This window comes from Enterobacter sp. BNK-22 (assembly GCF_048684805.1).
In the GTDB taxonomy this organism is placed as follows: Bacteria; Pseudomonadota; Gammaproteobacteria; order Enterobacterales; family Enterobacteriaceae; genus Enterobacter; species Enterobacter quasiroggenkampii.
The window spans coordinates 4,631,621-4,689,291 of the sequence record NZ_JBLQTT010000001.1 but is presented as its reverse complement, the minus strand read 5'-3'; the positions used below and the strand labels follow the sequence as shown (position 1 = coordinate 4,689,291).

The 57,671-nt window shown below is 55.0% G+C and carries 49 protein-coding genes, 1 other RNA gene and 1 pseudogene (1 of these 51 cut by a window edge); 20 read left to right on the top strand and 31 right to left on the bottom strand.

Features of this window, described 5'->3' with window-relative positions:
- The first annotated feature begins 59 nt into the window (after positions 1-59).
- From ACMGGE_RS22165 to ACMGGE_RS22150, 4 genes are all read left to right on the top strand, one after another.
- Complete coding sequence (locus ACMGGE_RS22165; RefSeq protein WP_045909257.1) at positions 60-434, top strand: DUF2799 domain-containing protein; 375 nt, start codon at positions 60-62, stop codon at positions 432-434.
- Between the two features lie 138 nt (positions 435-572).
- Positions 573-1,124 (top strand): YfiR family protein, encoded by a 552-nt coding sequence (locus ACMGGE_RS22160; protein ID WP_205246257.1) that lies wholly within the window; start codon positions 573-575, stop codon positions 1,122-1,124.
- Positions 1,117-2,337 (top strand): diguanylate cyclase DgcN, encoded by a 1,221-nt coding sequence (gene dgcN, locus ACMGGE_RS22155; RefSeq protein WP_045909259.1) that lies wholly within the window; start codon positions 1,117-1,119, stop codon positions 2,335-2,337. The genes ACMGGE_RS22160 and dgcN overlap by 8 nt, the downstream gene beginning before the upstream one ends.
- A 12-nt stretch (positions 2,338-2,349) precedes the next feature.
- Positions 2,350-2,835: an OmpA family protein gene (locus ACMGGE_RS22150; RefSeq protein ID WP_045909260.1), complete on the top strand. Its 486-nt coding sequence runs from the start codon at positions 2,350-2,352 to the stop codon at positions 2,833-2,835.
- 2 nt (positions 2,836-2,837) lie between these two features.
- Here the strand turns inward: ACMGGE_RS22150 and ACMGGE_RS22145 are convergent, their stop codons facing one another.
- The 7 genes from ACMGGE_RS22145 to ffh all read right to left on the bottom strand — a co-directional run bounded on the left by ACMGGE_RS22145 (position 2,838) and on the right by ffh (position 8,253).
- Entirely contained in the window at positions 2,838-4,208 is a 1,371-nt protein-coding gene (locus ACMGGE_RS22145; RefSeq protein ID WP_420294162.1) for a PepSY-associated TM helix domain-containing protein, read from the bottom strand.
- Positions 4,209-4,244: 36 nt separating this feature from the next.
- Positions 4,245-4,649: a DUF2946 domain-containing protein gene (locus ACMGGE_RS22140; protein WP_420294161.1), complete on the bottom strand. Its 405-nt coding sequence runs from the start codon at positions 4,647-4,649 to the stop codon at positions 4,245-4,247.
- Positions 4,650-4,781: 132 nt separating this feature from the next.
- Complete coding sequence (rplS, locus tag ACMGGE_RS22135; protein WP_002914145.1) at positions 4,782-5,129, bottom strand: 50S ribosomal protein L19; 348 nt, start codon at positions 5,127-5,129, stop codon at positions 4,782-4,784.
- Positions 5,130-5,172: 43 nt separating this feature from the next.
- A complete protein-coding gene (trmD, locus tag ACMGGE_RS22130; RefSeq protein WP_008502493.1) occupies positions 5,173-5,940 on the bottom strand; it encodes a tRNA (guanosine(37)-N1)-methyltransferase TrmD in 768 nt (255 codons plus the stop codon).
- Between the two features lie 31 nt (positions 5,941-5,971).
- Positions 5,972-6,511: a ribosome maturation factor RimM gene (rimM, locus tag ACMGGE_RS22125; protein WP_029741020.1), complete on the bottom strand. Its 540-nt coding sequence runs from the start codon at positions 6,509-6,511 to the stop codon at positions 5,972-5,974.
- Positions 6,512-6,526: 15 nt separating this feature from the next.
- Entirely contained in the window at positions 6,527-6,775 is a 249-nt protein-coding gene (gene rpsP / locus ACMGGE_RS22120) for a 30S ribosomal protein S16 (protein ID WP_003863133.1), read from the bottom strand.
- Between the two features lie 116 nt (positions 6,776-6,891).
- Positions 6,892-8,253, bottom strand: a complete 1,362-nt coding sequence (gene ffh, locus ACMGGE_RS22115; protein ID WP_008502496.1) for a signal recognition particle protein — start codon at positions 8,251-8,253, stop codon at positions 6,892-6,894.
- Positions 8,254-8,419: 166 nt separating this feature from the next.
- Between ffh and ACMGGE_RS22110 the strand changes: the two genes are divergently transcribed.
- The gene (locus ACMGGE_RS22110; RefSeq protein ID WP_014884879.1) at positions 8,420-9,211 is read left to right on the top strand and encodes a cytochrome C assembly family protein; all 792 of its coding nucleotides are present in this window, start codon (positions 8,420-8,422) and stop codon (positions 9,209-9,211) included.
- A gap of 18 nt (positions 9,212-9,229) precedes the next feature.
- Complete coding sequence (locus tag ACMGGE_RS22105) at positions 9,230-10,516, top strand: HlyC/CorC family transporter (protein ID WP_045909263.1); 1,287 nt, start codon at positions 9,230-9,232, stop codon at positions 10,514-10,516.
- Positions 10,517-10,568: 52 nt separating this feature from the next.
- Here ACMGGE_RS22105 and grpE read toward each other — a convergent pair whose 3' ends face one another.
- Positions 10,569-11,162 (bottom strand): nucleotide exchange factor GrpE, encoded by a 594-nt coding sequence (gene grpE, locus ACMGGE_RS22100; RefSeq protein WP_032646909.1) that lies wholly within the window; start codon positions 11,160-11,162, stop codon positions 10,569-10,571.
- A 122-nt stretch (positions 11,163-11,284) separates the two neighbouring features.
- Here grpE and nadK point away from each other — a divergent pair, with 122 nt between their 5' ends.
- From nadK to bamE, 3 genes are all read left to right on the top strand, one after another.
- Entirely contained in the window at positions 11,285-12,163 is an 879-nt protein-coding gene (gene nadK / locus ACMGGE_RS22095) for an NAD(+) kinase (protein ID WP_008502500.1), read from the top strand.
- Positions 12,164-12,248: 85 nt separating this feature from the next.
- On the top strand, positions 12,249-13,910 hold the full coding sequence (gene recN / locus ACMGGE_RS22090) for a DNA repair protein RecN (protein ID WP_048029282.1): 1,662 nt from the start codon (positions 12,249-12,251) through the stop codon (positions 13,908-13,910).
- 138 nt (positions 13,911-14,048) lie between these two features.
- Positions 14,049-14,387 carry an outer membrane protein assembly factor BamE gene (gene bamE, locus ACMGGE_RS22085; RefSeq protein ID WP_008502502.1) on the top strand — a complete coding sequence of 113 codons (339 nt, stop codon included), beginning with the start codon at positions 14,049-14,051 and terminating at the stop codon, positions 14,385-14,387.
- A gap of 104 nt (positions 14,388-14,491) precedes the next feature.
- Here bamE and ACMGGE_RS22080 read toward each other — a convergent pair whose 3' ends face one another.
- Together ACMGGE_RS22080 and ACMGGE_RS22075 are read right to left on the bottom strand one after the other, a co-directional pair.
- The gene (locus tag ACMGGE_RS22080; protein ID WP_420294160.1) at positions 14,492-14,779 is read right to left on the bottom strand and encodes an RnfH family protein; all 288 of its coding nucleotides are present in this window, start codon (positions 14,777-14,779) and stop codon (positions 14,492-14,494) included.
- A complete protein-coding gene (locus ACMGGE_RS22075) occupies positions 14,769-15,206 on the bottom strand; it encodes a type II toxin-antitoxin system RatA family toxin (RefSeq protein ID WP_014832955.1) in 438 nt (145 codons plus the stop codon). The genes ACMGGE_RS22080 and ACMGGE_RS22075 overlap by 11 nt, the downstream gene beginning before the upstream one ends.
- Positions 15,207-15,362: 156 nt before the next feature.
- On the opposite strand from ACMGGE_RS22075, the gene smpB reads away from it, so the two are divergent.
- From smpB to ACMGGE_RS22060, 3 genes are all read left to right on the top strand, one after another.
- Positions 15,363-15,845 (top strand): SsrA-binding protein SmpB, encoded by a 483-nt coding sequence (gene smpB / locus ACMGGE_RS22070; protein WP_024908331.1) that lies wholly within the window; start codon positions 15,363-15,365, stop codon positions 15,843-15,845.
- Positions 15,846-15,934: 89 nt separating this feature from the next.
- Positions 15,935-16,298: a transfer-messenger RNA gene (gene ssrA, locus ACMGGE_RS22065) on the top strand.
- An 86-nt stretch (positions 16,299-16,384) separates the two neighbouring features.
- The gene (locus tag ACMGGE_RS22060; RefSeq protein WP_420294159.1) at positions 16,385-16,627 is read left to right on the top strand and encodes a hypothetical protein; all 243 of its coding nucleotides are present in this window, start codon (positions 16,385-16,387) and stop codon (positions 16,625-16,627) included.
- 303 nt (positions 16,628-16,930) lie between these two features.
- On the opposite strand, the gene ACMGGE_RS22055 is transcribed toward ACMGGE_RS22060, so the two are convergent.
- The 6 genes and pseudogenes from ACMGGE_RS22055 to ACMGGE_RS22030 all read right to left on the bottom strand — a co-directional run.
- Positions 16,931-18,541 carry a GmrSD restriction endonuclease domain-containing protein gene (locus tag ACMGGE_RS22055; protein ID WP_420294158.1) on the bottom strand — a complete coding sequence of 537 codons (1,611 nt, stop codon included), beginning with the start codon at positions 18,539-18,541 and terminating at the stop codon, positions 16,931-16,933.
- A 362-nt stretch (positions 18,542-18,903) separates the two neighbouring features.
- Positions 18,904-19,227, bottom strand: a complete 324-nt coding sequence (locus ACMGGE_RS22050) for a hypothetical protein (protein ID WP_420294157.1) — start codon at positions 19,225-19,227, stop codon at positions 18,904-18,906.
- Positions 19,228-19,827: 600 nt separating this feature from the next.
- Entirely contained in the window at positions 19,828-22,173 is a 2,346-nt protein-coding gene (locus ACMGGE_RS22045) for a DEAD/DEAH box helicase (RefSeq protein ID WP_420294156.1), read from the bottom strand.
- 646 nt (positions 22,174-22,819) lie between these two features.
- Positions 22,820-23,866, bottom strand: coding sequence for a bifunctional transcriptional activator/DNA repair enzyme AdaA (locus ACMGGE_RS22040; protein WP_063418114.1), 1,047 nt, complete (start codon positions 23,864-23,866; stop codon positions 22,820-22,822).
- Complete coding sequence (locus ACMGGE_RS22035; RefSeq protein ID WP_420294155.1) at positions 23,850-24,626, bottom strand: isocitrate lyase/PEP mutase family protein; 777 nt, start codon at positions 24,624-24,626, stop codon at positions 23,850-23,852. Before ACMGGE_RS22035 ends, ACMGGE_RS22040 begins: the two co-directional genes overlap by 17 nt.
- A 157-nt stretch (positions 24,627-24,783) precedes the next feature.
- A pseudogene (locus ACMGGE_RS22030) lies at positions 24,784-24,981 on the bottom strand (nucleotidyltransferase domain-containing protein); the annotation flags it as partial.
- A 385-nt stretch (positions 24,982-25,366) separates the two neighbouring features.
- Here ACMGGE_RS22030 and ACMGGE_RS22025 point away from each other — a divergent pair.
- Together ACMGGE_RS22025 and ACMGGE_RS22020 are read left to right on the top strand one after the other, a co-directional pair.
- On the top strand, positions 25,367-25,723 hold the full coding sequence (locus ACMGGE_RS22025; protein ID WP_023333137.1) for a hypothetical protein: 357 nt from the start codon (positions 25,367-25,369) through the stop codon (positions 25,721-25,723).
- A gap of 105 nt (positions 25,724-25,828) precedes the next feature.
- Positions 25,829-26,389 carry a YceI family protein gene (locus ACMGGE_RS22020; RefSeq protein WP_420294154.1) on the top strand — a complete coding sequence of 187 codons (561 nt, stop codon included), beginning with the start codon at positions 25,829-25,831 and terminating at the stop codon, positions 26,387-26,389.
- Here the strand turns inward: ACMGGE_RS22020 and ACMGGE_RS22015 are convergent.
- The 3 genes from ACMGGE_RS22015 to ACMGGE_RS22005 are packed head-to-tail and all read right to left on the bottom strand — an operon-like array spanning position 26,381 to position 28,234.
- Positions 26,381-27,172: an anti-sigma factor family protein gene (locus tag ACMGGE_RS22015; protein ID WP_420294153.1), complete on the bottom strand. Its 792-nt coding sequence runs from the start codon at positions 27,170-27,172 to the stop codon at positions 26,381-26,383. The genes ACMGGE_RS22020 and ACMGGE_RS22015 overlap by 9 nt on opposite strands.
- Positions 27,169-27,726 carry a sigma-70 family RNA polymerase sigma factor gene (locus tag ACMGGE_RS22010; RefSeq protein WP_420294152.1) on the bottom strand — a complete coding sequence of 186 codons (558 nt, stop codon included), beginning with the start codon at positions 27,724-27,726 and terminating at the stop codon, positions 27,169-27,171. Before ACMGGE_RS22010 ends, ACMGGE_RS22015 begins: the two co-directional genes overlap by 4 nt.
- A complete protein-coding gene (locus ACMGGE_RS22005) occupies positions 27,707-28,234 on the bottom strand; it encodes a tetratricopeptide repeat protein (protein ID WP_024908319.1) in 528 nt (175 codons plus the stop codon). Before ACMGGE_RS22005 ends, ACMGGE_RS22010 begins: the two co-directional genes overlap by 20 nt.
- 761 nt (positions 28,235-28,995) lie before the next feature.
- Here ACMGGE_RS22005 and ACMGGE_RS22000 point away from each other — a divergent pair.
- From ACMGGE_RS22000 to ACMGGE_RS21985, 4 genes are all read left to right on the top strand, one after another.
- Positions 28,996-39,093: a BapA/Bap/LapF family large adhesin gene (locus ACMGGE_RS22000; RefSeq protein WP_420294151.1), complete on the top strand. Its 10,098-nt coding sequence runs from the start codon at positions 28,996-28,998 to the stop codon at positions 39,091-39,093.
- An 80-nt stretch (positions 39,094-39,173) separates the two neighbouring features.
- The gene (locus ACMGGE_RS21995) at positions 39,174-40,577 is read left to right on the top strand and encodes a TolC family outer membrane protein (protein ID WP_045909274.1); all 1,404 of its coding nucleotides are present in this window, start codon (positions 39,174-39,176) and stop codon (positions 40,575-40,577) included.
- Complete coding sequence (locus ACMGGE_RS21990; RefSeq protein ID WP_167213813.1) at positions 40,574-42,772, top strand: type I secretion system permease/ATPase; 2,199 nt, start codon at positions 40,574-40,576, stop codon at positions 42,770-42,772. The genes ACMGGE_RS21995 and ACMGGE_RS21990 overlap by 4 nt, the downstream gene beginning before the upstream one ends.
- Positions 42,773-42,782: 10 nt before the next feature.
- Positions 42,783-43,952 (top strand): HlyD family efflux transporter periplasmic adaptor subunit, encoded by a 1,170-nt coding sequence (locus ACMGGE_RS21985; protein ID WP_086374946.1) that lies wholly within the window; start codon positions 42,783-42,785, stop codon positions 43,950-43,952.
- A gap of 48 nt (positions 43,953-44,000) precedes the next feature.
- Here ACMGGE_RS21985 and ACMGGE_RS21980 read toward each other — a convergent pair whose 3' ends face one another.
- A complete protein-coding gene (locus ACMGGE_RS21980; RefSeq protein ID WP_126533936.1) occupies positions 44,001-44,738 on the bottom strand; it encodes an AraC family transcriptional regulator in 738 nt (245 codons plus the stop codon).
- 97 nt (positions 44,739-44,835) lie between these two features.
- On the opposite strand from ACMGGE_RS21980, the gene ACMGGE_RS21975 reads away from it, so the two are divergent.
- Entirely contained in the window at positions 44,836-45,255 is a 420-nt protein-coding gene (locus ACMGGE_RS21975; protein WP_126533937.1) for a nuclear transport factor 2 family protein, read from the top strand.
- A 2-nt stretch (positions 45,256-45,257) separates the two neighbouring features.
- Here the strand turns inward: ACMGGE_RS21975 and ACMGGE_RS21970 are convergent, their stop codons facing one another.
- The 8 genes from ACMGGE_RS21970 to ACMGGE_RS21935 all read right to left on the bottom strand — a co-directional run bounded on the left by ACMGGE_RS21970 (position 45,258) and on the right by ACMGGE_RS21935 (position 53,920).
- On the bottom strand, positions 45,258-45,776 hold the full coding sequence (locus ACMGGE_RS21970) for a DUF6622 family protein (RefSeq protein ID WP_048029268.1): 519 nt from the start codon (positions 45,774-45,776) through the stop codon (positions 45,258-45,260).
- Positions 45,777-45,860: 84 nt separating this feature from the next.
- A complete protein-coding gene (locus tag ACMGGE_RS21965) occupies positions 45,861-46,895 on the bottom strand; it encodes a fimbrial protein (RefSeq protein WP_080474238.1) in 1,035 nt (344 codons plus the stop codon).
- 11 nt (positions 46,896-46,906) lie between these two features.
- Positions 46,907-49,435 (bottom strand): fimbria/pilus outer membrane usher protein, encoded by a 2,529-nt coding sequence (locus tag ACMGGE_RS21960; protein ID WP_420294150.1) that lies wholly within the window; start codon positions 49,433-49,435, stop codon positions 46,907-46,909.
- 44 nt (positions 49,436-49,479) lie between these two features.
- Entirely contained in the window at positions 49,480-50,142 is a 663-nt protein-coding gene (locus ACMGGE_RS21955; RefSeq protein ID WP_053073534.1) for a molecular chaperone, read from the bottom strand.
- A gap of 35 nt (positions 50,143-50,177) precedes the next feature.
- A complete protein-coding gene (locus ACMGGE_RS21950) occupies positions 50,178-50,723 on the bottom strand; it encodes a fimbrial protein (protein WP_045909280.1) in 546 nt (181 codons plus the stop codon).
- A 99-nt stretch (positions 50,724-50,822) separates the two neighbouring features.
- Positions 50,823-51,431, bottom strand: a complete 609-nt coding sequence (locus ACMGGE_RS21945; RefSeq protein ID WP_175481435.1) for a LuxR C-terminal-related transcriptional regulator — start codon at positions 51,429-51,431, stop codon at positions 50,823-50,825.
- Between the two features lie 399 nt (positions 51,432-51,830).
- Entirely contained in the window at positions 51,831-53,012 is a 1,182-nt protein-coding gene (locus ACMGGE_RS21940) for a PLP-dependent aminotransferase family protein (RefSeq protein WP_048029265.1), read from the bottom strand.
- Positions 53,013-53,032: 20 nt separating this feature from the next.
- The gene (locus ACMGGE_RS21935) at positions 53,033-53,920 is read right to left on the bottom strand and encodes a LysR substrate-binding domain-containing protein (protein ID WP_420294149.1); all 888 of its coding nucleotides are present in this window, start codon (positions 53,918-53,920) and stop codon (positions 53,033-53,035) included.
- Between the two features lie 97 nt (positions 53,921-54,017).
- On the opposite strand from ACMGGE_RS21935, the gene ACMGGE_RS21930 reads away from it, so the two are divergent.
- Positions 54,018-54,620, top strand: a complete 603-nt coding sequence (locus ACMGGE_RS21930) for a short chain dehydrogenase (RefSeq protein ID WP_251894921.1) — start codon at positions 54,018-54,020, stop codon at positions 54,618-54,620.
- Here the strand turns inward: ACMGGE_RS21930 and ACMGGE_RS21925 are convergent.
- From ACMGGE_RS21925 to ACMGGE_RS21915, 3 genes are all read right to left on the bottom strand, one after another.
- Complete coding sequence (locus ACMGGE_RS21925; RefSeq protein WP_069720366.1) at positions 54,614-55,348, bottom strand: class I SAM-dependent methyltransferase; 735 nt, start codon at positions 55,346-55,348, stop codon at positions 54,614-54,616. The two genes, ACMGGE_RS21930 and ACMGGE_RS21925, sit on opposite strands and share 7 nt — an antisense overlap.
- A 125-nt stretch (positions 55,349-55,473) precedes the next feature.
- On the bottom strand, positions 55,474-56,853 hold the full coding sequence (locus ACMGGE_RS21920; protein ID WP_420294148.1) for an amidohydrolase family protein: 1,380 nt from the start codon (positions 56,851-56,853) through the stop codon (positions 55,474-55,476).
- 1 nt (position 56,854) lies between these two features.
- A protein-coding gene (locus tag ACMGGE_RS21915; protein WP_420294147.1) for a carbamate kinase family protein crosses the window boundary here: on the bottom strand, positions 56,855-57,671 show its 3' portion. The gene runs 140 nt beyond the window's last position; only the last 817 of its 957 coding nucleotides appear in the window; its start codon lies beyond the right edge, outside the window; the stop codon is at positions 56,855-56,857.

Genomic DNA, 57,671 nt, shown 5'->3' with positions numbered 1-57,671 from the left:
TTAAATTACAGACATATTTTCTTAAGCCAGGCTATGCTGAAGAAAAAAGGAGAATGGCTATGCGTTCAATTGCTCTCACGCTGTTGTCGCTGTTTTTAACGGGCTGCCAGATCAATCCTTACACCTTCCAGCCCGACTGGACCAGTCCATCCTGGTTTGATGCCGGTAAAGAAGACGCCATGAATGGCCTGCCGGTTAAAGATAACCAGACCCTGGCCGATAGTTTTAACGACACCCACGTTGATCGTAGTGAATATCTTCGAGGCTATGCCGATGGTCAGAAGAGAGTCTGCGAAGAAGGGTTTATTCACGCCTGGGGATTAGCGGGCAAATCTTTCCCTGCCAGTTGCGATACTGTCGAAAACGCGACAAAACTGCGTGCGTCATGGCAAAAAGGAATGGATGAAGGTATGCGTTCCAGCAGACTCAATTAAGTCTGTTTTTAACCACCGGAAAATAAACAACAGTAGGATTTAGCTTAGGTTGGCCTGATGCTATTTCTGACATAATGACGGCTCTGATAAACAATGGTATTCTGCCCGCAACTCTTAAGGACATCTATTTCCGGAGCGATGTGGCGGATTCTGGTGAGAAATTTATTCTTGATCTCTTTTTTCCGACTCACTCTGGTGATAATGCTGTTCCTTATGGTGGGCCCAGCGACGGCAGGCACGCTTACGGAAACGGATAAATCGGTACGTTCGATTGTCTCAGGCATTGTGAGCTATACGCGATGGCCGTCACTATCCGGGCAGCCCAGACTTTGCGTCTATGCCACTTCTCACTATACACACGCGCTCAGCGGCGACGAAGGGCACAACGAGTTACCCTATACTCCCGTTATTGTACGTAACGATCGGGAAGCCCTGGCCGCGACGTGCGATGCGATATATTTCGGGTCTGAATCACCGGCAAAACAACTTGAATTAATAAGTCAATATCAGGGCAGAGCGTTGCTATTAATCTCAGAGCAAAATCCGGAATGTGTAATTGGCAGTGCCTTTTGCCTGATGATCGATCGCGGCCAGGTACGGTTTTCCGTCAACCTGGATGCATTGACGCGCAGTGGCGTAAGAGTCAATCCGGATGTATTAATGCTGGCACGGAATAAGCAGCATGGATAAAGATTTCACATCAACGCCACGTCCGACGTTTAAAAGAACGTTGAGGCGAAACAGCATGATAAGCGTCATTATTACCATGACGTTAATATGGCTGTTGCTCTGTTTTGCTTCCGTCGTGACGTTAAAACAATACGCGCAAAAGAATCTCGAATTAACCGGCGCCACAATGAGCCACAGCCTGGAAGCCTCGCTGGTTTTCAACGACTCGCTGGCGGCCAACGAAACGCTTGCCGCCCTGGGCAAACAGGGGCAGTTTGCCGCGGCGGAGGTGATTAACGCGCATAAAAAGCGGTTCGCCTACTGGTCCTGGAACCCGGAGGATAACAACGACACGCTGGGCGCGCTGGTCAGTCGCTGGCTTTTCCCCGTACCGGTTGCGCAGCCCATCATGCATAACGGCTTAACGATCGGCGAAATCCGCCTTACCGCACGCGACAGTTTGATCAGCCATTTCATCTGGACGTCGTTTGCCGTACTGACCGGCTGCATTCTCTTTGCCGCCGTCGTCGCGCTCATCATAACCCAGTCTTTGCATCGTGGAATGGTCACGGCCCTGCAGAACATTACCGACGTCGTGCATGACGTACGCACGAACCGCAACTTCTCCCGTCGGGTGAAAGACGGCCGTATCGAAGAATTTCACCAGTTTGGCGAGGACTTCAACAGTCTTCTGGACGAAATGGAAGAGTGGCAACTGAAGCTTCAGGCGAAGAACGCTCAGCTGTTGCGGACCGCCATGCACGACCCGCTTACCGGTCTTGCCAACCGCGCGGCGTTTCGTAACAGCATTGCGGCATTAATGAACGACCCTTCAGCCAGAACAAACTCGGCCCTGCTCTTCCTCGACGGTGATAATTTTAAGTTTATTAACGATACCTGGGGACACGCGGCAGGAGACTGTGTGCTGATCGAAGTCGCCAGCAGGATGATGGAGTTTGGCGACAAACGTCATCAGTCTTACCGTCTTGGCGGAGACGAATTTGCCATGGTGCTGTACGGCGTTCACTCCGAGCTTGAGGTTCAACACATTTGTGCTGCGCTTTCGCAGCAGTTTATCCGTCCGTTTGATCTTCATAACGGACAAAAAGCATCAATGTCACTCAGCATTGGCTTTGCTCTGGCGTGGGAAAATGCTTCCGTGGAAGCATTACTGGAGAGGGCTGACCGCAATATGTACCAGGTTAAAAACCAGCGTACGAAAACAATAAGTTAGAAAGGATACACTATGTTAAAACGTTACTTCGCGCCGTTAGTACTGGCCTCACTGGTTCTGGCAGGCTGTCAGTCGCCGCCGGAAGGCAAATTCACTCCTGAGCAAATTGCGGCGATGAAGTCTTACGGTTTTAACGAACTGAACGGTGACTGGTCGCTTGGCATGTCGGACACCATCCTGTTTGATAAAAATGACGCCCGACTGCGCCCGGAAAGTGAAACGCAGATCCAGTCCATGGCCTCTCGCCTGGCCGAAACCGGCCTGAACCACGCGCGAATGGACGGTCACACGGATAACTACGGGGAAGAAAGCTACAACGAAGCGCTGTCGTTAAAACGCGCCAACGCCGTGGCCGACGCCTGGGCGAAGGGGGCAAATATCCCGCGCAGCAATCTCACCACGCGGGGATTAGGTCAAAAATACCCTGTTGCGAGCAACAGTACCCCGCAAGGGCGCGCTGAAAACCGCCGCGTCGCAGTGGTGATCAGCACGCCATAGGGTTATTTAGCGGATGATTCGGCGAGCGTCACTCGGGTTGCCGCTCGCCAGCGCAGCCAGTCCACCAAAACAAACAGCGCCAGACTCACGCCCATAACGGGCAAGCACAGCCCCAGCAGCAGGCTAACCATCGCAGTAACGCCTCTTCCCCATCCTGACAGCGCCAGCCAGCTCTGGCACAGCGTCTGTACCGGGCTCACTGCCGATTGCGCAGGACGACGCATCCACCACATCCGGTATCCCCAGATGATGAGCACGCACAGGGCGAGGCCGAACGCCACGAGCAGCAGCTGATTTGCCAGGCCGAATAAGATCCCCATATGGAAATCCACGCCCCAGCGGGTCAGTTTTGCCATTAACGGAAAATCCTCGAATCGGGTTCTGTCCAGGATCTGCATCGTATGGGGATCTACCGCAACGGCGTCCACCTGGGTCGGCCAGCTGCGATCGATTTCCGTCACGGTCCAGGCACGATCCCTCGTTTTCGCCGGGCGGATCTCCAGCTTGCTGGCATCAATCCCCGCGTGACGCGCCGCGCTTAACACCCCGTCAAACAGCGTCAAATCCATCGCCATTTCCGGCATCATCATCCCACCGTGATGACCACGGTGTTCGGCATGTTCATCCACGATCTCATGTTGGCCGGAAAGCGTCGTGTTCACCTGCGGGGTGAGCCAGTTCATCTCTGCACGCAGCTTATCCACGTTCCCGCCAGCCCACTGGGACCAGGTCAGGCCGGTTGCCGAGAACAGCAGCATTCCTCCCAGCAGAACCCAGCCCAGCGTCACGTGCACCCGACGCCGGTTCTGGAAGCGATTGTTGATCCGTCGTTTGGGTCGGGTATAAAACCACAGGGCAATACCGCCCAGCGCGGCAACCCACATCCACGAGGCCGCAAGCTCGCTGTAGAGGCGCCCAATGTCGCCCAGCATCAGGGACGTATGCAGGTAATCAATAGTCTGACGCAGGGGTAAAATCCCGCTGGTGCCGTATACCGTCAGATCTCCCAGCACCGCCAGACTCACCGGATCGATAAAGATAGCCCGGTTCTCCGATGGCCCAAGTTTCGGGTCAGCGAACATCACGCGGGTGGTTTCGCCCGCAACCAGCCCCGGACGAACGGCGTGCAAACGTAAATCTGATCCAACGGTTTTTTCCGCCACGGCGATTTGTTCCGCCAGAGGCTGCGGCTCGCCCACGGAATCCGCGTGGAGCGCGTGCCGGTAGAGTGCGTTTTCCAGCTGTGGGGTCGCCACATACAGCGTCCCTGTCAGCGCGGCGAAGAAGATAAACGGGCCGACAAACAGCCCAACGTAGAAATGAAGGCGACGCAGCAGGTTTCCCCATGCCGCGCGCGAGGTGCAGGTAGTCATACTTTTCCTTTTAAGGCAAAAAGTTATCGATATTTTTTATTGGGAAAAAGCAGACTGCCGCGGCGGCGCGCGGGTATCAGGGTAAAGCCAGGGGAAAAAGTGCCAGTGGTTGACCGCCTGACGCGGCGGCTTAATGCGAAGCCTCTGCAGCACCAGGCTGAGCAGGACGATGAGCGCCAGCATCACGCCAGGGACATGCGCTAACAGCACGCAGTAGCCGCAGGCTTCCGCATGGTCGACAGGCATCGTGTGCGGCATATCGCCGTGATGCTCGTCCATCGACATCATGCTCATCTCATGATGCATGCCCGGCATGGCGCTCATGGGATCTTTCTGCAGCGAAACGGAGATAAGGGGTGCTACCACGATCAGCAGGATCGCGAACAGCGCGGCCAATGCCGCTGCGCGTTTCCGGTCAGGCTGATGCAGTACGTTATCCACTTTCCCTCCATTCAAGAGGCAAGCATTGTAAATGATTTATGACGAAAGGGTTAACGCGAGAGGTGCGATGGGATAAAAAAAGGGCCAGCCTTTCGGCCAGCCCTTTCTAACAGGATGTCGCTTAAGCGAATCTTAGTTCAGACGCTCTTTAATACGAGCAGACTTACCAGTACGCTCACGCAGGTAGTACAGTTTAGCTTTACGTACAGCACCACGACGTTTAACAGCAATGCTGTCAACTACCGGAGAGTGAGTCTGGAAGACACGCTCAACGCCTTCGCCGTTGGAAATTTTACGAACAGTGAATGCAGAGTGCAGACCGCGGTTACGAATAGCGATAACCACGCCCTCGAATGCCTGCAGACGTTTTTTGGAACCTTCAACAACCCATACTTTCACTTCCACGGTGTCACCTGGACGGAAGGAAGGTACGTCCTGCTTCATCTGCTCTTGTTCAAGTTGCTTAATAATGTTGCTCATAATTTAATCTCTTATCCTGGGTAAACTGATATTCGGGAGCGTATTACGCATTCCCATCATGTTCATGCTGCTGTTGCGCGTGTTCAGTTTTGAACTCGGCCAGCAACTTTGCTTGCTCTTCAGTCAGAGCCAGGTTTTCCAGAAGTTCAGGTCTTCTAAGCCAGGTTCGGCCCAGCGACTGCTTCAAACGCCAGCGACGTATCTCGGCATGGTTTCCAGACAGTAACACTGCCGGGACCTCCATCCCTTCTAACACTTCAGGACGAGTATAGTGTGGACAGTCCAGCAACCCATCGGCAAAGGAATCTTCCGTTGCCGAAGCTTCATGGCCCAGAACACCCGGAATAAACCGGGCGACGGAGTCAATCAGCGTCATTGCCGGTAACTCACCACCGCTGAGAACGTAATCGCCGATAGACCATTCTTCGTCAATCTCGGTTTGAATTACGCGCTCATCTATCCCTTCGTAGCGCCCACAGACCAGAATCAGCTTTTGATTCGTCGCCAGTTCGCTCACGCCCGCTTGATCAAGCTTGCGTCCCTGAGGTGACAGATAAATCACCTTTGCGCCTTCACCTGCCGCGGCTTTTGCTGTGTGAATGGCGTCCCGTAAGGGTTGCACCATCATTAGCATCCCCGGTCCGCCGCCGTAAGGACGATCGTCCACGGTACGGTGCCGGTCATGAGTAAAGTCACGAGGACTCCAGCTCTGGATGCTCAGCAGGCCATTCTTTACTGCCCGGCCAGTTACCCCGTAATCGGTAATCGCGCGGAACATTTCAGGAAACAGGCTAATTATGCCAATCCACATAGCGCCGTCTTTTACCGTTTATCCGGAGAATTTAAAAACCAGGATCCCAATCTACTTCAATGGTTTGAGTAGTGAGATCGACTTTCTTGATAACCTGTCCATCGAGGAACGGGACCAACCGCTCCTTGATGCCAAATGCATCTTTCAGGTTTGCCTTAATGACGAGAACGTCATTTGACCCGGTTTCCATCATATCGATGACTTTCCCCAGGCTGTAGCCTTCGGTAGTGACTACCTGGCAACCCATAAGGTCTTTCCAGTAGTAGTCGCCCTCTTCCAGCTGTGGCAACTGCGACGAATCCACGACAATTTCACAATTAGTCAGCGCATTCGCGGCATCACGATCGTCAACGCCTTTCAGCTTGATGATGATGTCCTGATTGTGGTGACGCCAGCTTTCCAGCTCGACCTCTTCCCACTTACCGCCTTTCTGGATAAACCAGGGCTGGTAATCAAAAATGCTATCAGCGTCTTCAGTGGAGGAAAACACTCTGAGCCAACCACGGATACCGTAGCAAGAACCCATTTTTCCCAATACGATCGGTTCAACAGGTGCTTTATTGCTCATCATGACCACCGTGACAGATTAAGCTGCTTTGTTTGCTGCTTTGATCAGCGTAGCAACGCGATCGGAAACAGTAGCGCCCTGGCCAACCCAGTGAGCGATACGATCCAGATCCAGACGAGTTTCTTCTTCTGCGCCAGCGGCCAGTGGGTTGAAGAAACCAACGCGCTCGATGAAGCGACCGTTGCGTGCATTACGGCTGTCAGTCACAACAACCTGGTAGAACGGACGCTTTTTAGCGCCGTGACGTGCTAAACGAATAGTTACCATAACATCCTCTTGTGTGAATAAAACAACCGGGCCCCATCGAGGAACGGAGCCCGGGTGTCATATTAAAAGCCCGAAAATTTTACTCATTTTCGGGCAAAAAGCAATCTCAAAAGCGATTAACGCCCTGGAAAACCGGGAGGCATCATCCCTTTCATGCCGCGCATCATCTTCGCCATGCCGCCTTTCTTCATTTTCTTCATCATGCGCTGCATGTCGTCGAACTGTTTCAGAAGGCGGTTAACGTCCTGCACCTGCATGCCGCAACCGGCTGCGATACGGCGTTTACGGGAACCTTTGATGATGTCCGGGTTAGCGCGTTCTTTCAGCGTCATTGAGTTGATGATCGCCTCCATACGCACCAGCACCTTGTCATCCATCTGCGCTTTCACGTTGTCAGGGATCTGGCCCATGCCCGGCAGTTTGCCCATCAGGCTGGCCATGCCGCCCATGTTTTTCATCTGACGCAGCTGCTCAAGGAAGTCGGTGAGATCGAAACCGTCGCCTTTTTTCAGCTTGCTGGCCAGCTTCTCGGCCTGCGCGCGGTCAACCTTGCTCTCGATATCTTCGATCAGCGACAGCACGTCGCCCATGCCAAGAATACGAGAGGCAATACGATCCGGGTGGAACGGCTCCAGCGCTTCGGTTTTTTCGCCCACGCCAAGGAACTTGATCGGCTTGCCGGTAATGTGGCGAATCGAAAGGGCCGCACCGCCGCGGGCGTCACCGTCCACCTTGGTCAGCACCACGCCGGTTAACGGCAGCGCTTCGTTAAACGCTTTCGCGGTATTCGCCGCATCCTGACCGGTCATGGCGTCGACAACAAACAGGGTCTCTACCGGGTTGATAGAGGCATGCACCTGCTTGATTTCGTCCATCATCGCTTCATCAACGTGCAGACGACCGGCGGTATCCACCAGCAGCACGTCGTAGAATTTCAGCTTCGCCTCTTTCAGCGCGGCGTTAACGATGTCGACAGGCTTCTGTGCCACATCGGACGGGAAGAAATCCACGCCAACCTGCTCTGCCAGGGTTTCCAGCTGCTTGATCGCCGCCGGGCGATAGACGTCCGCAGAGACCACCAGCACTTTTTTCTTGTGCTTTTCGCGCAGGAATTTACCCAGCTTACCGACGCTGGTGGTTTTACCCGCACCCTGCAGGCCCGCCATCAGCACCACGGCCGGAGGCTGAGCGGCCAGGTTAAGCACCTGGTTCTCTTCGCCCATCGCCGAAACCAGTTCATTACGAACGATTTTGACGAACTCCTGACCCGGGGTCAGGCTCTTGTTAACTTCATGACCAACCGCCTTCTCTTTTACGCGGTTGATAAAATCACGAACAACCGGCAACGCGACGTCTGCTTCCAGCAGCGCCATGCGCACTTCGCGCAGCGTTTCCTTGATGTTATCTTCAGTAAGGCGTCCGCGGCCGCTGATGTTGCGCAGCGTGCGCGACAAACGATCGGTTAAATTATCAAACATTGTCTCTCGCCTGAGTAGAAACGTTGGGCCGCCATGAGCGACACATACACAGAATTTTGCCGGAGTATAACATGAAGGCGCCTTTGTTGTTATGCAACGGTTGGAGCAGGCGTCACGTAACGTTATACTGCTTCTCTTTCTTATTAAGACAACTGTCGATGCCTATATGCCTGTTTTCGCACTGATCGCCCTTGTTGCCTACTCTGTCAGCCTCGCGCTGATCGTTCCCGGACTGCTGCAAAAAAACAGCGGCTGGCGGCGCATGGCTATTCTTTCTGCGGTCATCGCACTGATTAGCCACGCCTTTGCGCTGGAATCACGCATCATCCCCGGCGACGGCAGCGTGCAAAACTTGAGCGTCCTCAACGTCGGCTCGCTGGTCAGCCTGATGATCTGTACGGTAATGACCATCGTCGCGTCTAAAAATCGCGGCTGGCTGCTGCTGCCGATTGTCTACACCTTCGCGCTGATCAATCTGGCCCTCGCCACCTTTATGCCTAATGAGTTCATTACGCATCTGGAGGCTACCCCGGGGATGCTGGTGCATATCGGCCTGTCGCTCTTTGCCTACGCGACGCTGATTATCGCCGCGCTTTACGCCATGCAGCTCGCCTGGATTGACTACCAGCTGAAAAACAAAAAGCTGGCCTTTAACCATGAAATGCCGCCGCTGATGGTCATTGAGCGTAAGATGTTCCATATCACCCAGGTGGGGGTGGTGCTGCTGACGCTCACGCTCTGCACGGGCCTGTTTTACATGAAGAACCTGTTCAGCGTGGAGAATATCGATAAAGCAGTGCTCTCCATCATCGCGTGGTTTGTCTATATTGTCCTGTTATGGGGCCATTATCATGAAGGCTGGCGCGGTCGTCGCGTGGTCTGGTTCAACGTCGCGGGTGCGGGCATTCTCACCCTTGCCTATTTTGGCAGCCGCTTCATACAGCAATTTGCTGGCTAAGAAACAAAGGAGTTCCCCCTGGAACACATCTCTACCACCACGCTGATCGTTACGCTGATCGTCATGGTGGTCATCTCCGCCTATTTCTCCGGCTCGGAAACCGGCATGATGACCCTGAACCGCTACCGGTTACGTCATCGTGCCAAACAGGGTAACCGCGCCGCCCGTCGCGTTGAAAAACTGCTCCGCAAGCCGGATCGCCTGATTAGCCTGGTGCTTATCGGCAACAACCTCGTCAACATTCTGGCCTCCGCCCTCGGCACCATCGTCGGGATGCGCCTGTACGGTAACGCCGGGGTGGCGATTGCCACCGGCGTGCTGACGTTCGTGGTGCTGGTGTTTGCCGAAGTGCTGCCGAAAACCATCGCCGCGCTTTACCCGGAGAAGGTTGCCTACCCGAGCAGCTTCCTGCTGGCACCGCTGCAGATCCTGATGATGCCGTTGGTCTGGCTGCTGAACATGGTGACGCGCGTCCTGATGCGGATGGTGGGAATCAAAGCCGACGTCACTATCAGCAGCGCACTCAGCAAAGAGGAATTGCGCACCATCGTGAATGAATCCCGCTCACAGATTTCCCGGCGCAATCAGGACATGCTCCTGTCGGTGCTGGATCTGGAAAAGGTGAGCGTGAACGACATCATGGTGCCGCGTAACGAAATCGTCGGTATCGACATTAATGACGACTGGAAAGCCATCGTTCGCCAGCTGACGCACTCTCCGCACGGGCGCATTGTGCTGTACCGCGACTCGCTGGATGACGCCATCAGCATGCTCCGCGTGCGCGAAGCCTACCGTCTGATGACCGAGAAAAAAGAGTTCACCAAAGAGGTGATGCTGCGCGCCGCCGACGAGATTTACTACGTGCCGGAAGGAACGCCGCTCAGCACGCAGCTGGTGAAATTCCAGCGCAACAAGAAGAAGGTCGGCCTGGTGGTCAACGAGTACGGCGATATCCAGGGGCTGGTGACGGTCGAAGATATTCTGGAAGAGATTGTCGGGGACTTTACCACCTCAATGTCACCTTCCCTCGCGGAAGAGGTCACCCCGCAAAACGACGGCTCGGTGCTGATTGACGGAAGCGCAAACATTCGTGAACTCAACAAAGCCTTTAACTGGCATTTGCCGGAAGATGAGGCTCGCACCATTAACGGGATGATTCTTGAAGCGCTGGAAGAGATCCCGGCCGCGGGCACGCGGGTGCGCATTGAGCAGTACGATATTGATATCCTGGACGTGCAGGACAATATGATCAAGCAGGTGAAAGTCCTGCCCGTTAAACCCCTGCGCGAAAGTATCGCGGAGTAAGGTTGTAGGCCGGGTAAGGCGAACGCCGCTACCCGGCACTACGGATAGCGAATTACGCTTTCGCTTTCGCCACGGTCACCATCGCCGCGCGAATGGTACGGCCGTTCAGGGTGTAACCTTTCTGCATTACGCCCAGCACTTTACCGGCTTCAATCTCTTCAGATTCAACCATCGCAATCGCCTGGTGAACGTTTGGATCCAGCGGAACGTCGGTATCGGCAATCACTTCCACGCCAAACTTACGCACCACGTCGAGCATGGATTTCAGCGTCAGTTCGATACCTTCGATCATTGCGGCGTTGTCCGGATTCGCTTTGTCAGCCACTTCCAGCGCACGATCGAGGCTATCGATCACCGGCAGCAGTTCGTTGACGAATTTCTCCAGCGCAAATTTATGCGCCTTTTCAACGTCCTGCTCGGTACGGCGACGCAGGTTTTCCATTTCCGCCTTGATGCGCAGAACACCATCGCGTTCGCGATTCTGTGCTTCTACTAGCTGGGCTTCCAGATTCGCAATTTTTTCATCGCGCGGGTCCACCTGCTCAGCAGATGCGTCTGGCTCTACAGCCTCAACTTCATCGTGCTGTTCCGTGATAATTTCTTCAGGGGCTTGCCCCTCAGGCGTTTTCTGTTCTTTACTACTCATGAATTTCTCCGCGTTTTTCTGCATTCATCTCGCTAACTTCGCTTATTATGGGGATCAGTTTCCGGGATTCAAGGGAACAAGACAGATTGTCATCATTCATCAGGCACAAGGACCTCCAGAAAATGAATAATCATTTCAGGTGTATTGGGATCGTCGGGCATCCGCGTCACCCTACCGCACTAACGACACATGAAATGTTGTATCGCTGGTTGTGTAGCAAAGGCTATGAAGTGATGGTCGAGCAGCAGATTGCCCAGGAGCTGCAGTTGAAGAGCGTCAAAACCGGCACGCTGGCGGAAATTGGCCAACAGGCCGATCTCGCGGTGGTGGTGGGCGGCGACGGCAACATGCTCGGCGCGGCCCGCACGCTGGCGCGTTATGACATCAAGGTCATCGGTATCAACCGTGGCAATCTCGGTTTTTTAACCGACCTCGACCCGGACAATGCGCAGCAGCAGCTGGCCGACGTGCTGGAAGGCCACTATATCAGTGAAAAACGCTTTTTACTGGAAGCGCAGGTCTGCCAGCAGGACTGCCAGAAGCGCATCAGCACCGCGATTAACGAGGTGGTCCTTCACCCCGGTAAAGTGGCGCACATGATTGAGTTCGAAGTCTATATCGACGAAATCTTTGCCTTCTCCCAGCGTTCTGACGGGCTGATTATCTCGACACCGACCGGCTCAACCGCCTACTCGCTGTCTGCCGGCGGCCCGATCCTGACCCCCTCTCTGGACGCCATTACCCTGGTGCCGATGTTCCCGCACACGCTCTCCGCCCGTCCGCTGGTCATCAACGGCGACAGCACGATCCGTCTGCGCTTCTCGCACCGCCGTAACGACCTGGAGATCAGCTGCGACAGCCAGATAGCGCTGCCGATCCAGGAAGGTGAAGATGTGCTTATTCGCCGGTGTGATTACCACCTGAATTTGATTCATCCGAAAGATTACAGCTATTTCAATACATTAAGTTCGAAGCTTGGCTGGTCAAAAAAATTGTTCTGATTTTGCATCCAGGACTTTACTGTATATAAAACCAGTTTATACTGTATGAAAACACAGTTATGGTTTTTCATACAGGAAAACAATTATGCTGGCACAACTGACCATCAGCAACTTTGCCATTGTTCGTGAGCTTGAGATCGATTTCCACAGCGGCATGACGGCGATCACCGGGGAAACCGGTGCGGGTAAATCCATTGCCATTGATGCCCTCGGCTTGTGCCTTGGCGGCCGCGCCGAGGGCGACATGGTACGCATGGGCGCAAACCGTGCCGACCTGTGCGCCCGCTTCTCCCTGAAAGACACCCCTGCTGCCCAGCGCTGGCTGGAGCAGAATCAGCTTGAAGATGGACGTGAGTGTTTACTTCGCCGCGTGATCAGCAGCGATGGCCGCTCACGCGGCTTTATCAACGGCACGGCGGTCCCGCTCTCCCAGCTTCGTGAACTCGGCCAGCTGCTTATCCAGATCCACGGCCAGCACGCGCATCAGCAACTCGTTAAACCCGAACAGCAGAAAGCGCTGCTGGATGGCTATGCGGGTGAGTACGCGCTTACTCAGCTTATGGCGGAGCACTATCGCCAGTGGCATCAGAGTTGCCGCGAGCTCGCTCAGCACCAGCAGCAAAGCCAGGAGCGCGCCGCCCGTGCGGAGTTGCTGGAATACCAGCTCAAAGAGCTGAACGAATTTAACCCGCAGGCGGGTGAGTTTGAGCAAATCGACGAAGAGTACAAACGCCTGGCGAACAGCGGCCACCTGCTCTCAACCAGTCAGAATGCGCTCAACCTGCTGGCGGATGGCGAAGACGTGAACCTGCAGAGCCAGCTGTATAACGTCCGTCAGCTGCTTACCGAACTGGTCGGTATGGATAGCAAACTGTCTGGCGTCCTGGATATGCTGGAAGAGGCGGCCATTCAGATCTCTGAAGCCGGTGACGAACTGCGCCACTACTGTGAGCGTCTGGATCTCGACCCGAACCGTCTGTTTGAGCTGGAACAGCGTATCTCCCGTCAGATCTCTCTGGCGCGCAAGCACCACGTTACGCCGGAAGAGCTGCCGGGCTACTATCAGTCTCTGCTGGACGAGCAGCAGCAGCTTGACGATCAGGCTGACTCGCTGGAAACCCTCTCTCTGGCGGTGAGCCTGCACCATGAACAGGCGCTGGCGACAGCGCAAAAGCTGCATGAAATTCGTCAGCACTATGCTCAGGAGTTAAGCCAGCACATTACCGACAGCATGCACACGCTGGCGATGCCGCACGGCGTCTTCACCATTGACGTTCGCTTTGAAGAGAATCACCTGACGGCGGAAGGTGCGGATCGCATCGAATTCCGCGTCACCACCAACCCGGGGCAGCCGCTGCAGGCGATTTCCAAAGTGGCCTCCGGCGGTGAACTGTCGCGTATTGCGCTGGCGATTCAGGTGATCACCGCGCGTAAAATGGACACCCCGGCGCTGATTTTCGATGAAGTGGATGTCGGCATCAGCGGCCCGACGGCGGCGGTGGTGGGTAAACTGCTGCGCCAGCTCGGCGAATCCACGCAGGTGATGTGTGTCACCCACCTGCCGCAGGTCGCGGGCTGCGGTCATCATCACTTTATCGTCAGCAAAGAAACCGACGGTGAAATGACCGAAACGCACATGAAGCCGCTGGATAAACGTGCGCGTCTGCAGGAGCTGGCACGCCTGCTCGGCGGCAGCGAAGTCACACGTAACACGCTCGCGAACGCGAAAGAACTGCTGGCGGCATAAACTTTTTCGGGATCTCAGGGTCATACAGAACAACAAAAACGCCGCCAGACCGGTTTCAAAGTGGGGCAAGGTCTATTATCATCGGCATATTACATATGAGCCGCGTTCTGCTCGGGCCCGAAAAGGAATCAAATCACTATGCGTTGTAAAATGCTGACCGCTGCCGCAGCGGTTCTTCTGATGTTGACCGCAGGCTGTTCCACTCTGGAGAAAGTGGTTTACCGTCCTGACATCAACCAGGGGAACTACCTTACCCCTAACGATGTGTCCAAAATCCGCGTGGGGATGACACAACAGCAGGTCGCTTATGCACTGGGAACCCCGATGATGTCCGATCCGTTCGGCACTAACACCTGGTTCTATGTATTCCGTCAGAAGCCGGGCCATGAAGATGCGACCCAGCAGACCCTGACGCTGACCTTCAGCAGCGCCGGTGTGTTGACCAACATCGACAACAAGCCTGCCCTGACCAAATAATCCGGTGTCAGAAAAGCAAAAAGGTGCTCATTGAGCACCTTTTTTGTTTTGTGTTGATCCCCTCGCCCCTTTGGGGAGAGGGTCAGGGTGAGGGGAAGAAAGCGCTATTTACTGGCCTTCTCCGCGCGCTGACGACGCAGCTCTTTCGGGTCGGCAATCAGCGGACGATAAATCTCCACCCGGTCGCCCTCTTTCAGCACATCGCCGAGCTTCACCGGACGGCTGTAAATCCCGACCTTATTCTTCGCCAGGTCGATATCGCTGCGAAGCTCGAGGATGCCGGAAGCACGGATAGCCGCCTCAACGGTCGCCCCCTCTTCCAGCGTCACGCGCTGCAGATACTGCTTCTCCGGCAGCGCGTACACCACTTCTACACCAATCTTATGCGACACTGTAAACCTCTTTGGCGCGGGTGGTGAACGCCTGAACCATATTCGATGCCAGCTCTTTAAAGATGCGGCCAAACGCCAGCTCAATCAGCTTATTGGTGAACTCGAAGTCCAGATGGAACTCAATGCGGCAGGCGTCAGCGCTCAGCGGCGTAAACTTCCAGCCCCCCATCAGGGTCTTAAAGGGACCATCCACCAGATGCATCAAAATACTCTGATTGCTCGTCAGCGTATTACGGGTGGTGAACGTCTTGCTGATCCCCGCTTTGGAGACATCCACCGCAGCGGTCATCTGCGTCGGACCGGACTCCAGAACGCGGCTCCCGGTGCATCCCGGAATAAACTCTGGATAAGACTGAACATCGTTCACTAACTGATACATTTGTTCCGCGCTGTAAGGCACAAGCGCAGTACGGCTAATCTGAGGCATAGCATTTCCCATGGTCACACAACGGACAAATAATAACATTTATCACCTGTTAAAAAAACGCTAAGCCTCATCTCGTGCTAAGATAGCGCGTTAGACCTCACAGGACGCAATGAGGTGACTTTTTGAAATCAGATTACCGACGGCTTTACGACACCTATGACGAAGAAAAAAGCACATAAACCAGGCTCGGCGACCATTGCGCTCAACAAGCGTGCTCGCCACGAGTATTTCATTGAAGAAGAATTCGAAGCTGGCCTTGCGTTGCAGGGCTGGGAAGTAAAATCGCTACGCGCCGGGAAAGCCAACATTGGCGATAGCTACGTGATCCTGAAAGATGGCGAAGCCTTCCTGTTCGGCGCGAACTTTACGCCGCTGACCGTCGCCTCTTCACACTACGTGTGTGACCCAACGCGCACGCGCAAATTGCTGCTGAACAAGCGTGAGCTGGAATCCCTCTACGGACGTATCAACCGCGAAGGTTTCACCGTGGTCGCCCTGTCGCTGTACTGGAAAAACGCCTGGTGCAAAGTGAAAATTGGTGTCGCGAAGGGTAAAAAACAGCACGACAAGCGTACTGACCTGAAAGAGCGCGAATGGCAGTTGGACAAAGCGCGCATCATGAAAAACGCAGGGCGTTGATTCTGCACACTTATTGTACTATTCAATAAGTTAGCGTTCCGGGCTGGTATCCAGGAAGTGAAATCTGGTATACTCAGTTCAACACTATTGGGGCTGATTCTGGATTCGACGGGATTTGCGAAACCCAAGGTGCATGCCGAGGGGCGGTTTGCCTCGTTAAAAGCCGCAAAAAAATAGTCGCAAACGACGAAAACTACGCTTTAGCAGCTTAATAACCTGCTCTGAGCCCTCTCTCCCTAGCTTCCGCTCTTAAGACGGGGATCAAAGAGAGGTCAAACCCAAAAGAGATCGCGTGGAAGCCCTGCCTGGGGTTGAAGCGTTAAAACTAATCAGGCTAGTTCGTTAGTGGCGTGTCTGTCCGCAGCTGGCGTGCGAATGTAAAGACAAACTAAGCATGTAGTACCGAGGATGTAGAAATTTCGGACGCGGGTTCAACTCCCGCCAGCTCCACCAATTAAAACAAGGGGTTACGTGAAAGCGTAACCCCTTTTTTTGTCCATGCCCACTTTACGTCCACCAAGCTTAAGGATGAAATGCAGATGGCCACAAAATACCAAACCGAACTGGCTCTAAAAGCGTTGCTCACTGAACTGCATCGCACAGGCCAAGACCTATACACGTTCGTTGACGAAGCGATTTTGCAAATGCATAAAGAAAAACTATTCGTAAAAGAAGATACGATTAGAGAAAGAGGTGGGGCGGAGGACGCACTCTTTGCATGTGTTGAGGCGCTAGCTGGAAGTCGAACTTACGTGAAACCCGGAGACATCGAAGATTTCTAATCTTCGCTAAACCCATCTACTCAGCCGTAAATGGGTTTTTTGTTGTAAAAATTCACACCCCATTAAAATCAACAGGTTAAAGCACATTCATCGACTGTATAGCGACAAAATGGCGGCAGATTTCGTTTTTGATGACTTTTCTGTTTTACAGATAGTAAAGTTGAAGGTATTTGCTTGTCCGATACACAAGATCATTGTGTCTAGGATTGGATGGCGGCTAACTGAAGTTTTTTACTCTGCGCACCGCAAGCTAGCCCATGCTTGATTTTCAAGCATGGGCTTTGTTTAATGAATACTTACGTTTTAACTTATCAAGCCTGACAATCTATTTAAAATTATATCAGCCCTCTGTTCAAGAAATGCTGAATAATCATTTGTATCGAAGATATCCTCATCTAATGGGATAGCATTACTTTCGAGAATGGCCTCTTTTTTTTGTTTATGTATGATACTGTGGAAATAATCTGATGGTTCTTTACTAGATATTTTCTTATTAGAAGCAGATGATAAGAAACAAAAGTTGGCTATGGAGAAAATTTCGTTAGTCGAATGACCAATGCGTTTTAGATATGCATTAGGGAAGATATGGTGATATTCCTTTCTATTATATGATGACAACGCTTTTCCAACATCTATTCTTGAACCGGTAACAAGGTCAATAGGAGAAAGTGTTGATAACAATAACAGTACGCTGCGAGTTAGTGGGTTTGCTTTCGAGAATTTGGTATCAATAATTTCTTTAGGTGTACAACTGACAGTATATCTTTTCAGTACAGAGTAATCCCCATCTATCATTGCATCAAAACTTGAAATATCAGAGTCCATTTTTGCTGTAGTTTGTCCTGATGAATAACGATCAGAGAATGATGTAATCCAAAAGTATTTTTTAGCAGCATCCAATAGGTCAGCAGATGGTTTTTTGTCCTTATAGTACATTCTTCCCAATGGGATAAGTTGCTGATGATAAGGTAGGAAGTCGATATTTTTACATTGTATTTCTGTGGCAAGGAAATCAACTACCTTCCTCATTGCCTCCTTAACATCATCCCATTTATCTCTTACTTTATCACCCGTTAGTCTCAAGATATTTTCTGTTTTAGTTGAGCCTATAAGCATACCAGAAATCACCTGAAGTATCAGTCTATTATCTATATTCCCAAAACCTTTATCTTCAAGTTCCTCCACAAGTTCATCAATTGAATCAATTAAATGAAAATCATTTGTCCAGGTCCAAGCTGTCATCAAATCTAAGGTATTTAGCTTAGTCCCCGTGTTATTAATACGTTCAAATATCACCCCAACCTCTTCTTTTGTTCTGTTTTTTATTTGAACTACTGGCACCTCATAATTTAAAAATTTAGATGATAAAGATTTCGCATCTTGATGGAATGTAGAATCCATACCAATTAATTGATCAACTAATTTCAATGGATCAATAATATTTCTCAAGAGAATACAAGTTTTAAAATCGGTTACTTCACCTTTACTTAAGAAACGCTTATTTTTAAAGTCATAATAAATTTCAAATATATCTAATGATGGATTATATTTTGCGTTTGATGCATCTTGCTGAGTATCACCACTAAAGACGCCATAAATGGAAGAAAGGCGTTGCTGTCCATCAAGAACATAATTGACTGGCCAGTTTTCACCACGATCAGGAAGTAAATAACCAGCAATATTTCTTGTTGAACGCAACTTTTCTTTTTCATTGGCTTCCCATAAAAGGATGCTTCCTATAGGAAAGTCATTAGCAATACTTTGCATCAAGTCGATAATTTGATTTTGCTTCCATACATATCCGCGCTGGAAAGCAGGTATTTTAATTTCACCTTCATTTACTCTATTAACGAGTTTATCTATTTTGAGTGAAGATGTATTGAGCTCAGGTTTTTTAAATTTATTATCTCGCATACATAAGCCTTATAACTTGAGTTAGATTATCACACTATTATAATGAAATTGATAAATATTATACCATTACGCTAAAATTATAATTATCACATTTGTATCAACAACACAATTTTAAAACACAAAGTCATATATTAGCATGCTCATAATTACCACTGAACAATATCATGCTCAATTATTGATATCGGTCCAATTTTCCGACAGAGAGGTAGGGAAAGCTTTTCAGTAGCTCATATTTTTTGATTCGTGTGCAAAGCTCATCCTGCCTGACTTTGTGAATGGTATGTCGATCAATCGTGGCTCAAAAAATCATGAGACACTGCAACAAAAAAAACAAATAAACCTTAAAAAACAAAAATATATGTTTATTTAAAATTTATTAACGATCCACAAAAATGAAATACACTGAAATTCTTTTCAATCTTTTCAGTTTCGGTTTTCCGCAAAGCCGCCAGCACTGGCGCGGTCTGGCGGTCTGGTTTGAAGAAAAATAAAACTGAAAAATTTTTATGATCCAAAAACCGCAGGCGGGTGCGGTGTAGCGCCGTTTTGGTCTGCGATGTAATTCTTTTGTCGGGCTGAGAATTCGCCAGCGCTTCAGCACTGAAAAGATCTCTTAGATGGGTGGCGTGGTTAGTACATGGGGAATGCGTGGCGTGCTGCGCGTCCTGCGGCCTTTGGTGTGACACCCCCGCAAAGGAATAATGAAAGGGTTATACCCTACAGGGGAAACAGGGCATAAAAAAACCCGCACGGGGCGGGTTCGCTTGTGTCAGGCAATAATGTCCTGGTACTTTTTCCGGGTCTGCCCTGCCTTTGTTTGCGTTCGGGTAAAGTCGCTCGCGTTGGTCGGCACTCCGGTGCCCGGATGTGTATGCGCGGCGCACTGCTGCGCCAGCCATCCAGAATGCAGCGCCATTATGCATCTCATCGCCTGAGGGATACCCTGAAATTATCGCAGATTACCTCTGTACTCCTCATTCCCATAATGCTGATAAATTTGGGGATGATTTGCCAAAAATTCACTTATCCATAACCTAAACCGGACTTGTCAAATAGTTTCATAAATATAATAGGGAGCCGTAGCCCCCTATTATACTTCTATCTAGTTGTTTTTATTACGGACTCACTGTATTCGTTATAAAAATCATGTACACTTAACTTATGCGGTATAATAAGCTCATGAATTTTCTCATCAGACAACTGATGAATATCAAACCCACGAAACTCTTTGAAAAAACTCCTCACATTGTTTTTTAATGTTCTCAAACTATTTTTCTTTATTATTCTTACTTCATGAGTAAAGTCCGCATGATAAGAAAGATGACGAGTATTAATATCATAAACTTAAGACACTTCTCCCCTGGATAGAAATCATCGAACCAACCACAGTGGTTGTTCATTTGTCCAGCTTCATCTTTGTTTATTTCTTTTCTATCCTCATCAACTTCATTTTTGCATTCAAACATAATGTACTGATTATCAACATCAGCCCAAAGGTTATCAGGTCCTTTGCGTATTTCTTTATCTGGACGCTGGCATACGAAACCAATCATACCGCCTAAATCATCTAAAGCCTTCTCAAACTTCTCAGAATGGACTCCATAACTAAGATTTTCAAGGACACCATCAATATCAATCATCAAAGACTGATAGTCATCGTACGATGCCATCCATTCTTTGATTCTTTGAGTTCTGCTAGTGTTTATTTTTCCGATTTTTTTATATTCAATACCATCTCTTGGCTTGAGAAGTGAGTTGTTGTTTTGAAACGCAGATTTTTGATACTTGTTAGATTCAGCCTTACTTAAAGAATACATATATCTAGCTAAAAGTTGTAGGTACCACCCTTTTTCTCTAGGATCCTGAACATGATGATCACAGATATCTTGTATTGTCTTGCAAGCTCTATCCACATCCCCTTTAACAAAGAGTTTTTCAGCTTTATTTTCAAGCAGAATTAGATCATACAACCCTTTATTATCGACACTTTTTTTAATCTCACTCATTCTTTCAACATAAAATTGCTTCCATCCGTCATCACGAGTAGTACACTTATTTAATATATCAACAAGTATTTGAGAAGAGCTCAGGTTTTGTCCAGCCAACTCTTCTTTTGCAAAAGAAACTATCTCATTCCCAATTTCAATTTGTTGTTTTGTTTGCTCTGAAAAATATTTCTTTGTTAACGGGCTTTTAATAAATTGAACCAAATCACCGCCAACAAGAACAATAACACTATAGTCCTTCTGCCCTCTAACACTCCTTCCGAGACCTTGCTCCACTTTTTGAGCAATCTTAATATTGATTATGTCACTACTAGGCCTTACTTCTTCCTCATACCTTTCAGTCAATGTTTCAGAAAATGGTTTTGAATCGATTATTAATATCCGACAAGAATCATCAGGAAGATCGATTCCATCATATCTATTAGCGAAAACAATAGCCTCAGAATAAACCCCATTCTTTAATTTCTCGACATTACTAAACATGGTATCAGTAGTAGATACTACTGCACCAATCTTTTCAAATTGCTCTTTATTTTTAAAGCTCGGGGTTAGACAAACAGTTCCAAAAATTCTCTTATCGTAGGGCTGCAACAACCAATTTAAAATACGATCCCTTGTAAAATCATCATTAATCAATGACGGAATCAAAATCATTTTCTCGCCTGACCAAAGAAGAGTATCACTTTTCATGGGGTTTTTAACAGCATCGATATCAAAACCTAGCCCCTTGATAAAGAACGAGTCATCTTGAGTTGTAGCAGACATTAAAAATCTAAATTTTGCGTTACTAAAACTTCCAAACTTTTCGATTACAGATGTAAATGGTGATATTTCTAAATATTCACCAGAAAAGAAAGCCTGGCAACACTGTAGTGAATCCTTAATAAGCGGCCATGCATATTTTACTTTTTTATCATCTACATAATCCAATAGGATTTTTGCAACAGCATCTTTCTTTTCTATCCAAGTCCAGTAAGGCACTGCTAAAATGGTGCTCTGAGAAACACCATTTTCAATTTCTAAAAAAGAACCTTCTCCTTGATCACGTAATTCATCAGAAAATAACCCAAGAATTTTTTTAAAAAGCGAATGATCCTTTCTTACCTTTATCATCATTGAGCTTTTTATTGAATCAATACAAGCCTGAGAATCATCTAAAATGATTGACCCAACATCTACGGATTTAGCACCAAGTCCGAATACAGTTCTTCCATTGAATAATTTTTGCACATATGTAATTAATATCTTTCTGCCCGAAAGAAAATCATCAGGTAATGCTCTCGTTTCATCAATAGAACAATAGGGAATACCAAATTTCCTAGCATCATCCATAACTTGATCTGCAAGATAAATGTTAGGGCAAACATAAACACAGGGCTGATTATATTCATTCAACTTTGACTGTAGAAGAAGTAACCCTATAAGAGTCTTTCCTTCGCCTGTATGCAACTTTATAATATTATCTTTTTTATCCTTATACATCCCCCACCATTTATTTAATATTTCCAACTGTGAGGGTCTTAAAGGTCCAGCAACGCTGCGCCTATCTAAAGATTCATAAATCTCGAGTGGATTAATAACTGTGTTTCGTTCTTTTCTTTTTAGTCGCTGTGTGAAATCAATCATATCTACACCCCTAAACTTTAAATTTACCTTTTAAAATTAGTACTGAGATATGAGAGTCATAACCCAGCATATACAATTATAGACTAAGCCATTAACTAAAATATAATCAAGGAACATAAAATAGAAGAGTGATCTAGAACCAAAATTCATCATGCATTCAAATTATATAGTTGCGTTAGGTTATAATCTCAATGGTTCTCAACAAGTCATATCAAACCTGATGCTATAACTTAAGCCCAATTGCAAGTTTTAAATTCTGTGAGCGATCCGCTAAGCTGGCTTGTTAAAAACTAACTTGCTAAAAGACCTGAAAACAGGCGAGATCTAAGAAAAGCAAAATGCTAGTCTCACTGACGAAGAGACTCCTGCCGCAGCATCTCCTTCCTGCGAAAAACCTGACATTTTCTTTTAGGACCAACAATGGGACCAATTTGAAAATTGAATTGAAGATCAAAACTTATAAACAACCAGTTACACAACTAATTCAGACTCCGCCAGCCCACCAAAATTCTCCATCGGTGATTACCAGAGTCATCCGATGAAGTCCTGAGAGCCCGCACGGCGCAAGCCCTGCGGGCTTTTTTATACCCTCAATATGTCCCGCGAAGTCCGTAAAATTTCCCGGCGACACAGCAACATCACGCCATTAAACATTGTTTTTCTCATGCTCAATAAGCCATTCTTTGCGTGAAATCCCCCCTCCATAGCCTGTCATCGTGCCATCTTTTCCAATTATCCTGTGACAGGGGATCACAATCGCAATCCGGTTGGCACCGTTAGCGGCAGCGACGGCGCGCACAGCATTGGGCTTATTAAGCCGTAGTGAAATGGCCTGATAGTGTGAGGTCTGTCCATAGGGAACAGCACGCAACGCATGCCAGACGGATTGTTGAAAATCACTGCCCGGAGCATCTAAAGCCAGATCAAACTGTCGGCGCGTTCCGGCAAAATACTCGCCGATCTCTTTTACTGTCTGCCGGGTATGGCTGTTTTCGCCGGTGACGATTCTGGCGTTAAATAAACGCTGGATATCGCGAAATTCAGTTTCTAACATCCGGCGATCGGTAAACTCCAGCAGACAGACTCCCCGCTCTGTCGCGCAGACAAACATCGGTCCAAGCGTCGTGGTAAACCGGTGAATGACTATCACCTGGGTTGCCTGAGTCGGCGCTGCGCCAGTAAGCCGCTTGTAGGTATAACCAAAGCCGCTCAGCGATTCATAGCCATTGTCCAGCGCAACGTCAGTCGCCGCTCGTCCACTTTTCAGCTCCTGCAGGGCAACGTTCACCCGCTGCATTCGCTGGAAAGCCTGAAAAGTGATGCCGTGATGTTGCAGGAACCAGCGCCTTACCCGCTCCGGGCTGATGCCATGCTGACGAAGCTCCGCGTCTGCTACACGGGATTTGATATCGCGCCTGACAAGCGCAAGCGCCTGCTCAACGAATAATGGCGCGCTGTGCGCATTTTCCGCAGGTCTGCAGACTTTACAGGGACGAAAGCCGTCCGCCAGGGCAGATTTGGCATCTTTATAAAATTCGACATTTTCGCGCTTGGGCTTTCGCGCCCGGCATACCGAAATGCAGAATACGCCAGTGGTTTTGACGCCAACAAAAAACACGCCAGTGTAGTCTGAAGCACGTTCAAGTAATGCCTGATACCAGATATCACACAGATTTTTATCGGTTATTTTCATCGCCAAAAAGTCCTTCAAACGTCTGACGAGATCGGATCGCATGCATGACATCAGTCAGCGTTGACTGCATCGCTGAATGAACAAAATTGCCCATTGAAATGCGGCTTACCCCTGCCCGTTTCAGCCTGTCGAATGACGGAAGATCGGGCATACACATGACATTCAAAGGCAATCCCGTTGCCTCTGCAATGAGGCTGATGTCTTTCTCTGAGGTCAGGCAGGGAACAAAAAGGCCGTCAGCACCTGCAGCTTTGTAGCGTTGACCCCGTAATATCGTCTCCTGCAACGCGTCTTCATGCCCGAGCAGGTACGTGTCAGTCCGGATGTTCAGAAACAGGCTGTAATTTTCGCTTCTCAGCGTATCGCATACTGTTCTCAGGTTACGGGAAAAATCAGAGGCATCGTCAAGCTGACGAACCCCGTTTATGACTCGGCTGTCTTCGAGGTTAACGCCTGCGACGCCTGTCTGAGCAAGGCGCCGCAGATTGTCTGCTATCTCTTCGGCTGAATCACCATACCCTGCTTCCATGTCAACGCTCACTGGCAGGTTGCTCACAGCCTGGATCCGGGTGACCATATAAAATAGCTCATCAAATGGCATTCCCTGCCCGTCGTCATATCCCAGTGTGGACGCGATTGCCGCGCTGGACGTTCCCAGTACCTGATAGCCTGCTTTTTGCGCAGCGACAGCACTGGCGGCATCCCAGACGTTGGCGATAAGAAGAGGCACATGCTGATAGTGGCGTTCTGCAAAGTTCATATTCACACCCTCTCGATAGATTGAAAATGAATCTAAGCACTCAGGAAGAACCTCACAACCGAAATTCAGACGACCATTTTTTAGCAAACGTCGTCTGAACATGGGTGCGGAACAGACCAAAACCTTTCAGGCCCGTACTCCGGCTTTCAGCATGGCTAAGCAGACGAGGTTCTCCCACATGTTCCCCGGTGAAAGCATGGAGCAGGTGACCCAGTGTTCCGGCGAACACAATACGTTGAGCCATGATTTCGTCATAGTAGAGAGGGTCTACCACAACGACAAAATCAAGATCGGAGTATTGATCGAACCCACCATGAACAAGCGAGCCGCCAGCGAGAAGGGAGTGAATCTGCGATCATTCCACCACAATCACTACGTCCAGCCCTGACAGAGCTCATTCATCTTCTCGCTTGAGAAGCTACCCTCTCCCTTTGACCAACATCAACGACACCGCCCCTCCCCCTATGGAGAATAAAAAAACACCCCCACCCAGCGCTACGGAATAGCCGCTTAACCCGAAAGGAACTCCACCATGTACAGACCCATAACCGTCATAATATTCATTCTCCTGACCCTCGCCGCCCTCGCGGAAATAGGCTTTTTATCCTTTGGATAATCCTCAGGCGAAATACCTCTCATCAGGGCTCATTGATCTCATTACAGTTTTTTCCTAAAGCCATCCCGCTTCGCCTGTGCCATGCTGAATCATGCTCATAACCGAAACGTTAAATGAGGATATTATGAAAAAAACAATTATCGCATTATCTGCCGTTCTGCTGGCTTCCCCAGTATTTGCTGCGACCACACATGCAACTGACGATACCGTCGCTGCGGCGAACGCAAACGCCAACGAGGCGAAGCAAAAACTGCACGAAGAGCAGAACAAAGGTGAAGAGCTGAAGCTGAAACAGAAGCATGCAGCGGAAGGCAAGAGCGAGAGCCTGGGCAGCAAGGTCAGCGAAGATTCCCAGAAAGCCTGGCATAAAACCAAAGAAGGCACCGAGAAAGGGTGGGATGCCACCAAAGAAGGCGCTGAGAAAGGCTGGAACAAAACCAAAGAGGGTGCCAGCGAGCTGGAAAAGAAAGTCACTGAGTAAGTCGTTATACTCACGAAAAGGTCGCGCTTGCGGCCTTTTTTATTTCTTCGAATATAATTAGCACCTCAGGCGTTTACGCAGTGCGCACTTATCGGAGAAACCACTATGTACCGCCTTTTGGCCTTTCTGACCGTTCTGCTGTTGTGCCCTTCCCTGCATGCTGCCCCGAAAAGCTACCTTATCGATACCGATAACACCGCCATTCGGCTCTCGTGGCATGCCTTCGGCGGCATCCTCTCCTGGGCAACGTTCAGCGGCGTGACGGGTGCCGTGACGCTCAATCCGGATAACGACGTTGACGACCACATCCACGTCACCATTCCTGTGGCCACCCTGGTGGCCTCAAACACGCTGCTCACCTGGCAATTAAAAAGCGACATGTTTTTTGATGCGGAGCACTATCCGACCATCGAGTTCATCAGCTCTCGCGTGGTCGCCCAGGGCGCCGGACGGTTCAGGGTGTTCGGCACGCTGACCGTACGAAACATTGCCCGACCAGTGCTCCTGGAGGCCGTGCTGAAAGACCCGCATGCGCAGTCCCCCACGCTGGACGCCACCACGGCGATCTCGCGCGCGTCCTATGGGATGGATAAGTTTGCCCTGGTCGTGGACGATCGTATTGCCATCGCCATTGCGATTCAGACGAACAAGGTGCCGTCACCCTGAGATCAGGCGCTGTAGCTGCTCCGCATGTTCCCGCAGATAGGACGGCGGGTTGCGGCCAATCAGGACAAACTGGTAGCCCGCTTCCAGCCACCACGCCAGGTTCATGCTGTGCCGTTGTTCTTCACGGAGCGAGGCCGTCGCCTTCTCATCAACAGGCGAAATACAGAGGGCCATCGGGCCGTAGTCGGGGTTGATCCAGGCAATCTGCGCGATAGACGTCGTTTCATAGCGCAGCATGCGCACCATTTTAAGCTCTGCCCCCTGCAGGGTAAGCTGCGACAGGTTTAGCCTCATGCCGATGTCCTGCGCGGCCCGTTCCAGCCCGCGCTGCAGGACCGGCGTTGCGCTGTCCATATCCAGCAGCGTCTCGACGCTGTACAGGGACATATATTGCGCTTCGAGGTCGCGGATATGGGCGTTCTCATCCTCTGGGCCAGCAGCAGGCCGCAGCAGGTAGCCCAGCCCGGAGCCGACCAGCAAGAAACTGACCGAGGCGGCGATCAGCGCCCGTCGGCTGACGCCAGTCGGCGTGGCGGACTGCGGGTCGGGAAGTGCCGCAAGACGCGCCTGCATCGTCTCAAGAGGCGCGTCATCCAGCAGGGAAGCAAACGCCCCGGCGTAATCCTGGCTGCTTTTCATCAGTTCATCGGTTCGTCCGGCGAGGCGTTCGTCACGCTTTAACTGTTCTTCAAACTGCTGCGCGTCGGCGCGGCACATCTCGCCATCTATCCAGGCCACGATGGCGTCGTCGTTATAGGGCGGTGTAAAACGGTGCGCGTTCAAGAGCGGTTCTCCTTTACCGGAGGGAGTGCGTCAGCGGATCTGGCAAGCCGAGCCCGTGCCGTCGCCAGCCGGCTCATCACGGTACCGATCGGCACCGCCAGGGTCTCCGCCGCCTCCTTGTAGGTAAAGCCTTCGACATAAACCAAAAATACCGCGTTGCGCTGGGCTTCGGGCAGCGCGTTAACGCGCTGCATTACCTGAAGGTAATGCAGGCGCGTCTCATTCTGTTCGTGGGTGTCCGGTGCCAGCAGCTCGTCGCTGGGAACAAATCCCTGCCCCTGTCGAACGTGTCGTGCCCGAAGCTCAGAGATCCAGATGGAGTGCAGGATCGCGAACAGCCACCTGTCGATGCGCGTGCCAGGCGTATACTGGCTGCTTCTTTCAAGTGCACGCACGCAGGAGGACTGAACCAGCTCTTCGGCGATATCCCTGTTTCGCGACAGCACCAGCCCATAGCGCCAGAGACGCGGCAGGAGTGCGGCGAGCTGTTGACGAACCTCACGGGTTGCGATGGGTTTTCCCTCCACGAGATAATCAGGATTCCGGATGTCCATTGATGGCGGCCTGCAGGTCACGGTACTCCTCGCAGGACTGGCCACAGATACCGGCAATCACCTTCAGCTGTTCTTTCGCGAGGTCCGGGCGTCCTTTCACCATCCATGCTTCACCGAGATACTCCCGGGCTTTGGCATAATCCGGCGCGATAGCCAGCGCGCGCTGGTAGTAACCAATCCCTTCGTCCGTGCGGCCCAGTTTGCGCGTGGCGAACCCGCGATAGTTCCACGCTTCAGCCGTATTGCCATTTTTCAGCGAATCAAGCAGATTCAGCGCCGCCTGGTACTCCCCTTTCTTCGCGAGATGGTACGCGTAGTTGGTTTTGTCCTGGTCGCTGAGGCTGCTGCTCTTGTCCGGCACGCATTTCTGCGTGGCGCTGTCATACACCTGTCCGGCAGGACAGTCGGGCGTTTTGCTCTCGGTACTATTATTGCCCATGGCCAGCGCCAGTGGAGACAGCAGGGAAAAAATCAGCACCGGGATCAAACGAAACGAGGTCGTGTTCATACAAAACTCCAGGGTAAGTGGGGAGTGACGTCAGTAAACGTCCGGCTGACGATTTTTATTCATTCTTCGGTGAATTTTTTTACTGTCCTGAAGTCCTGCCCGCGCCTCAGTCCCAAAGAAAATAAATAAGCTTATTTTCTCTTTACTTGCCCGTTATTATTGCTTACGCGTGATAGCAGAGTTTTAACCCTGTACAAGAATATATTTCATTACCTCAATGACATAATATATCTTACATCAAAAACGTTACCCTAACTTAAACACACGTTAAGCCCGCTTAAACAATAACGCTTAACATGTTATTTAAAATGCTCCCTACCAATTATCATACTGGGTCGCAAATGTTAAATAACAGCGCCATCAAAATAAATAAAAAGCATGTAAAAACAAAAAGATAACAAAAGGTAATTATAAAATACATCAATAGATTAATGCCCCCTTCATTGTTTGCGCCTTTATTTACGAAAGCTTAATTTGCACAACACGCATTTTCTGTCTATATCATTTTTATATTCCAGAAACCAATTCCTCTATTAATTACAGGGTTTTATAAAATACAAAACACCCATTAAAACGTTTTTTCATAAGTCATTAGATTCGCTCTGATGTTGCCACTCTGACGCATGGCGGGCATCGTGCGCGCTGAATTTTACGGTGAGAGCTGCTTTATAACAGCAACTGCGCCGGGGCGCCCTTTACCTTCAGCAGAGATGGCTCGTCTTGCTCGCCGTTCATGACACTTCTGCTGGAGTAATAACAAAATGAGCCAAATCTCTGTTATTTCAAAACTTACTGGCGTAGAAACGACCCTGGAAGGTACACAGGTTACGCTGAACCATTCCTCTGTCGTTGAGCTTCACGTCGAGCGAGCGAGCGTCTCCCACTTCGCGCGAAGCGGTAACGACCTGCTGGTGACACTGCACTCCGGCGAAGTGATCACCCTTAAAAATTTCTACGTCGCGGATGCGCAGGGCGTGAGCCAACTGGTTCTGCAGGACAGCAACGGCGCGTTATGGTGGATTGAAGATCCGGCTGGTGCCGCCACGTACGAATCTATCGCGTCCACGGATGTGCTGCTTGCAGCGTCAGGAAGTGATGCCGGTGGCGCCGCCATCTGGCCGTGGGCTCTGGGCGGTATTGCGGCTGCGGGCGGTATCGCGGCCGCGGCAAGTACTGGCGGAGGAGGTGGTGGTGGCGATGACGGTAATAACAACAGCACCAACCCCAACACCCCGGTCGACCCCGCCGATCCGGATACGACACCGCCGAATGCGCCATCCAGCCTTCGTTTCTCGTCAGACGGTAAAACCGTCACCGGTTCCGCCGAACCCGGCAGCACCATCACGCTGAAAGACGCGAACGGCAACGTCATTGGTACAGGAAAAACGGGCAGCGACGGCAACTTTAGCGTCTCCCTCGGGACACCATTGACCAACGGCGAGCAGGTAACTGCCACCGCAACGGATAGCGCCGGGAATACCAGCCAGGGTTCAAGCGTCACCGCACCGGATCTCACCGCACCCGATGCACCAACGATTGGCAGCGTAATCGACGATATCGCCCCTCAGACGGGGACGGTGACCAACGGCGGCAGCACCAACGATCAGCGGCCGCAACTCTCCGGCACCGCCGAAGCGGGCTCCACCGTGACGATTTATGACGGCGGAATAGCCATTGGCACCGCGGTCGTCGCCAGCAATGGCACATGGACATTCACCCCGTCCGTCGACCTGAATGAAAGCACCCACCAGATTACCGTACGGGCAACCGACGCCGCCGGCAACACCGGACCAGCCTCACCGGTATTCACCCTCACCGTCGATCTCACCCCTCCGACAGCACCCACCGCGATTGTGCTGCTCGACGATACGGGCATTATCCGAGGAACAATCACGTCGGGCGTGCCTACCGATGCCTCGCAGCCGATTCTGGCGGGAACGGGCGAACCCGGTGGAACCATCACTATTTACGATAACGGCGTGGCGATTGGCACAACGACGGTGCTACCTAACGGTACCTGGAGCGTTACCCCAGGGGGCCCGCTTCCGGACGGTACGCATTCGATCACCGTCACTGAAACCGATGCCGCCGGAAACCAGAGTACGGCCTCTGAACCCATCACCTTTACCGTGGACACCACGCCGCCGTCTGCCCCAGGAAACCTCGTGGTGTCGAATGATGGCGGTACCATCAGCGGTATCGGAGAAGCAGGCAGCACGGTGACCATCCGTGAAGGCGATTTCACTCTTGGCACAGTGGTTGTTGATAGCCAGGGGAACTTCAGCCTGACGCTGAGCCCGCCGAGGATCAACGGCGAAATCCTGACCGCTGACGCCACCGACACGGCGGGCAACACCAGTCCAACCACCTCCGCGGCGGCACCGGATATTACCCCGCCGCAGACCCCGGTCATCCTGTCGGTGATTGATGACGTGCAGGCCACCACCGGCCCCGTGGCCCAGAATGGGCTGACCAACGACCGGGCACCGACCCTGAACGGCACGGGCGAGGCAGGCTCGACCATCACGATTTATAACGGCAGTGATGCCCTCGGTACGGTGGTTGTTCCCTCCTCCGGCCAGTGGAGCTTTACGCCGCCCACACCGCTGACCGACGGCACCTGGGTGCTGACCGCGAAGGCGACGGATCCCGCCGGTAACCCGAGCGGGATATCAAATGCGTGGACAATTAACGTTGACGGGACGGCGCCAACCGCCCCGGTGATTTTACAGGTTGCAAACGATATTCCTGGGCAGACCGGCGCGATCGACTTGAACGGGACCACCAACGACGCCACCCCGACGCTCAGCGGTACCGCTGAAGCAAACGCGACGATCAGCCTGCGCGTGGACGGTGTTGAAATTGGTACAACCGTTGCCAATGGCCTCGGCGTATGGAGCTTTACCCCTTCCTCCTCAATCGGTGAAGGCCCCCACGCCCTGACCGCCGTCGCAACCGATGCGGCAGGCAACCCCAGCCCCATCTCCAACACCTGGACCCTGACGGTTGACAGCGTCGCGCCTGCGGCGCCGGTCATTACCCAGGTGCTCGATGATGTGCCGGAGCGCCTCGGCGCGCTCAACCCTAACGACAGCACCAACGACACCACGCCAACGCTCAACGGCACGGCTGAACCGGGTTCAACCGTCACTATTCGCCTGGATGGCGGCGATCTCACTACGATTCTGATCGACGGCAGCGGCACCTGGACCTATACCCTTACCACGCCGCTTGGCGAAGGTCCTCATACCTTTAGCGTCATCGCCACCGACGCGGCGGGTAACACCAGCCAGCCGTCAGACGACTTCACCCTGAACGTCGATATCACTGCGCCAGCGGCGGCCACCATCGCCACCGTGACCGACGATGTTGGCGGCGTACAGGGTTCGCTCAACAGCGGCGATACCACGGATGACACTCGCCCCCTGCTGCAGGGCACTGCCCCTGCAGACACGGTGATCACCGTCTATGACGGCACGACTCTGCTTGGCACCGCCATCCTCAACGGCAGCGGCAGCTGGAGCTTCACGCCCGTGACCCCGCTCACCGACGGTCCGCATTCCCTGACGGTGCACGCCACGGACGCCGCGGGCAATACCACCATCTCAACGCCATTTGAACTGACGGTGGATACCGTTGCGCCTGCCACGCCGGCTATCCCGGCCATTACCGTCAATCCTGACGGCACAGCAACGCCGCTGAACCCGGGCGAAATCACCCGCGACACCACGCCGACCCTGAGCGGTACCGGCAATCCGGGTGATACCGTGACGATCTACAACAACGGCGTCAAAATCGGCGACGCTGTCGTGGACAATACCGGCAACTGGACCTGGACACCGCCATCCCCCCTGGCTGGCGGCACCTATGACATCACCCTGACCGTCACCAACGTGGACGGCACGGGCAACGAAAGCGCCCCGTCGCAGCCGGTCACTATCACCATTGACACCGAGGCGCCGGCTACGCCTGCAGCACCGGTCATTACTGACAGCGTCACCCAGATCACCGGTCCCGTTCCCGATGGCGGCACCACCAACGATCCGCGCCCGGTGCTGAGCGGCACCGGTACGCCGAACGACGTTATCAACATCACTGACACGGTTAACGGCGGCACGCCAACTATCGTTGGTACCGTCACGGTAGACAGCAACGGCAACTGGAGCTGGCGCCCTGACAGTAATATTGCAGAGGGCAGCCACGTCTATACCGCCACCGCCACCGATGAAGCGGGCAACGTCTCTGACGCTTCCCCGGCGATCGCGATCACCGTGGATACCGTGGCACCGGCTACGCCAGCGATCAGCGCCGTGGGCGGTGAACCGAACGGAGGCTACATCACGGATACCACGCCGACAGTGGGCGGAACCGGCGTTAACGGTGAGACTGTGATCGTCTACAACAACGGCGTAGAGCTGGGCCGTGTCGTGGTGGTGAACGGAGAATGGAGCCTGACGCTTCCAGCGCAAACGGACGGCCCGCTGAACATTACCGTGGCGGGCGTGGACACAGCGGGCAACGTCAGCGCGCCGAGTTCGGTCTTTACCGTCACGCTCGATACCGTTGCGCCAGGGATACCGCAGATCAGTGCCGTCTCAGACAGCCAGCTCACCAACGCTGTTCTCTACACTCGCGATGGTGTACCCACGCTCACCGGAACTGGCGAACCGGGATCCACGGTTATCGTCTCCGTAAACGGCACCCCCTCCGCAGTACCGGTAACGGTCCAGCCGAACGGCACCTGGACCTGGACCGCCGACAGCACGCTGACGGATGGAACATATACCTTCACCGTATCGGCCCGAGACCCGGCCGGTAACACCTCAGGCAATTCTGCGGCGCTTAACGTTACGGTTGATACCGTCGACCCAGGTATTCCCCTCAACCTGAACCTGGCGCCAGAAGGCACGCCGCTGACCGGCACCGCAGAAGCGGGAAGCACCGTCACCGTGAAAAACGGTACCACCGTCATCGGTACTGGCGTTGCCGCCAGCGACGGCAGCTTCTCCATCGCGATCAGCCCGACCCCGCAGGATGGTGCGGCGCTGATCGTGAGCGCCACCGATGCCGCAGGACGTACCGGCCCCGAAGCCACCTACAACGTTATCGGTACGTTGCCGAATCTTCCTGACGTTCCGGTTATTACGGCGATCGTCGACGATACCGACCCGCTCACTGGCGACGTGAAAGGCAAAACGACCAACGACACCACCCCAACCCTCACCGGTACGGCTCAGGCGGGGAGCCAGATCGCTATCTACCTGGACGGTAGCGCGACGCCATTGACGACGGTCACCGCTGACGGCAGCGGCAACTGGAGCTATACGCCAGCCGCGCTTGGCGAAGGGCTGCACACCTTTGAGGTGACCGCCACCCTCAACGGTCAGACCAGCGGTCGCTCTCCGGCGGCCAGCGTCACCGTTGACCTTACCGCGCCGGGTACGCCGACCATCGGCGCCGTAATTGACGATGTTGGTCCGGGTACCGGCCCGCTGACCAGCGGCCAGACCACCAACGACAACCAGCCGACCCTCACCGGCACCGGTGCGGTGGGTGATACTATCTCCATCTACAACAACGGCGTGCTGCTGGGGACCGCAGAGGTCGGCATCACCGGCACCTGGAGCTATACCACGCCTGTCCTGGCAGAGGGCAATCACGTCCTGACCATCCGCGAGACCGATCCGGCGGGGAACCAGAGCGGTCCTTCGGCGGGCTTCACCGTCGTGGTGGATTCCGTTTCCGCCACGCCGGTCATCACCAACGTCACGGATAATGTGGGCAATGCCACCACCACGGTGGTCAGCGGTGGTCTCACCAACGACGCCACGCCAACCCTTTCGGGGACAGCGGACGCAAACAGCGTGGTGACCCTTTTCGACGGCGGCACGCAGATTGCCGTAGTGACAGCTGACAGTACCGGCGCATGGACGTTTACCCCTGATACCGCCCTCGGCGAAGGCTCGCACAGCTTCACCGTCCAGGCGACCGACCCGCAGGGCAACCTCAGCGCGGTCTCCGCGCCCTGGAGCGTGGTGATTGACCTGACGGCACCGACGGTTCCAACGCTGGATACGGTAAATGACAACGTCCCAGGCGGCGTCCAGGGCAACCTCACCAGCGGGCAGGTGACCAACGACAACACCCCTACGATTGGCGGCACCGGGCAGGCAGGCAGCACTGTTCACATCATGAACAACGGGACGCAGATTGGTACTGCAACCGTTGACGGAAGCGGGAACTGGTCCTTTACCCCAACCACGCCGCTGGGCGACGGCAGCTACGCTCTTCGCGTCTATGCAACGGATGCGGCAGGCAATGCCTCGGCTAACTCATCGGTCTTCGCCTTTACCGTGGATACCGCAGCCCCTGGTGTACCGGTAGTCACCAGCGTGGTTGACGATGTCGGTCCGGTCACCGGGACGCTCACGTCGGGCAACAGCACTAACGACGCGCGTCCGACCTTCAACGGCACGGGCGACGTCGGTGCCACAGTGCACGTGATTGTCGACGGGAGCGAAATAGGTACGGCGGTGGTGAATGCCCAGGGCAACTGGACCTTCACCCCGGGCACCGATCTGGGCGACGGGTCCCATACGATCACCTTCAACGCTACCGATGCGGCAGGCAACACCGGCACCACAACGGCACCGTTTAACCTGACGGTGGATACGGGCGTGCCGTCGGCACCGGTCATCTCGACCGCGGGTGACAACGTGGGCAGTATTCAAACCCCGCTCTCCTCCGGGCAGAGCACCGACGACACCACGCCGACACTGAACGGCACCGCCAGCGCCAACGCCACGGTCACCGTATATGAAAACGGACAGCCGGTCGGCACCGTGCTGGCGGACGGCAGCGGCAACTGGAGCTTTACGCCGTCAACGCCGCTGTCCAGCGGCAGCCACACCTGGACCGCCACGGTCACCGATGCAGCGGGCAACGTCAGCCCGGCGTCGCCAAACTTTACCCTGATTGTCGATACCACGGCACCGAACGCGCCGGTTATCAGCCAGGCAATCGACGACGTGGGCAGCCTGACCGGACCGCTCACGTCCGGGCAGACGACCGACGACACCGTACCGCGGCTTGTTGGAACCAGCGAACCGTTTGCCACCGTGAAGATCTATGAGGGAACCACCCTGGTCGGAACGGGCACCGCGGACGGCAGCGGGAGCTGGAGTATCTTGCTCACCACCACGCTGGCGAGTGGCCCGCACAGCTTCACCGCGCAGGCCACGGATGCGGCAGGCAACACCAGCGTGTCGTCGGCCAGCTTCAGCCTCACCGTCGATACCACGCCGCCTGCGCTTCCGGTGCTGACCAGTATTCTGGATGACGTGGGCAACGCGGCGACGCCGGTTGCCAACGGCGGGTTCACCAACGACGCGCAGCCGACGCTCAGCGGCACGGCAGAAGCGGGGTCGACGGTGAAAATCTTTGATAACGGGGTCCAGATCGGCAGCGTGACGGCGACCGGCGGCGCGTGGAGCTTTACGCCATCTCCAGCACTGAGCAACGGCGCGCACACGTTGACCTTTACCGCCACAGATGCGGTGGGCAACGCCAGCGCGCCCACCGCCGGGTATGTGATTAACGTCGATACCCTCCCGCCAGCCGCGCCGGTCATCAGTTCGGTCATTGATGATGTCGGCAGCGTCACCGGCCCCGTGACCGGTACGAACCCGACTAACGACACCCGTCCAACGCTGAGCGGAACCGCCGAAGCGAATGCCACGGTCCGGATCTACGACGGCATCACGCTGGTGGGTACGGTCACCGCCGATGGCAGCGGCAACTGGACCCTGCCACAAACCACCACCACGCTGACGCAGGGCACGCATAACTTCACCGCCACGGCCACCGATGCGGCGGGCAACACCAGCGTGGCGTCAGCCGTGACGACGATTATCGTCGATACGACCGCGCCAACGGCACCGACCGGGACCTTCAACGCCGACGGTAGCGTCCTGACCGGGAGCGCAGAGGCGGGCAGTACCGTCACAATCCGCCTTGCGGACGGTTCAACGGTGACCGCCATTGCGGGCAGCAACGGCACCTATAGCTACACCTTCACGAACAAGCAGATCGAAGGCCAGACGCTGCAGATCACCGCGACCGACGTCGCGGGCAACACCTCCCTGCCGGGCTCAGCCCTCGCGCCGGTGGTGCCGCTCTCCGCCAGCAATAACGTCGAAGAGCTGGATCTCAGTACCACCGCCACCGTGACCAACAGCCAGTACAGCGACTACGGCTTCCTGCTGGTCGGCGCCGTGGGCAACGTCCTGACGCTGATCGGTAATGACACCGCGCAGGTGAACTTCACGGTGGGCAACGGCGGCAGCGCGGATATTGTGGTCAATGCCAACGCCACAGGGGCGGTGCTCTCTCTGCTCAATACCCTTGAGCTGGTGGTGCAGCACTACGTCAACGGTGTCTGGACAACCGTGGTGGATACCGGCCAGCCGCAGTTTGCCGATCTCCTGACCCTCGGCGCTACCGGCGTCTCGCTGAACCTGACCGGGCTGGCCGACGGCAACTACCGCGTACTCAGCTATAACACCAACCTGCTGGCGACCGGCTCCTACACCAGCCTCGACGTGGCGGTGAAAGAGACCGGTCCGGGTACGGTCACGGGCGATACCAGCCTCAACGGCAACGTGATCCTCGATACGGACCCGACCGCCGGCAGCGACAATGCCCCGGCCGGAACCACCATTTCCACGGTCACTAACGCGCAGGGCGTGACCACCAGCGTGAACGCCGACGGCACGGTGATCCAGGGCAAATACGGTACGCTGACCATCAACCGCGACGGCAGCTACACCTACAACCTGACCGACACCAGTGCCGCGGTCATTGGCCGGACGGAGAGCTTCACCTACACCATCACCCATAACGGCGTCAGCGCGTCGGCGAACCTGGTGCTGTCTCTGGGTGCCGGTACGGTACTCAACGGTATTGTGGCGGTGGACGACACGGCCTCGCTGACCTTTGACACCACCGTAAGTGAGATTAATAACGGCGCCTCGTCTCAGGGTGGCTTTACCGTGGTGGGCATTAATCTCGGCAGCACGCTGGGGCTTAACCTGCTGGACGACATGACCAACCCGATCATCTACAACGTGGAGGAAGGCACGACCCGTACCATGACCATCCAGGCCTCCGTGGGCGGCGTGGCGCTGGCGTCGGTGTTCGATCTGTACGTCTATAAGTTCAACAACGCGACCCAGACCTTCGAGCAGGTCCGCGTCGAGTCGGGCTGGCTGCGCGCGCCGCTGCTGGGGGGTACGTCACCACAGCTGACGCTGAACCTGCCTGCCGGGGAGTACCTGTTCCTGCTGAATACCGCGTCCGGGATCGCTGTACTGACGGGTTACACGCTGAGCGTCCTGCAGGATCATGTCTACAGCGTGGCAAGCATCAGCGAAACGACCACGGGCGACGTGCTGGCGAATGATCCGGTTCCGGCGGGCACGCTGGTCACCGAAGTGAACGGCGTGGCGGTCAACAGCAGCGGCACCACCACCATTCAGGGGGAATACGGCACGCTGACCATCAATGCGTCCGGTCAGTACACCTATACCCTGAGGAGCGGCGTGGGCGCGGACCATATCAGCACGCCGGATACGTTCGTCTACACCGTTACCGCGCCTGACGGCTCGAAGGATACGGCATCGCTCAACATCACTCCAACCGCGCAGGCAATGAATGCGGTCAACGATGTCAGCGCCACGATGGACCTCACCTCGGTGCACCACACGTCGGCTTACTCGGATACCACCGTGGGCACCGCCAGCTGGACGACAGCCCTGTTCTCATCAACCCAGGGCAGCGGCAGCGGAACCTTCGTTGTCGACCCGAATACCGCGCTGCACAACGCGTCGCTGCACTTTAACGTGGCCTCGCTGCTGTCCCTGGGCGGGCTGACGGTGAACTGGACGATTAGCGATGCCAACGGCGCGATCCGCAGCGGCTCCTTCAGCGGCGCCTCGCTGCTGGGCGGCAGTATCGACGTCCCGCTGACCGGGCTGGATCTGAACGCCGGGACCTATACGCTGAGCTTTACCGGTAGCGTACCGGGGCTCAGCGTCGGGACCATCACCATCACGCCAAGCGTAAACGGCACCACCTACTCGCTGAGTAATTTCGACGTCACCGGCAGCCACACCGTCAACGGCAATATCTTTGACGGCACCGACTCTGGCGGCGTGCTGGATCAGCTCCACTCGGTGGATACCCGTCTGAGCGTAACCGGCTACAACGGCGTGACCACCACGCTGGATCCGTATACCGGCAGCGCAACGGTGAACATTGTCGGCCACTACGGCACGCTGGCGATCGGCGCTGACGGCCATTACACCTATACCCTCAACAGCGGGGTATCGCTCTCAACCATGACCTCGAAGGAGACCTTCAACTACACCCTGACCGACTCTGCAGGAAGAACGGACAGCGCCACGCTGACCATCAATATGGCGCCGCAGTTCATCAGCTCGGAACATAACGACGCCATCACCGGTACAGCCTACGGCGATACGCTGATTTACCAGGTGCTGAACAGTACGGTGGGAAATGCCACGGCGGGTAACACCAGCAGCGCCGGAGGTGATCACTGGACCGGGTTCTCGCTGGCGCAGGGGGACAAGATCGACATCGGCGATCTGCTGGTGGGCTGGGACGGTAATACCGCCTCGTTGGGGAATTATATCCATGTCACACAAAGCGGTAGCAACACTGTGATCTCCATCGACCGTGATGGTGCAGGGTCCACCTACACTAATACTGCACTCGTTACGCTTGATAACGTTCAGACCACGTACGACGAGCTCGTTAACCAGCAACACATCATTACCTGATAGCACCTGCAAGAGATGACCCGGGCGCACAGCGCCCGGGCATTAATAATAAAGCTGTACTTTTTTATTAGGGACATGACATGGGAATGAAGATGCCTTACTGGTGGCTCTCGTGCTGCCTGATATCTGTGCCCGCTTTCTGCGCAAATCCGGCGGCAACCATCAATACCGGACAGCTTCGCGAAACGCAGGAACTCCCCTCACTCAACGGCCGCGTGGCCCCGGTGGCTGGCAACGCCGCTCCCGGTTCATTACAGCTTGGCGAAGCCGTTAACCGTGCCGTCACGTGGCACCCGGCCATCAGCGAAGCCGTGGGCAAACTCTACCAGCAGAGCGAAGAGGTGGACGTCGCGAAGTCAAAATACTATCCGCAGATTAATGCCGGCGTGGACAACGGGTATTCCCACGACGGCGACCAGAACGGCTTTACGCCGTCGCTGGTGCTTTCTCTCTCTCAAATGCTCTATGACTTCGGCAAAGTGGCCAGCCAGGTGCGCGCCGAGAGCGCTGGCGTTGCCCAGCAGCAGGCCAACGTGCTGGTGAGTATCGACACCATCGCCCACGATACCGCCGTCGCCATGGTACAGGTGCAGACCTGGCAGCAGATGGTCGACACCGCCAAAGAGCAGCTTGAGGCTCTTTCCTCCATCGGCACGCTGACCCGCCAGCGTAACGACGAGGGCGCCACGTCGCTCTCTGACGTGGTGCAGACCGATGCCCGTATCGAAGGCGCGCGCGCCCAGCTGATGCAGTACCAGGCCAGCCTGGAGAGCGCCCGCGCGACGCTGATGAGCTTTCTCGGCTGGAACAGCCTGAACGCGATCAGCAACGACTTTCCGCAAAAGCTGGCCCGCAGCTGCGATGTCGCCGAGCCGGACGACCGCCTGGTTCCTGCGGTGCTTGCCGCCTGGGCGCAGGCTAACGTCGCCCAGGCTAACCTCGACTACGCCGACGCGCAGATGACGCCAACCGTCTCGCTGGAGCCGGAGGTGCGCCACTACATGAACGATCGCTACGCGGGCAGCGACACGCGGGATCGCACCCAGTATTCCGCATGGGTGAAAGTACAGATGCCGCTCTATCAGGGCGGCGGCCTCACCGCCCGGCGTAACGCCGCCGGACACGCGGTGGAAGCGGCACAGTCCACCATTCAGCGCACGCGCCTGGATGTCCGACAGAAACTGCTGGAAGCCCGCAGTCAGGTGATGAGCCTGCAAAGCACGCTGCAAATTCAGGGCCGCCAGGAGGCGCTCAGCGCCCGCACCCGCGAACTGTACCAGCAGCAGTATCTTGACCTCGGCTCGCGCCCGCTGCTCGACGTGCTTAACGCCGAACAGGAGGTTTATCAGGCGCGCTTCACCCAGCAGCAGACCCTCGGTCAGCTGCACCAGCTGCAGCTCAACTGCCTGTATAACACCGGGCAATTGCGTCATGCGTTCGACCTTGATAACCGCACCATCCAGACCGTGGAGATCCAGCCATGAAGCAGCGTGATATCCCGCAAGGTGAAAACATGACGGATGAGGCGCTGGCGCAGTGGGCGCAGGCCTTTGGCTTTATCGCCACGCGCTACCGCGTCGCCTGCTCGCCCGGCGCGCTGATCGCAGGCGCACCGTGGCTGAAAGGCAAACCGATGGTGCCCGCCCTCACCCAGCTGGCGCGTGAGGCGGGGCTGTCGTTTCAGCTGCTCACCGCTGACCAGCAGTCGATCAACAGCTGGCGTCTGCCGGTGGTGGTGGCGCTGAATGACGGCCGGGTCGGCGCGATCGAGCACTTCGACGGCGACGACACGCTGGAAGTCAGCTTCTTCGACGACCAGACCTACACTAACCGGCTGTCGATGACGGCCATGCTGCCCGCCATCCGCCACGTCATTGCCCTGCGGCCACTCGCCGCGCTGAAGGACAGCCGCGTGGATGCCTATATCTCAAAATATCGCCCGGACTGGCTCTACCGGCTGGTGATGCGCGATCTCCGCCCCTACAGCTGGGTAATGCTGGCCGCGCTGTTTATCAACGTGCTGTCGCTTTCCGGGATCGTCTTTTCCATGCAGGTGTATGACCGGGTGATCCCCGCCCAGTCCTACCCGACGCTGTACGTCCTGACCATCGGGGTGCTGATCGCCACCCTGTTTGGCTTCGTGCTGCGCGTGGCGCGCGGGCACATTATGGATCTGCTCGGCAAGCGCTCGGATATGCGCGTCTCGGATCGCGTCTTCGGCCACGCGCTGCGGCTGCGCAACAGCGCGATTCCCCGCTCCACCGGCAGCTTTATCTCACAGCTGCGCGAGCTGGAGCAGATCCGCGAGATGGTCACCTCGTCCACCATCTCGACGATTGTCGACCTGCCCTTCTTTTTACTGTTCGTGGTGGTGCTGGCGATCATCGCCCCACAGCTGGCGTGGATCGCCCCGGTCGCGGCGGTGATTATGGTCCTGCCCGGCCTGCTGCTGCAGAAAAAGCTGGCGGAGCTGGCAAAGCAGTCGGCGCATGAATCAACCCTGCGCAATGCGGTGCTGGTGGAGAGCGTGCAGGGGCTGGAGGACATTAAGCTGATGCAGGCGGAAAACCGCTTTTTGCAGCAGTGGAACAGCTATATCCAGATCACCGCCGAATCCGGCCTGCGCACCCGCGAGCTGACGCAGAACCTGATCAGCTGGGGAATGACCATCCAGAGCCTGGTTTACGCCGCCGTGATTGTGGTCGGCGCGCCGATGGTGATCGACGGCACCCTGACTACCGGCTCGGTGGTCGCCGCCTCGATGCTGGCCTCCCGCATGATCGCCCCGATGGCGACGCTGTGCGGCGTGCTGGCCCGCTGGCAGCAGGTCAAAGCGGCAAAAGAGGGGCTGGACAGCATCATGCAGCTCCCCACCGAAAACCAGCGCGAGGAGACGCCGATCCGCCAGGACGTGCTGCGCGGTCACTACCTCTTTGAGCAGGCGCAGTTCCGCTATCAGCCGGACGATCCGCGCATGGCGCTGCGCATTAACCGCCTGGAGATCGTGCCGGGTGAGAAAGTGGCGATCCTCGGGCGCAACGGCGCGGGCAAATCGACCCTGCTGCAGGCGATGGCGGGCGGGATGGATCTGGCGGCGGGCGAGCTGCGGCTCGACGGCTTCAGCCTGCCGCATCTCGACGTGGCGGACGTGCGGCGCAACGTCGGCTTTATGACCCAGAACGCGCGGCTGTTTTACGGCACCCTGCGCGAGAACATCACCCTCGGCATGCCGCGCGCCACCGACGAAGAGATCTTTGAGGCGCTGGAACTGACCGGTGCGGCAAGTTTCGTGCAGAAGCTGCCCAAGGGGCTGGACTACCCGATCATGGAAAACGGCGTGGGGCTCTCCGGCGGGCAGCGTCAGTCGATTCTGCTGGCGCGAATGCTGCTGCGCGATCCGAATATCGTGCTGATGGATGAACCCACCGCCTCGCTGGACGAGCACACCGAGCGGGAATTTATCCAGCGGCTGGGCGACTGGCTCGGGCACCGCACCCTGATCGTCGCCACCCATCGCGTACCGGTGCTGGAGCTGGTGGAGCGCGTGGTCGTGTTGAAAGATGGGATGCTGGTGATGGACGCGCCAAAAGCCCAGGCGCTGAGCAACAGCCGTATGCAGCAGCAACAGCAGCAGGCAGCAACCGGACGGGAGTGGAAAAATGAAAATCAGTCAGCGTGACGTGGCGGCAATGGACGATCTGGATAATGCCCTCGACTCCGAAAGCGGCTACACCGGCGCGCGTCGGATCGTGATCTTCTCGCTGCTGATGTTTGTGGTGCTGGGCGTCTGGGCGTGGTTTGGCGTGCTGGATGAGGTGTCAACCGGATCGGGGAAAGTGATCCCCAGCTCGCGTGAGCAAGTTTTACAGTCGCTGGACGGGGGGATCCTCACCGAGCTGAACGTCCACGAGGGCGATCAGGTGCAGGCCGGACAGGTGCTGGCGCGGCTTGACCCTACCCGTTCCGAATCAAACGTCGGCGAAAGCGCGGCGCGCTACCGCGCCTCTCTGGCCTCCAGCGCCCGCCTGTATGCCGAGGTGAACGATCTGCCGCTGAAGTTCCCTCCTTCGCTGGCGAAATGGCCGGATCTGATTGCCGACGAAACGCGGCTGTACAACTCGCGCCGCGCGCAGCTGGAGGATACCCAGCGGGAGCTTCGCGCCGCGTTAGATCTGGCGAATAAAGAGCTGGCCATTACCCAGCGGCTGGTGAAAACCGGGGCCGCCAGCCACGTAGAGGTGCTGCGCCTGCAGCGGCAGAAAAGCGATCTGGAACTGAAGCTCACCGACGTGCGTTCGCAGTATTACGTCCAGGCCCGCGAGGCGCTCTCCAAGGCCAACGCGGAGGTGGATATGGTTTCGGCGATCCTCAAGGGCCGTCAGGATTCCGTCACCCGTCTGACGGTAAAATCCCCGGTGCGCGGGATCGTCAAAAACATCAAGGTCACCACCATCGGCGGCGTGATCCCGCCCAACGGCGAGCTGATGGAGATTGTGCCGGTGGACGATCATCTGCTGATTGAAACCCGCCTGTCGCCGCGTGATATCGCCTTTATCCACCCGAATCAGGAGGCGCTGGTGAAGATCACCGCCTACGATTACGCCATTTACGGCGGGCTGCACGGAGTCGTGGAGACGATTTCGCCGGACACTATTCAGGACGAGGCCAAGCCGGAGGTGTTTTACTACCGGGTATTTATCCGCACCAGCCAGGATTACCTGGTCAATAAGGCAGGCAGGCATTTCTCGATTGTGCCGGGGATGATTGCCACGGTGGACATTAAGACCGGCGAGAAAACGGTGCTGGATTATCTGATTAAGCCGTTTAACCGGGCGAAAGAAGCGCTGAGGGAGCGGTAGTCAATCGCCGGGTGGCGGCTTCGCCTTACCCGGCCTACATTGTAAAGCTCAGCGGGACGTGGGGAGGGCATCAGACCGCAACATCGCCCACTGCCCCGGTGTTTTACCGGTCCATGCTCTGAAAACCTCAATAAATGCGCTGACGCTGCTGTAGCCGCAGGACAGCGCAATCCACCCTACCGGCTTCCCCGCCGCCAGCCACTCCATTGCCTGCATGACGCGCGCCAGCTGCCGCCAGTTAACAAAGTTCATTCCGGTCTGGGCACTAAACCGACGATTGAACGTACGCACGCTCATCCCAGCATGAATAGCATGACTCTCGACCGTCTGGTTATCATCGACAAACTGCAGCAAATGGCTGACCACGTTCTTCAGACGCGGATCCGTCGGCACGGGCAGAGAAAAGTGAACCTGGGGCGTCAGGGCAAGCTCATCCAGCAGCAAAGTCAGCTTTCGCGGATCGTACTCGTTCTCTGCACCACATAAACGGGAAAACAGTGCATGAGTCAGATCGTCGGGCTCGAACAGCGCGGGTGCTTCGGGAAGCCCTGCACAGCAGGCGGGGTCAAGATAGATGGCGCAGCCTTCTATTGCGCTTTCAGAAAAGGCGGCATGCTGCTGACCTGGCGGGATCCAGCCAATGTGTTTTGCCGGTACGACCGAGCGCGCCTGCTGCGTCTCAATGACCAGCAGACCCGTTGCAATGCGCCACAGCTGGCCGGTGCGATGACTGTGCCACGGTGTTCGATACCCGCCGGGATGACGGAGCGTTTCAAAACTGACCATCTCATTTTGACCGAAAATCGTTATTCATCGGCCTATTACAGAAACCACGTCTTCGGCTGTCAAGGATAATGGGGACTCAACCACATAAGGAGCCCGTATGAGCATTATCACCTCTCTGGTAGCCCAGCCTGACAACGCCGCGCAGCGCGAAAAAATGGCGTGCCTGTTAACCCGCTTATTCAACGGCGATATCGATCCGGCAGAGGTATTTACGCCCGATTACCAACAGGTTACGGACGGTCACGCCCTTGACTACCGGGGTTTTATTCAGCACCTGAACCACGTCCGCTCGCAGATCCGCACGATCGCCTTTAGCGTGGCGGAGATAGCCTGTCATGACGAACTTCTGGCTGACCGGCATATCGTGACGGTCACGTATCCTGATGGTCGTCAGGCAGAGATAGAGGTTTATCTGTTTGCCGCGCTGCGTGAAGGGAAAATCTGGCGGATCCATGAAGTCACGCGAGCCCTCAGCGGCGATGCTTCAGATCGCACCCTGGCACACGCGACAGAATAACGTCACTCCGCCGGGCGCGGCGCGGTACGGCTAAACACCTCAACATACCGCGTAAACTTGCCGATAAACACCCCGGCAAACAGCCCGCCGGAGACAATCGCAAGGGCGCTGATGGCGGGCTGCTGCAGCGTCTGCGGCGCGATGGCGCTCATTACCCCCAGCACGTATTTCACCGCGAACGCCAGCATCATAAACGGCAGCGCGGTGTAGTCAGCCTGGCGGCAAAGGGTGCGCGGCGCGGCGGCACGAGTCACCGCCGTCGGGCGAATCAATGCGTAACCCAGCGCAGCGCCAGCCAGAATGCCCGCAAGCCACATCGACAGCGTCGCGACGCTGAGGGAGCGGTACATCACCAGATCGTAAATATCCCATAGCAGAAAAATGGCCGGGATTATCGCCAGTTTTTCCAGCGTGACCGTGGCGGGCCGGCGGGCCCGGAGCCCACGAGAAACCAGAAACACAAACAGCACCCAGACCCAGATGGGGGTGTGCGTCAGAATACCAGTCAGTTGTTCGAACATAGCTGTTTACCGTGGGCGTCACGCGGCCGTTATCGCGCGGGATAAGTATTACGCAAAATAGCCCGCGCGCAATCCCCACTTTTGTTACTTGAACGTCACGGTAAAGGTGGCTGTCGCACTGTAATCCCCAAGCTTCGGCGTCGTGGTCGTCCATATAAACCCTGCGTGATAATCATGCGTGAGCCGGTCTCCACCGATCGTACCTATCTCCTGCGGCGTGTTCAGCGCAATGCGCGGCTCCATCAGGCTGCTGGCGGAAATGATAAAGCCAAAGCCGCTGTCTGCCGCGGGCATGATGATTGCCCCGTCTTTGACCGTATTCGTCGAGCTTAACGTCATCAGCAACGTCTCCCCCGTGCAGGTTTTACCGCTGGCTTCACGCGTCAAATCGACCTGTAGCGTAAAGGGTTTTGTTTTTTCAATCTTACCGGGCGTCGCCCAGCTGCCGTTGATGACGCCAAAGTCGAGGGTATCGGGTACCAGCAGCACTTTTGGCGTGCAGGCCAGAAAGGTGATTTTATCCAGCCCGGTAATGGTCAGGTTAAAGTTACCGTCCTGAGTCACCGTGCCGCCTCGCAGACCGCCCACGCCGTCCACCTGAAAGAGCGACAGGCTGACATCCCCCATCACTTTGCCATTGGTGGCCGCCGGAAGGCCGGTGGTTTTGATGTAAACCTGATAGGTGAGCGTGAACGTCTGCGGGGCCGCCGGGGAGAGACAGCCTTTGTTGCCGTTAGGACGGCACACGGTACCGGGACCAATCTCTATTTTATCGCCCTTCTTCAGCTTGTAATCGACGTTCCTGAAGGTGATGCCAATCTCCAGAGAGTTGTGCACGTTTTTCACCGCATCTTTCGGATCGAGCCATAAATAGGCGCTCTCGCCGTTTGGATAGGCGTCCGTGTCAGAGCAGGTAAACGTCGCCGTGATCGGTGACGATACCCATATTTTGGTGTTGGTGCCGAAGTCGCCGATCGACGCTTTGATGATGCTGTTAATGGCAACGTACTGGCTCACCGAGCCCTGGGCTTTACAGGTCAGCGCCATAACGGTGGAAGAAAACAGGCCGAAGCAAAAAATCACCGCGGCGTACAGCATATGTCGTCCCTGAAATTGCATTGTCCTCTCCTTTATCGACAAATTGCGCTGATCTCGCGATAGCCCGCGGTATCCTGTTCACGCCGTTCCTCATCCGGAAGCTGGATACGACACTGTTCGTCATCCCCCTCCCCCCAGCGAATGGCGATCGCTTCGCCCGGCAGCACGCCTGAAACAAAAATATCCCCGTCAGGCCCGACAATGCCGTTGTTACGCTCGCCCCGGCTGTAGGCCTGCGCGCCAACCGGCGGCACGCTGTTGTCGGGTCGTTTGCTGTGAATCAGCACGCTGTCGCCCCGATATGTTTCAAACGTCACGCGCGTAATCGCGCCGCGGGTAGGGACGTTATTCTGGGTGGCAACAGGCACGTCCAGCCCCTCCGGGAAGTCCTGGGTGTTTAACGACCAGGTATTGTTGCGATAAGGAATCGCATGCGGGGCAACGGCATAGCCCGCAGCGTCGATCCGCACTCCGGCCTGATTCTCTACCCTCACCCCTTGCGCATCCTGAGCCTCAATCAGGGTAAAGGTACTGCCCGGTGGCTGGGACAGCGTCACGCCGCCAGCGTGAGCAAGGATGCCGCCGCTGAGGTTCATGCTGCTTTGCTGCACATCTTCCGCTCTGGAATAGCCCAGCCACAGATTTCCGGCGTCCCCCTTGTAGCCCATGCTCAGATCGCCCGCCGTCCCCTCGGCATCGTTTTGCTGCACCTGCATGGCATAGCTGAGGCGGTTATCCTCAAGCAGGGAGCCACTCAGCCCCGCGGAGGACGACACGTTTCCGGCACGATCGGCGTGAAGGTCTGTCGTCGCCGTCGCCGGGTGGCTGCCAAAGCTGAGCGGCAGAGACAGGCGCAGGTTAATGCTGCTGTCATGTGCAATGTAGTGGTTGCGCGTATTCTGGTAGTACAGACTCCAGGTCACATTGCCCAGCCGTGAGGTAAAGCCAGACTGAACCGTGGTATCAGAACCGGCATCCTGCCAGTAGCTTTGCTTGCTGAAGGTGAGATAAAGCTGGCTGATCTCACCTATCTGCTGGCTCATTGAGATATCCAGCCGCGCTTTTTTGGTTGCGTAGCGGCTGTCGTAATGGATTTCAGGCTTTGACGCGACCCAGTCAGGGTTATCCTGATCGGCGTCATCCCAGTAATAGGTTTTATATCGGCCATTATCCCAGCGGCGACGTTCCTGAACCGACTCCTGGAAATCGTAATAACCGGACGAGGAGTAACGATAGCCCGCCACCTGGAAATCGGTGCGGGAATCGAGAAAGGATTTCGCATACAGGAAGCGAGCGCTCCCCCCTTGCTCATCGTCGCCCCGCGCCAGCCGCGTGTCGGATAACGCCAGATCGACGGACACCGCGCCAAAATGCCCCATGTTTTTGCCCACGCCCATCGCCGCGCTGCGGTAGTGTTCCGCCGAAAGCAGGCCGCCCGACAGGGTCACCGTATCGCTCATCCCTCTGGCGAGCTGGCTTTCAACAAACGCAGGGGCATAGCCGTCGGCACCGTCATGATATTTTGCGGCCGTGATTTCATAGTTCCACTGCCCCTTGCGAACCAGTCCCGGGAGCACGGTATAGGGGATCACCAGATTGGTTTTCCGTCCGTCGGTTTCAATGATGGTGACAAACAGATCCCCGCTCTGACTGACCGGCACAATGTCATCAAACGCGAACGGTCCCGGCGGCACGTTGGTAGAGTAGATCAGATACTTATTCTGTCGAACCTCCACGCGGGCATTGCTTTCCGCGACGCCTCTGACGACAGGGGCATAGCGCGACTGGCTGTCTGCACGCATCATGGGCTCCGAGGCCAGCTGCACCCCGCGAAACGGAATACTGTCGTAGAGGGTTGTTCCGGTGCTTCCTTGTCCCAGCAGCAGACGACTCCTGATTGACGGAAGCGCCCTTTCAGCCCACGACGAGACGTTTTTCCAGTGGCCCGTTTCCCCATCCCGCTTTGTCAGGTTCGCCATCTGGCGCAAGCGCCACGCCCCTATATTGATGCCGTTATTCAGGTAAAGGTAGGCGTACTGGCTGTTTTGCCCGTCGCTTCTGATGGTGTTCGCCGCCAGGTTGTAGTTTACAAAAGCGGCATTGATGCCCTCGTCGTAACGCGTGGCGGGTACCGTTCCGCGCGGTTGCGTCAGCATATTGAGCTGGGGAACCTGAATATCCAGCCGGTGCTCGGTCATCGTAACGTTCATGGACGCCCCCGCAATCCGGCGCTCGAGGGGATAGCACGACTCGTCATCGTCAGCGGGAAGAGCGACGGACCACGCGCGCAGCCGATCGGCGCTAATGCACGGGTGCAGCGCGCTGTCGGGCTTATCGCGGACGATCTCAACGTCACGCTGTTCAACGAGCTTTCGGTTAACGTAAACATCGAGGGAATAGGTTCCGGGAATAATGCCGGAATCAGGGTCGATCAAATTAATGAACGATTGCTCGCCCGTTCCATGAAAAAATGCGGTGTTATATTCACTTTGCGCCAGACATTCGCTGCCGGAAACCAGTAAAGAGGTAAGCGCGCACAGGGGGATCCATGTTCGTTGCATAATGATTCATCCATGACATTATTTAATAATCTGCAACGGTGGGCTTAGTGCATTTTCACGTCGGCAACGCCGCCGTAATCGTTAATGTACGTTAAGCCAACCACCCGCGAGCCTTTGGGAAAAGGAATCGTTTCGCTGCCAAAGGGAGCGATCATCGGGGCCGTTATTTTTTGTTCTTTTCCCTGCGGGGTTTTAATCATTAACTGACTCAGGCTAATATGCAGAGGCCCGGGATTGCTGACGACCAATGCCTCACTGCTTTTCGTCAGCGTTAACTGACCTATCTGCTCGTCCAGTTTTGCCTTCATCCCAACCGGGCGATAAAAAAGCTTAAGGCGCGTTCGAATCGCCAGCTGCATCACATTAGGCTCGCTGGCCCGGGGCGGTATTTCCTGAACGTTAATCCAGTAAACACTTTCTCTGTCGGTCGGTAATCCTTTACCGGAATAGATAAAACGTAACACGGCGGATTGATCGGGTTTCACCTTCATAATAGGCGGCGTCACCACCATCTCTTTTCCGGGCTTGTCTGAATCTTCGTCCAGCCAGGTCTGGATAATATAATTTTTTTGCGACGCGTTATGCAGCGTTAACGAGGCCGATTTATTCTCACCGGAATAAATCACCCGTGAACTTTCAATCTGAATAGCTGAAATAGCCGATGCGGAGTACAGCGCGAATAGCGCAATAATAAGTGACTTCATCATACCACCTTAAAAGCAGGCCCGAAGGCCTGCTCCTGTTATTGTTGAACAATGGTGAAGGTGGCCGTTGCGTTTGCTTCCCCGGTGGTGACCGCATCTTTGTTATAGGCGTAATAGTTCGCTTTCAGGAAGAACGTCCCGCTGCCCGAGGTGTCGCCTTCAGCAATGGTGATGCTGGCATCGGATTTATCAAGGGTTTTGGATAAGGTAATGTTCTGGTCGGAGATATCTTTAATCTGAATCCCCACCCCTTTTGCCGTGGTGCTGGCGGTCGCGTTATCCAGGTCCAGCACGTTCGGCTGACCGGACGGGCTGACGCCGTCAAGAACCAGATAATAGGTGCCCGGCTGACAGCCCGTCAGGTTAATGGCAAAGCCCACCTCCGGACCGTTAGCATCTTGTTTTAAGGTTTCCATCGGAATAGTTCCCATCGGAACCGTAATTTCGGCAGTGCTTTCCCCGGAGAGCTTGCAGGATGATGAGCCAATTTGCCCTACAAATTTTAACTTACCGTCTGCCGCATGGGCAAAAGAGGTAAAAAGCCCCAGGGCAACCATCGCCGCGCAAAGAGATTTCAATTTCATATACAGCTCCTTCTGTTTATACAACATATTATGAATAACAGTGCATCGTTTCTGCCTGAATACTACACCCGCATAAAACGCTTCATTTCCCGGCGAGCGTTATGTAACCTTTATATCCGTTGTCAGGTAATGATAAAGCCCGGTAAGACTCTCAACCTGGAGTTTGGAATAAATATTACGCCGGTGAATACTGACCATTTTCTCACTAATATCGACCTGCCGGGAGATCTCTTTATTACCTTTCCCTGTAATAAAAAATGGCATCAGGTCTAATTCCCGATGGGTGAGGTTTGAATTTTTCTTAATCATCGCCCAGGTTTTATTGGTCACGGATTTTGAAATAATCTGGCCAGCCTTATCTTTGACCATAAAAGTGCTGAGTTTATCAAATGATTCGCTGTTATCAATTAAGATATCCGCAACCGAGTCCAGCAAAATATTTTCAGTCACTTCCACAATTCGCGCATTAGTCGTAATAATAAGTATATTGTCAAAAACATTCTGGCGCTTCATCTTTAACAGTAACAACAGTAAACTGTGGTCAGCAATATAATAGTCAATGATTATCGTGACCGGTGATCTCATTACCATCGTGCTCAGCGTTACGCTGGCTTTTTCAAATGCTAAAAACTTCAGTTCCTGCTTATCTCTCTGGCAATTTTGTATGATTTCACTCAATCCAATTCTGAACCAGACATTATCAGACACACAAATAATCATCATCCGTAACCTTATACTGATCCATGTATAACATTCCGGGAATAGAGCTTGTGAAGTGATTTAACCCTGAGCGAACGCTAAAAAATCATCCAACGACTGCGCTTATTCCATGAGACATTATTCAGATCAAAATGAATGAGATGCAAATAAGAATATGGGCAACAAGTGTAAGAGCAATCCGAAAAAGGATAATACAAAAAATGCTTTTCTTAGAAAAAAAGCATTAATAATTAATTAGTTAGATAATGTTAATTTTGGTATTACTTTTCGAATACAATCCAAAAACATGGCCCGGGTATGATCCTGCGCAAGTTAACGTGAAGTTCCTGATCTGCATTTTCAGCTTCACCGCTTAAATAACGTCCAGAATCATACCCCGCCATTCTGTTATAAAGAGGCTTTCAGGCGTCGAACGGCCTCTTTCAGCTCTTCATCCGTTGGCGTGACAAACGACATGCGCAGCGTCGCTGGGTCTGGCTCATTGCAGTAGAAAAATTCGCCCGGCACAAATACCACGCCGTTACTTAACGTTTTTTCCAGCCAGCGGGTGGTGTTCATGCCGTTGTTCATTTTCGCCCACAGGAACATGCCGCCCTTCGGCTTGTGGAACGACATCACGTCGCCCAGCTCGGCTTCCAGTTCCGTGGCGAACGTCTGGTATTTCTGACGATAGGCTTCGCGGATCGTTTTAATCTGATCGGCCAGACGGCCGGTCTTCAGGTACTCATACGTCATCAGCTGCGACAGCGTGCTGGTGTGCAGATCGGTGGTTTGCTTCAGGTTCACCACCGCGCGCTTCAACCATTCCGGCACCACCACCCAGCCTACGCGCGTGCCCGGCGCGAGAATTTTAGAGAAGGTGGAGGTATACACCACGTTCTCTTCATTGCCGATATCTTTGGCATGGGCAATTAACGGGCGGAAGACTTCATCGGTATAGTTAATTTCGCTGTACGGATCGTCTTCGATGATTACGAAGTCATAGCGCTTCGAGAGCTCCACCAGCTGTTTACGACGCGCCTCAGAAAGCGTCACGCCGCCAGGGTTACCAAAGGTTGGAACGATATAGACCGCTTTGATGGCTTTCTTTGCCACCAGGGCCTCAAGTTCGTCCACCTTCATACCGTCGCCGTCGGTGCCAACGGATTCAAAATTCGCCTGCGCCAGGCCGAATACCTGCAGGGCGGCGAGATAGGTTGGACGTTCGACGACGACGATATCGCCCGGGTTAATTAACGCGCGCGCCAGCACGTCGAGGGACTGCTGAGAACCGGAGGTTACGACCACATCATCGGCCTTACAGCGAATGCCACGCCCCTCGCAAATGCGCTGAATCTCTTCCCGCAGTCCCGGTACGCCTTCGGTCAGGCCATACTGAAACGCCTCGCCAAAATGCTGAGATAATACGGCATCAGCAGCGATTTTCAGCCCTTCGCGATCGAACAGGTCAGGGTTTGGAATACCGCCCCCCAGCGAGATCACGCCCGCCATTTTGCTATGTTTTAATAATTCACGGATGGCAGATGATTGCAGGCCCTGCGCGCTGCTGGCGAGTTTACTCACGGACATTCTTTGCTTACCTTCTGTTTTTATAGTGTGCTCAATCTTAGCAGAATATGGGCGATAAATTCCGTCAGCTTAGGCAGCGGCCGCAAATCCTGACGCCACAACAAATGCACCGGCCTCGGCGCGGGCGTGAACGGCTCCAGCACCCGCACCAGCCTGCCGCTTGCCAGCTCTTCCGCCACCAGCACTTCCGGTTGCAGCAACAGCCCCGCCCCGGCCCGCGCCGCCATGCGTAAGCCGTAGCCGTCGTTACATCTTAAGATCGCATCCCGCTTCCAGCGCACCTCCCCTTCCACGCCCGGCAGCCGCCACTCGTTACGTGCGGTCCACACCGTGTGCGAAAGACAGAGATGATTCACCAGATCGTCTGGCGTTTGCGGCGTGCCGTGTCGCGCTAAATAGTCCGGCGCGGCGCAGATCACCATGTTGTAGGGGCACAGGTATTTCGCCACCAGATCGTCGTTGCGAACGTCACCAATGCGAATGGCCAGATCGACGCCCTCCTCCACCAGATCGACCATTCGGTTGGTGAGATCCAGCTCGATGCGTACCTCCGGGTAGCGCTGTAAAAAGGTTGCCGTCAGCGGGGCGATCACGCAGCCGCCAAACGACGTGGGCGCAGTGACGCGCAGGGTGCCAGACGGCGCGGCGCGCAGCCGTTCAACCGCGCTTTCGGCAATCACGACCTGCTCCAGCACCCGCTTCGCCTCGTCGAAGTAGACGCGTCCGGCATCCGTCAGGCTCTGGCGGCGCGTGTTACGCTCCAGCAGGCGGGTGCCAAGCTGGGATTCCAGCAGCGCAACGTACTTCCCCACCATTACCGCCGACATCTCCAGCCGCGCCGCCGCACCGGTGAAGCTGCCGCTTTCCACCACGGCAATAAACGTCTCCATGCTGCGGAGCTTATCCATATTCCAAACCTCTGGTTAGCAATCTTCTAACTTTAGCCCAGTTTATCCGCATTTTAATTTATTAAAGAATGAAGGCTCACAACATAAGGAGTCGGCTATGAAAATCGTCATTATTGGTGCCAGCGGTACGGTCGGTCGTGCGGTAACGGAAGAGCTGAGTCGTCGCCACGAGGTCATCCGCGTCGGTCGCACGCAGGGCGACGAACAGGTGGATATCACCTCGCAGTCAAGCGTTCAGGCGCTGTTCGAGAAAATCGGCCAGGTGGATGCGATTGTGTCCGCCAGCGGTGGCCTCTACTTCGGCCCGCTCGCGACCATGAAAGACAGCGACTTTAACCAGGGACTGCAGGATAAGCTGCTGGGGCAGGTGCGCCTGGCGCTGATCGGCCAGCACTACTTGAATGAAGGCGGCTCGATTACGTTGATAAGCGGGGTCGTGGCACACGAGCCGATTGCGCAGGGCGTGAACGCCACCACGGTGAATGCCGCGCTGGAAGGGTTTGTTCGCGCCGCAGCCTGCGAACTGCCGCGCGGGATCCGCATCAACCTGATCAGCCCGACGGTGCTCACCGAATCGGTCGACACGTACGATGGCTTCTTCCCGGGCTTCGAAAGCGTGCCTGCCGCCACGGTGGCGCAAGCCTATCGTCGCAGCGTGGAAGGCGTGCAGACCGGGCGCGTATACAAGGTCGGCTACTGATCCTTGCGGGCGGCGATCAGCACCAGCATCGGGCGCTCCGCCTCCTCGGCCAGCGCGGGCCAGGCGTCAATCTGCGCCTGCGTTGGTCCCCACTCGTTGACATTGCTTATCGTTAATCCGGCCTTGATCAGCGCGTTAAGCGTGGTGCCCAGCGTGCGGTGGTATTTGATCACCCCGTCTGCCAGCCAGTTGCTGACACGCTGGCCTTCGTCCTGATAATGATTCACGCCCCAGAACCGCTCGCCGTTATCGTCGGTCAGCCAGCCCTGACGCGAGGCGCAGGTGTAAATCGGGTGTTCCATCGAAAAGACCAGGCTGCCGCCGGGCTTAAGCGCGCGCTGAGCCTCGGCAAATACCGTGTCCAGTTCCGGCAGATAGTGCAGCGCCAGCGAGCTGTAGACCAGATCGACGCTGTTTTCGTCGAGGCTGAGAGAGTCCAGATCGCTACGCTGATAGTGAATCAGTGGATCCGCGGTAAGCTCCGCTGCGCGGGCGAGCATCTTTTCTGAGATATCGATCCCCGTGACGTGAGCAGCACCCAGCTCGCGCGCGGCGCGGCAGAACCAGCCGTAGCCGCAGCCGAGATCGACAACCGATTTACCGGTTAAATCGGGCAGCAGGCTTTTCAGCGCGGGCCACTCCGGCGCGCCGTCCAGCCCCTGCACCGAACGCGGAAGCTGGGCGTAGCCTTCAAAAAACGCCGGGTTGTCGTAGATGTTTTGTGCCATGGCAGATCCCTCTTTAAGAATGTGCACAGCAGTATACTGCATTGTCGGGTGGCGGCTTCGCCTTACCCGACCTACAAAATCTCAGAACCGTAGGCCGGGTAAGCGCAGCGCCACCCGGCAACCCATTAGCCCACCGTACCCCAGACCAGATTTCCTTTATGGAACGTTGCGGTACGCGGGGAAATGCGCGCCACGGCTTCGGCGGAACAGGAGGCGTCCACCAGCACAAAGCTGGCGTCATCCTGCGCTTTCGGCCACACGCGTTCGCCTTTGTCGTTCAGCGGCAGCACGTCGCCGGTCGCAATTCCCAGCGCGCGGGAGAGCGTCTGCTCGTTCGGGCGGATGTAGAGCTGGGCATAAAGATTGGCTTTTTCCAGCATGTCCCCCAGACCGTACGGCGACCAGTGGTCGATCACGCTGTCGGTGCCGGTCATCACAAACACGCCATTGTCCCGCAACTGCTTCAGCGGCATATGCAGGGTGCCAATCGGCACGGTGGAGGCGATGGTTACCTGCTGCGCCGCCATGCGGGTGGCGATCTCATCCACCTGCTGTTCGTTGAGCGTCGCCAGCGCGAAGGCGTGGCTGATGGTGAGTTTCCCCTTCAGCGCCGGCGTTTTCTCCACGGTTTCGACCATGTAGTTCACCGCCGCCATGCCCGCCGGGCTGGTTTCGTGCAGGTGAATGTCCACCCCTTTGTCGTAGTCCAGCGCAATCTGGAACATCAGATCAAGAGATTTCTCCATCGCGCCGTCGACGTTGGTCGGGTCCAGCCCGCCCACGTAGTGCGCCCCGGCCTGCATCGCCTCGCGCATCAGCTTTTCAGAATTCGACAGCAGCAGCCCGTGCTGCGGGAAGGCGACGATTTCGCAGTCAAAACCAGGTTTGCGGCGCGCCAGGACCGCCTGCAAGTTTTCCAGGTTTTTCAGACCGGAAACCGGCTCAATGTTGCAATGGCTGCGGGCGATGGTGGAGCCTTTCGACTGGATCAGGTCGATCAGCTTTTCCGCACGCTCCTGGGTGTAGGGCTGCAGCTCAGGCAACAGCTTCTGTTCCAGGCGGATCATATCCTGAATCGTGGTGCCCGCCGGGCGGTTGAGCGATCGCCACGGGCCGCCGTAGAAGGTTTTATCCAGGTGGATGTGCATGTCGCGCATTGCCGGGAGCATCAGCTTGTTGCCCGCATCGTAGTGCGGCAGCGTGGCGTCGGCGTGGCGCTTATTGTCGCGCAGGGCGACGATCTTCCCGTCCTTGATCTCCAGCGTTTTCAGCTCGGTACGGGTGCTCGTCGCCACGCCGCCGTCGAAGTTAAACCCGGCTTCGAGCAGAACGTTGTCCAGATAGTAATGTTTCGCGGTGATATTCATAGGCTTACCGGTCTCGCAGAGTGGCTTTGCGGAGTCAGCAGCATACGCGACGGATCCGGTCGCGCCAAACAGCGCGCAGGCGGTCACCATTTTACCGCTCTGGCTGATAAACTCGCGGCGGCTTTTGTTTTCACTCATCTTATCTTCCTTCATTCACAATATGGGTACCGGTTTCCCCGCGCAGCGCGGCGGGCAGGCAGTCTGGCGAGGTGATGATCACCCGCTTGCCGCCGTGGTGTAAAAATTCCAGCGAGGCGACGATTTTGGGCAGCATGCTGCCCGCCGGGAAGTGACCTTCTTCCCTGTAGTGCGTCATCTCCGCTACGTTAACGGTGTCCAGCGCCTGCTGGTTTGGCTTGCCGAAGTTGACGCACACCTTTTCCACGCCGGTGGTAATCACCAGCACGTCGGCGCGGATCTCGCGCGCCAGCAGCGCGGTGGAGAGATCTTTATCAATCACCGCGTCAACGCTCTGGTAGTCGCCCTGCGCCGAACGCACCACGGGAATACCGCCGCCGCCCGCGCCGATCACCACAAAGCCTTTTTGCGTCAGGGTCTTGATCGCATCGGCCTCGACAATGCGCAACGGCTGCGGCGAGGCCACCACGCGACGATATCCCCGGCCCGAATCCTCAACAAAGTGCCAGTCCGGGTGCGCGCGCTGCAGTTCGTCGCGCTGCGCCTCGCTGAAGAACGCGCCGATCGGTTTCGTCGGGTGCGTAAAACCGGGATCGTTTTTATCCACTTCCACCTGCGTGACGACCGTAACCGCTTTTTGCTCCCCGCGCGCGGCCAGGCGGTTGTTCAGCGCCTGCTGGATCAGGTAGCCAATGCCGCCCTGGGTGTCCGCCACGCAGTTTGCCAGCGGCGTGAGGGGAAGCCCCTCCCGCTCGTGGGCAATTTCAGCCCGGCGCAGATCCAGCCCCACCTGAGGGCCGTTGCCGTGGGTAAGCACG

Coding starts and splice junctions, on each gene's coding strand:
- ACMGGE_RS22165 (WP_045909257.1), top strand. CDS start 60: ATGCGTTCAATTGCTCTCACGCTGTTGTCGCTGTTTTTAACGGGCTGC.
- ACMGGE_RS22160 (WP_205246257.1), top strand. CDS start 573: ATGTGGCGGATTCTGGTGAGAAATTTATTCTTGATCTCTTTTTTCCGA.
- dgcN (WP_045909259.1), top strand. CDS start 1,117: ATGGATAAAGATTTCACATCAACGCCACGTCCGACGTTTAAAAGAACG.
- ACMGGE_RS22150 (WP_045909260.1), top strand. CDS start 2,350: ATGTTAAAACGTTACTTCGCGCCGTTAGTACTGGCCTCACTGGTTCTG.
- ACMGGE_RS22145 (WP_420294162.1), bottom strand. CDS start 4,208: ATGACTACCTGCACCTCGCGCGCGGCATGGGGAAACCTGCTGCGTCGC.
- rplS (WP_002914145.1), bottom strand. CDS start 5,129: ATGAGCAACATTATTAAGCAACTTGAACAAGAGCAGATGAAGCAGGAC.
- trmD (WP_008502493.1), bottom strand. CDS start 5,940: ATGTGGATTGGCATAATTAGCCTGTTTCCTGAAATGTTCCGCGCGATT.
- rimM (WP_029741020.1), bottom strand. CDS start 6,511: ATGATGAGCAATAAAGCACCTGTTGAACCGATCGTATTGGGAAAAATG.
- rpsP (WP_003863133.1), bottom strand. CDS start 6,775: ATGGTAACTATTCGTTTAGCACGTCACGGCGCTAAAAAGCGTCCGTTC.
- ffh (WP_008502496.1), bottom strand. CDS start 8,253: ATGTTTGATAATTTAACCGATCGTTTGTCGCGCACGCTGCGCAACATC.
- ACMGGE_RS22110 (WP_014884879.1), top strand. CDS start 8,420: ATGCCTGTTTTCGCACTGATCGCCCTTGTTGCCTACTCTGTCAGCCTC.
- grpE (WP_032646909.1), bottom strand. CDS start 11,162: ATGAGTAGTAAAGAACAGAAAACGCCTGAGGGGCAAGCCCCTGAAGAA.
- nadK (WP_008502500.1), top strand. CDS start 11,285: ATGAATAATCATTTCAGGTGTATTGGGATCGTCGGGCATCCGCGTCAC.
- recN (WP_048029282.1), top strand. CDS start 12,249: ATGCTGGCACAACTGACCATCAGCAACTTTGCCATTGTTCGTGAGCTT.
- bamE (WP_008502502.1), top strand. CDS start 14,049: ATGCGTTGTAAAATGCTGACCGCTGCCGCAGCGGTTCTTCTGATGTTG.
- ACMGGE_RS22075 (WP_014832955.1), bottom strand. CDS start 15,206: ATGCCTCAGATTAGCCGTACTGCGCTTGTGCCTTACAGCGCGGAACAA.
- smpB (WP_024908331.1), top strand. CDS start 15,363: ATGACGAAGAAAAAAGCACATAAACCAGGCTCGGCGACCATTGCGCTC.
- ACMGGE_RS22060 (WP_420294159.1), top strand. CDS start 16,385: ATGGCCACAAAATACCAAACCGAACTGGCTCTAAAAGCGTTGCTCACT.
- ACMGGE_RS22055 (WP_420294158.1), bottom strand. CDS start 18,541: ATGCGAGATAATAAATTTAAAAAACCTGAGCTCAATACATCTTCACTC.
- ACMGGE_RS22045 (WP_420294156.1), bottom strand. CDS start 22,173: ATGATTGATTTCACACAGCGACTAAAAAGAAAAGAACGAAACACAGTT.
- ACMGGE_RS22040 (WP_063418114.1), bottom strand. CDS start 23,866: ATGAAAATAACCGATAAAAATCTGTGTGATATCTGGTATCAGGCATTA.
- ACMGGE_RS22035 (WP_420294155.1), bottom strand. CDS start 24,626: ATGAACTTTGCAGAACGCCACTATCAGCATGTGCCTCTTCTTATCGCC.
- ACMGGE_RS22025 (WP_023333137.1), top strand. CDS start 25,367: ATGAAAAAAACAATTATCGCATTATCTGCCGTTCTGCTGGCTTCCCCA.
- ACMGGE_RS22020 (WP_420294154.1), top strand. CDS start 25,829: ATGTACCGCCTTTTGGCCTTTCTGACCGTTCTGCTGTTGTGCCCTTCC.
- ACMGGE_RS22010 (WP_420294152.1), bottom strand. CDS start 27,726: ATGGACATCCGGAATCCTGATTATCTCGTGGAGGGAAAACCCATCGCA.
- ACMGGE_RS22005 (WP_024908319.1), bottom strand. CDS start 28,234: ATGAACACGACCTCGTTTCGTTTGATCCCGGTGCTGATTTTTTCCCTG.
- ACMGGE_RS22000 (WP_420294151.1), top strand. CDS start 28,996: ATGAGCCAAATCTCTGTTATTTCAAAACTTACTGGCGTAGAAACGACC.
- ACMGGE_RS21995 (WP_045909274.1), top strand. CDS start 39,174: ATGGGAATGAAGATGCCTTACTGGTGGCTCTCGTGCTGCCTGATATCT.
- ACMGGE_RS21990 (WP_167213813.1), top strand. CDS start 40,574: ATGAAGCAGCGTGATATCCCGCAAGGTGAAAACATGACGGATGAGGCG.
- ACMGGE_RS21985 (WP_086374946.1), top strand. CDS start 42,783: ATGGACGATCTGGATAATGCCCTCGACTCCGAAAGCGGCTACACCGGC.
- ACMGGE_RS21980 (WP_126533936.1), bottom strand. CDS start 44,738: ATGGTCAGTTTTGAAACGCTCCGTCATCCCGGCGGGTATCGAACACCG.
- ACMGGE_RS21975 (WP_126533937.1), top strand. CDS start 44,836: ATGAGCATTATCACCTCTCTGGTAGCCCAGCCTGACAACGCCGCGCAG.
- ACMGGE_RS21970 (WP_048029268.1), bottom strand. CDS start 45,776: ATGTTCGAACAACTGACTGGTATTCTGACGCACACCCCCATCTGGGTC.
- ACMGGE_RS21965 (WP_080474238.1), bottom strand. CDS start 46,895: ATGCAATTTCAGGGACGACATATGCTGTACGCCGCGGTGATTTTTTGC.
- ACMGGE_RS21960 (WP_420294150.1), bottom strand. CDS start 49,435: ATGCAACGAACATGGATCCCCCTGTGCGCGCTTACCTCTTTACTGGTT.
- ACMGGE_RS21955 (WP_053073534.1), bottom strand. CDS start 50,142: ATGATGAAGTCACTTATTATTGCGCTATTCGCGCTGTACTCCGCATCG.
- ACMGGE_RS21950 (WP_045909280.1), bottom strand. CDS start 50,723: ATGAAATTGAAATCTCTTTGCGCGGCGATGGTTGCCCTGGGGCTTTTT.
- ACMGGE_RS21940 (WP_048029265.1), bottom strand. CDS start 53,012: ATGTCCGTGAGTAAACTCGCCAGCAGCGCGCAGGGCCTGCAATCATCT.
- ACMGGE_RS21935 (WP_420294149.1), bottom strand. CDS start 53,920: ATGGATAAGCTCCGCAGCATGGAGACGTTTATTGCCGTGGTGGAAAGC.
- ACMGGE_RS21930 (WP_251894921.1), top strand. CDS start 54,018: ATGAAAATCGTCATTATTGGTGCCAGCGGTACGGTCGGTCGTGCGGTA.
- ACMGGE_RS21925 (WP_069720366.1), bottom strand. CDS start 55,348: ATGGCACAAAACATCTACGACAACCCGGCGTTTTTTGAAGGCTACGCC.
- ACMGGE_RS21920 (WP_420294148.1), bottom strand. CDS start 56,853: ATGAGTGAAAACAAAAGCCGCCGCGAGTTTATCAGCCAGAGCGGTAAA.